Raw genomic sequence first — 57,671 nt, forward strand, 5'->3', positions numbered from 1 at the left:
TCTGAACCGCCAGCTGCTCTGCCTGTCTCCGTTGTTCCTGTGTATGCTGAACGGCTAACGTAATGGTCAGCACACCAATGACAAAAACCAGCAGAGCCGCAATCAGCCCCATTATTTTTGTTTGCAGGGAAAAATGGAACCGCTTTTTCACCACAGCACCAGCCGTCCTTTCTACCTAGATCATACCATTTTTCATAGGGAATTTTCTCATTTTTCAAAAATCCATTTTCTTTTGAAGGGTGAACAATAGGAGGAAATATGTTTTGCAGTTTGGCTGAATGAAGTTAAGGGACTTGCTTTAAAATAAAAAAGGCAGACCGCGTCTGCCTTTTTCTTTCTACCATATTCCTAGTACTTTCCACCATAATCCACCGATCACAAGCCATACGACAATATGGACGATCGACAGGATAAATCCGATGGACCACCATTTGCTTTGCGGAACGTAGCCTGCTCCGAAGAAGACTGGAGCCGCTCCAGCACCGTAGTGAGTCGTTGACCCAAACAGGTTGCTGAAGAACGCGAGGCTCAGTGCTGCTAAAAGCGGCGGTGCGCCCGCTGCCACGATCACCGCCAAAAATGCTGAATACATCGCGCTGATGTGAGCTGTCGCGCTCGCAAAGAAGTAGTGTGAATAGAAATACACAACGATTAAGATTAAGAATGCCACAATCCAAGAGAATCCTGATACGGAAGATTTCATGGCATTACTGAACCAAGACACCATGCCTAACTCATTCAGGAAGTTGGCCAGCATGACAAGCGCCGCAAACCAAGTGAGCGTATCCCAAGCGCCCTGTTCTTTTTTGATATCATCCCAAGTCAGTACCTGTGATAATAATAGAACGGCCAAACCGATTAATGCGGTTGTGGTTGCGTCGATGTTGAAGCTGCCGCCAAAAATCCACAGCACAAGCACCAAAAGAAACACAATAACCATGGAAAGCTCTGACTTTTTGAATGGTCCCATTTCTTTCAGTTTTTCTGTTGCGATTTTCGCCGCATCCGGTGTTTCTTTGATTTCCGGCGGATACAGCTTGTAAATCACAAGCGGAGTAATGATTAAGCTGACAAGTCCCGGTACAATCGCGGCAATTGCCCAGCTTGTCCATGTTAAGTCCACCCCTGCGACATCATGGGCCAGCTTGGCAATCAGCGGGTTCGCTGCCATCGCCGTTAAGAACATAGCAGATGTGATCAGATTTCCCTGAAAACCGGTTTTTAGTAAGAATGCGCCGATTTTTCTCTCTGTTCCATTTGCCGGGCTTGATCCGAATGTTTCGGATAATGATCTGATGATAGGAAATATAATGCCTCCTGCACGCGCCGTATTACTTGGAATGGCAGGTGAAAGTATTAAATCACTGAACAGCAGTGAATAAGAAAGTCCAAGGGTTTTTTTCCCGAATTTCTGAACGAATACATACGAAATTCTCGCACCGAGCCCGGTTTTGATAAATCCCCGGGAAATAAAGAATGCGATTACGATAAGCCAGATGGTCTTATTCCCGAATCCGCTTAATGTATCCTCAATTGATAGTGTTCCAGTTAGTGCAGTAACCGCCAATGCAAAAATTGCAATTGCACCCATTGGCAAGGGCTTGGAGATAAAGCCGATAATTGTCGCGACAAAGATCGCAAACAAATGCCAAGCTTTAGGTTCAAGTCCGGACGGAGCGGGAATAAACCAAATGATTAGTCCCACAGCGACAGTAATCAGCAATGGAACAAGCTTTACTGCTGACTGTTTTCCTGCGTCTTTTTCTGAAGCCATAAATAGGTCTCCTCCTATATACTTGTTTTCCGATCCCCTTTCCCATTCTACTCCTTAACTAAGTTAATAAACATTTTAATTAATTAAAAAACACAAAGGTGAGCAGACCTTTGTGTTTTTTCATTTCTTAATTCAGTTTACCCGCACCCGCTTGAGATATAACATTCGATTTTACATTCGCGGAAGCATCGATTGTGCCATGAAGAGACGGTGTCCAACCGACAGAAGAGCTCAGCCCGTTTGCAGCCGATGCGCTGATCTGCGTGCCATTCAGCAATGTGCCTGAGTCATATAAAGCAGTCCCCCCGCTGAAAACACTGATCGTTTTAGCAGCTGACAGTCCAGGCACGTCAATGACATTGTTTTGAGCGTAGATTTTAGATGATTTTCCGATCCCCCACACATAGCTGAAGGCATAATCTGAGGAGCTTGTGCTGCCTTCATAATAGTTGTTGTAAACGTGCACCTGCCCGAAGCGGACTCTCGGTGCGCGCTGGACGATATTTTTATAGCGGTTATGATGCAGCGTAATTTTTAATTTGCCGTCATCAGATGTTTTGCTGTCGCTTGATCCGAAAATAGAGCTTTTATCATGATCGTGATAATAGTTGTAAGACATCGTGATATAGTTAGCGCCGTTAGAGGCATCGGTTTGGCCGTCATGGTGCTGATATTTTCTGCCGAAATACTTTGGCGATGTGCTGTCCGGACGTGAGCCGTCATTAAATGTACAGTGATCGATCCATATGTGCGTACCGCCGTTTATCGTGATGTTGTCGTATTGTGAGTTCCAGTTTCCTGAGCTTCCGTCAGTCGGATCCCATTGCGGGAAATAATCATAAGCGTCTTGGAATTCAATGTTGCGGATGATGACATTATCACTCTTAATCTGGAAGTTTCCGCCCACGACCTTGGCATTTGTCCCTGAACCGACGATCGTCGTGTTTGCAGGAATATCCACCATGACCCGTGCTTTTTGATTTTTCTGAGAGCGTGCTCTCGCCTCTTCTAGTGTCCCCGAAGGCTCTTTTTTGCCCCATGTGCTAGGATCATAGGCTTTCAAATATTTGTCCAAATCGTATTCTGGATCTTTATAGTCATTTAGGCCAAGCGGCTTTAGATTGTCATCGACGTTCATGTCAATCGTCCCCTTGATATAAATGATTTTTGGCGTTGTGTTAGTGTCCTTGCCTAATGCCGAGACAAGCTGGTTTCTGTTGCTGACGGTATACACGTTCGAAGACGATGCTTTTGATCCGCCTGTTGTACCGGTCGAGTACGCGCCCCAGCCATCATTTGATCCTAATGTCTGATGGCCTAAATCAGCCGCGTTCGCGCCAGCTGGAGTCAAACCTAAAAGCAGAGCCGTGGCTAACATCACTTTTTTCATTCACTATGAACCCCCATTTTCTATTTTGTGAGATTATATTCCAATTTCTCACAAAGATATGATAGCAAATTGAGAGACATCCAGAACCGAAAATGTTCCGCTATCGGATTGCGGCATTCTGCAAAACATACACCGCAAAGACCGCAAAAAAACCCAAAAAGCCAAATTTGGCCTTTTGGGTTATATCCCTGCATTATGCCCAGGATTTCACTTTTTCATTATCGGTCACAAAGAGAAGCACTTTCCCTTCATCTAAGCGTTTTTCGAATTGAGCGGCTTCATCCTCAGAAAAACCGATTTCATGAATTTTATTGCGGAGCTCGTCTCCTTTTTTATTAAACACATTTCCTACAGCATGCTTGATACCCGTTTCTTTGGCTCCGATCGTGTTGGCGTTCGTGTTGTCTGCCAGCCGTTCCGTTCTGTCATCGTCGTGAGCTAAGACGTATACATCTTCTTTCGCAACACCCATTTGCTGTAATTCTTCTACATCCTTCATGAGCTGTTCGTCGTTTGTATACTCTTTTACAACTGGTTTCATTCCGACATTCCTCCTTCATGATTACTATATTTCTTTCATACCCGGTCGCACATAGATGAAACAGATTCCAGAACATTGAAGAGAAAAACAGGAAGAATGGTAGTAGCCATTTATTTTCCGTCCATGGTAAAGTGATAGAAACGACAATATTTTCAGAAAAGTTCAAATTCGAAGAGAAACCGCTGCACGGAGCAAACGATCATGAATTGCTGTCTTTATCCGTACGAGCAGGAGGTATGTCAATGCAATACTTTTCACCAGAACAGCAATACAATGCATGGGTTGTGAGTGATTTAGTCAAACAGATTTTCCATCAGCGATCCGGCTGTTCACCCGGAATTCACGAGCTTTCGGCCTTTGCTGAGGAACATTTTCATATCGATATCGACTTTGTTTTCTCGATTATTATGAATATCGGCGACATTGAATTCGCACTCGCAGAAGAAATAGAAAAGAAATTGTCCAGCTATCTCGGCGCTCTCCTTCCATATGTCAACGCTGAAATGCTCGAAACCTCTAAAGCAAATGCCAATGCGTTTTTATCCCGCAGACATGGCAATGCTGTATACCATTTATTTGTGTCTGATGATGCTTTCATGAAAAAGCAGTAAAACTGCAGCTTTCTTTACTAAAAAAATATTGACATGATGAGCCATGCTATTATAGTGTTTACATGTGATAATGATTCTCATTACTAAATCTGAAAAAAGGAAGAATGACATGCGCACCTATTCTAACAAGTTGATTGCCATCATGAGTGTTTTATTAATCGCCTGCTTCATTGTATCCGGCTGTTCATCCAGCCAGAATAACAGCGGAAGCAGCGAAAGCAAGTCAAAGGATTCTAGAGTGATCCAGCACGAAGAAGGAAAAACGACAGTAAGCGGCACACCTAAACGGGTGGTTGTCCTTGAGCTTTCATTCTTGGATGCTGTATACAATCTCGGCATTACGCCGGTGGGCATCGCCGATGACAACAAAAAAGATATGATTAAAAAGCTTGTCGGCAGCTCAATTGATTATACATCTGTAGGCACACGCAGCGAACCAAATCTTGAGGTCATCAGTTCCTTGAAGCCTGATTTAATTATCGCTGACGCTGAGCGCCATAAAAACATTTATAAACAGCTGAAACAAATCGCCCCGACGATTGAATTAAAAAGCCGGGAAGCGACATATGACGAAACGATCGACAGCTTTACAACCATTGCTAAAGCATTAAATAAAGAAGATGAAGGAAAAGAAAAGCTTACCGAGCACAAAAAAGTCATCAACGATCTAAAAGCGGAGCTTCCGAAAGATGAAAACCGCAATATCGTTCTCGGGGTTGCAAGAGCAGATTCCTTCCAGCTCCATACGTCATCATCATATGACGGAGAAATCTTTAAAATGCTCGGCTTTACACACGCTGTGAAGTCAAATGAAGCCTATCAAGAGGTCAGCCTCGAGCAATTGAGCAAAATCGATCCGGATATTTTGTTCATCTCAGCCAACGAAGGCAAGACAATTGTAGACGAGTGGAAAAAGAACCCGCTCTGGAAAAATCTCAAAGCGGTGAAAAACGGGCAAGTCTATGATGCGGACCGTGACACTTGGACAAGATTCAGAGGCATCAAGTCTAGTGAAACAAGCGCCAAGGACGTGCTAAAAAAAGTGTATAATAAGTAGGACAAATGAGAAGCGAGGGGAAATCCTTGCTTCTTCGTTTTTGCAACCAGACGCAGTAAGGAAGTGAGACTGTTGTATCATTCAGCCAAACGGCGCTCATCATCAAGACTGATGATGTTCATCATCGCACTGATCATTTTGATATTCGGGCTTGGGCTGAATCTTTCAGTAGGAGCCTCAGACATCGGAATCATAGATTCATTGAAATATCTTTTTGTATGGGATGGTTCAAAGGAACAGCTCATCATCTCCACTCTCCGCCTTCCCCGCACATTAATCGGCGTATTTGTCGGAGCCAGCCTAGCCGTTGCAGGGGCGCTGATGCAGGCCATGACCAGAAACCCTCTGGCTTCACCTCAAATTTTCGGTGTGAATGCGGGTGCTTCGCTTTTTGTCGTTGCTTCTCTCGTCATTTTGCCGGCATCGCCCTATTCTTCCGTTGTATTCGCTTTTGCGGGTGCGGCTGCAGGCGGCGCGATTGTGTACATGATTGCCTCATCCGGCGGAATGACACCTGTCAAACTGGCATTGTCGGGAATGGCGGTGCATCTGTTCCTCTCCTCCATGACACAGGCCATCATTATTTTAAATGAGTCGGGAGAAGATGTTCTGTACTGGATGACAGGCGCGATTGACGGAAGCAATTGGCAGGATGTCATGACCATCGCTCCGTTTTCTGTCATCGGCATCGGGCTTGCCCTCGTGTTTTCCGGTTCTGTTTCTGTACTTGGTCTCGGAGACGAAACAGCAAAAGGGCTTGGGCAAAATATGAACGGCATCCGGATTCTGATCAGTTTTATCATTTTAATTCTTTCCGGCGCTTCCGTAGCTGTCGCCGGGCCGATCGGCTTTGTAGGACTGCTCGTTCCGCATATTGTCCGCAAGCTGATCGGAGAACATTATCAATACGTGCTTCCGTTTTCGGCGCTGTTCGGTGCCATTTTGCTGGTGTACGCAGATGTTCTGGCCAGATGGATTGCATTTCCTTATGAATCACCGGTCGGCATAGTCACCGCGATTATCGGAACACCATTTTTCTTATATTTGGCAAGGAAAGGGCGAAATCTGAAATGAAGAACACAACCAGAAAACAAAAACGCCCCTTACTGGCGATACTCATACTGGCCGTGATTCTGATCATTCTGTCCGTCATCAGCATCGGCTTCGGTGCATTATACATTTCACCGGGTGCAGTGGTGACGAACTTGCTGGGACTGGATCACTCCTTTGAATTCATCATCCAGCAATACCGCCTTCCACGGATTATATTAGCGATTTTGGCCGGTGCCGGGCTTGCCGCGGCCGGTGCGATTTTGCAGGGTGTCATCCGCAACCCGCTCGCTTCCCCGGACGTTGTCGGCATTTCAAAAGGGTCCGGACTTGCGGCGATGGCTGTCATTCTGATCTTCCCTGAATCGCCGGTATACGTGCTTCCGTTCTCTGCATTTGCCGGAGCAGCCATTATTGCTGTACTATTATTAATGATAGCCCGAAAAAAAAGCATTCAGCCCTCTTCATTGGCTTTATCAGGCATCGCCTTAGGCGCGGTCTGCCATGCCGGGATGCAATATATGATGGTCAAGTTTCCGGGCGACGTGAATGCTGCACTCATTTGGCTGACAGGCAGCCTATGGGGAAGAAACTGGGAAGAAGTTAAGCTGCTTGCGCCATGGCTTTTGGTTCTTTTGCCGATCGTCTGCATTCTCATACCAAAGCTGGATCTTATGTCACTCGGTGATGAGCTTGCGCAGGGTCTCGGCGAAAACGCAAACCGGCTGAGATTCATCCTGATTTTCACCGCGGTTGCACTGGCGGGAAGCTGTGTAGCCGTCGTCGGCTCAATCGGTTTTATCGGCTTGCTTGCTCCACATATTGCCAGACGGCTTACCGGAGAAAAAGCTAAATATTTACTGCCTGCATCGGCATTGATTGGTGCTATTATATTATTAATTGCAGATACGTTAGGGCGCGGCATCATGCCTCCGGTTGAAATACCAGCCGGAATATTGACAGCCGTGATCGGCGCGCCTTATTTCTTATATTTATTGAAATTCGAAGCGAGGAAACAGTAGGGAGAGGATACCATGGGAAAACTGGCTGCAGACCAGCTCACTCTTTCATATGACAGCACAGTGATTATTGACGGAGTCGACTTAAAGATAGAAGAAGGAAAAATCACTGCGCTCATCGGCGCCAATGGCTGCGGGAAATCAACAATCCTCAAATCGCTCGCCAGGCTGATGGCTCCAAAAAGCGGTACGGTCCTATTGGAAGGAAAAGATATACACCGCCAGCCATCAAAAGAAGTCGCAAAAAAACTGGCCATTCTTCCTCAATCTCCTCAGGCTCCTGAAGGATTGACGGTAGAGGAATTATGCTATTTCGGCAGACATCCTCACAAAAAGCTGTTATCCAAGCATACTCAAGAGGACCACGACATGGTAAGGTGGGCGCTGGAAGCAACGGGCATGGTTGAGCTGAAAGAACGGACACTGGATGCCCTATCCGGCGGCCAAAGACAACGAGCATGGATTTCCATGGCGCTTGCGCAAGGCACTGATTTGCTTTTGCTTGATGAACCAACCACGTATTTAGACATTTCACACCAAATTGAAGTGCTTGAGCTGCTGAAAAAGCTAAACCGCGATCATGGCCGCACCGTAGTCATGGTGCTCCATGATTTAAACCAGGCCGCTCAATATGCGGACTATCTAATCAGTGTGCTGGACGGAAAAATATACAATGCCGGTACACCGGAAGATGTGTTTACCCAGCCGTTTTTCCGTGAAGTCTTCGGCTTGGAATGCTGCATCATGAGAAGCCCGATCGACCAGAAGCCCATGTGCTTGCCGACGGGACTGTGCCCGAAATTACGGGCGAAATGAAAAGGAGAGGAGCTCCTCTCCTTCCAGACTGTTGAACAAAAGCTCAAAACGATAACCGTTTTGAGCTTTTGTCATCCTTTCAGCATGATAGAAAATCCTTGAAGTCTAGGAAGAACGAGCATTGGAGCAGACTTCCGCAGGATGCGGTGACAGCGGTGTTTGAGCAGGACGCTCAGTTTTTAGCCGCTGATCATTTCTCAAGTAAGCACCGACGCACAGTTCTGACAACGATTGCGAGGGTTTGTCAACATGCTGAAAAGGAGAGGAACCCCCTCTCCTTTTTTGTATGCCGACTTACCTTTTGTATTTCATCACTAGTCCGTGTTACATTGGTGTCAATCAAGTAGTAGGAGGATGAATATGACAAAAACTCAACAGCAGATTCAATTAGCCAGACGTCCGCAAGGGGTTCCCGTTCATGAAGACTTCCGCTTTGAAACGATCCCTGTCCCTGAACCCCAGCAGGGTGAAGTGCTTATCAAAACGCTTTATGTATCGGTTGACCCTTATATGCGCGGCCGTATGCAGGATACAAAGTCATATGTTGAACCGTTCGCCTTGGATGAAGCGCTCTCTGGCGGGGTTATTGCTGAAGTCGTGTCAAACGGTGATCATCTAAAAAAGGGCGATATCGTCATCGGAAACCTCAGCTGGCAGGAATTTTCCGCTGTAAGCGAGTCTGCCTTGCGAAAAATTGATACAAGCCTCGCTCCCGCTTCGGCCTATCTCGGCATTTTGGGAATGACCGGTTTGACAGCATATTTCGGACTGCTGGACATCGGGCGTCCGAAAGAGGGTGAAACCGTGGTCGTCTCTGGAGCTGCGGGAGCCGTCGGTTCAGCTGTCGGGCAGATTGCCAAAATCAAAGGCGCGCGAGTCGTGGGCATCGCAGGCTCCGATGAGAAAATCGCGTTTTTAAAACAGGAGCTTCAGTTTGACGAAGCCATCAATTACAAAACAGCAGATGATATCCAAAAAGCGCTTGAAGACGCTTGTCCTGACGGAGTCGATGTGTATTTTGACAATGTCGGCGGGCCGATTTCAGATGCGGTCATGAACCTGCTCAATGAATTTGCCCGCATTCCGGTGTGCGGCGCCATTTCTTCCTACAACGCGGAAAGTGAAGCAGATGACCTGGGCCCTCGCGTCCAATCGAAGCTGATCAAAACAAAGTCGCTGATGCAAGGGTTTATCGTAGGCGACTACTCTGATCGTTTTTCTGAGGGAGCAAAACAGCTGGCCGAATGGCTGAAGGACGGAAAGCTCCATTACGAGGAAACCATTAAAGAAGGCTTCGAAAACATTCCTGACGCGTTTCTCGGCTTATTTAAAGGCGAAAATAAAGGAAAACAGCTGATCAAAGTCAGTGATCCGAGCTGACATGATAATGAAAACACGGAGGGATTTTTGCCCTCCGTGTTTTTTGTGTATGCTCAGGTGCGAAGAATCAAAGTGAGAAAGCCATCTTCATCAGGTTCCGGGTCCTCCATAGTAAATCCAGCTCCTTGAAAGCAAGCCAAACTGATTTGATTGTCTTCCTCAATGCATGCAGCCCACTCTCTCACCCTAATAAAATCAGGATCATTCAGCAGTTTTTTTAATATCTGTTTTCCGTATCCTTGAAGCCGGTACATAGGATTGACGATCATTCCAATATACGCCCGCTCCTCCACGAACTCCATAACGGCCATCCCTGCCGGCAGCTGCCCGTCATATGCCATGATGACAGTATCGTCTTCATCTTTATTCACTCGTGCATACCACACATCTAATGGCAGCATCCCATCCATTCTTCGCATGGTATCCTCATTTTCAAACCATTGTTCAAGAATTTTCAGCTCAGGCTCCTTCAATCTTTCAAACCTGTCTATTGAAGCCATCTCCTCACCCCGCACGAATCTTTTTCTATTATTTTACAGCAAAAAAGAAGGGCTTACCGCCCTCCTTTTTATTTCGTCTTCAATTTTCCGCCTGTATAAACAGCTTCACTCAGCTCTACGCCCAGCTTCTTCGCCATTTTTTTCAGCTTTGATTCTTCCAGTTTCGTCACGAGGCTCAGCACGTTGCCTTCTTTTCCGGCACGGCCTGTTCGGCCTGATCTGTGAATATAGCCGTCTTCGTCAGGAATATCAGCATGGATCACGTATGGCAGATTTTCAATATCCAAGCCGCGTGCAGCAATGTCAGTCGCCAATAAGAGCGGGAATTCTCCGTCTTCGAATGCGGCAATGATTTTCGCCCGCTCCATTTTTTTCGCTTCACTGTGCAGAACGCCGAGATCGACATGGTGATACGCCAGCTTTTCCGCATACACACTCAGGTTGCCGATGTCTCTCACAAATACAAGCGCCTGCATGCCTTGGAGTCTTGACAGCTTTTGCAGCAGCTTCACTTTGTCGCGCTGGTCGCAAATCAGATATTGATGCTTCACTTTCCCAGCTTCCGTCTTGCTTCGCTGCACCTTCAACACCTCAGGCTCTTGCGCCAATTCGCGGAGCACGTCCTCTGTTTCCTTTTTGAGGGTGGCAGAAAAACATAGAAGCTGCCGGTCTCTTAATGTCGTTTTAATGATTTGCTTCATCGTTTCGCGATGCTCCGGCAGGATAAGCTGATCCGCTTCATCAAGCACGATCGTTTTCACTTCATGCATCTTTAATTTCTTCGCTTTAATCAGTTCAAATACCCTGCCCGGCGTGCCGACAATGATATGCGGATGTTTCTTCAGCTTTTCGACCTGCTTCTTCACATTTGCCCCGCCGATTAAGGAAGCCGCGCGCAGCTCTGATCCCGCTTTCCAATCCTGAATCACCTGAAAGATCTGCATCACCAGCTCACGCGAAGGCGCTAAGATCACTGTCTGCGGATGCTTCTGATCTGGTTTGATCCGTTCCAAGACCGGCAGTGCGTATGCAAGTGTTTTGCCCGTGCCTGTCGGAGATTCCGCGATGACATCCTTTCCGTCCATGATTAGCTGTGCTGTTTGCTCCTGAACAGGGGTTGGCTTTTGAAAGCCGGAAGTATTCCAATTCTCTTGTATAAATGATTGTGCATTATGTAAAAATGGCCAAGTTTGCGTCATTTTTGTTCTCCTCAATTCCTGAAATCTATTCCATAGTATCTCAAAACCTCGCCCGGAACGCAATTTTTCTTTTTCTTTCCTATACCTTTCAACATTCCGCTTCCTCCTTTATAATCAAAAGGGTGAATATTACACGCCGATTGTGCGTGTTTGATAAACGATAGAGGTGTAAACATGAGTATTTTATCTGTAAAGGATTTAAGCCACGGCTTCGGTGACCGGGCCATTTTTAATAACGTCTCCTTCCGCCTGTTAAAAGGCGAGCACGTCGGGCTGATCGGCGCAAACGGTGAAGGAAAATCAACCTTCATGAATATTATTACCGGAAAGCTTGAACCTGATGAGGGAAAAGTCGAATGGTCAAAAAATGTCCGTGTCGGCTACCTGGATCAGCATACCGTGCTGGAAAAAGGAAAATCCATCCGTGACGTCCTGAAAGACGCATTCCATTATTTATTTGCGATGGAAGAAGAAATGAACGAGATTTACAACAAAATGGGCGAAGCTGATCCCGACGAGCTCGAAAAGCTGCTTGAAGAAGTCGGCGTGATTCAAGATGCGCTGACGAACAATGACTTTTATATCATTGATTCCAAAGTGGAAGAAATTGCCCGCGGCCTCGGCTTGAGCGATATCGGATTAGAGCGTGATGTCACTGATTTGAGCGGCGGACAGCGCACCAAGGTTCTTCTCGCCAAGCTGCTTCTTGAAAAGCCGGAAATTCTGCTTCTCGATGAGCCGACCAACTATCTTGATGAACAACATATCGAATGGCTGAAACGTTATCTGCAGGAATACGAGAACGCGTTCATCTTGATTTCCCATGACATTCCGTTCTTAAACAGCGTCATCAACCTGATTTATCACGTTGAAAATCAAGAACTGACACGCTATGTCGGTGACTACCATCAGTTTATGGAAGTCTACGAGGTGAAGAAGCAGCAGCTTGAAGCGGCCTACAAAAAGCAGCAGCAGGAAGTCGCGGAGCTGAAGGATTTCGTTGCCCGCAACAAAGCGCGTGTCAGCACGAGAAACATGGCGATGTCCCGCCAAAAGAAACTCGATAAGATGGATATGATCGAGCTTGCGGCAGAAAAGCCAAAGCCGGAATTCCACTTTAAGCCGGCGAGAACGTCAGGCAAGCTGATTTTTGAAACGAAGGATCTGGTGATCGGTTACGATTCCCCGCTGTCACGTCCGCTGAACCTCCGCATGGAGCGCGGCCAAAAAATCGCCCTTTACGGCGCTAACGGGATCGGAAAAACGACATTGCTGAAAAGCCTGCTTGGTGAAATCCAGCCGCTTGAAGGCTCGGTTGAACGCGGCGAGCATCTCTATACCGGCTATTTTGAGCAAGAGGTCAAGGAAACAAACAACAATACTTGTATTGAAGAGGTGTGGAGTGAATTCCCTTCTTATACGCAGTATGAAATCCGGGCCGCTCTGGCAAAATGCGGACTGACGACAAAGCATATCGAAAGCCGCGTCTCCGTATTAAGCGGAGGCGAAAAAGCGAAAGTCAGATTGTGCAAGCTGATCAATTCAGAAACAAACCTGCTGGTGCTCGATGAGCCGACAAACCACTTGGATGTCGACGCGAAGGAAGAGCTCAAGCGCGCCCTCAAAGAATATAAGGGCTCCATTCTGCTCATTTCTCACGAGCCAGACTTTTATATGGATATCGCGACAGAAACGTGGAACTGCGAGTCTTGGACGACGAAAGTGCTTTAAATCGAAGAAAACCCGCCTGCTGAAGGGCGGGTTTTTTAGTGCCACTTTTTCTGAATGATTCTCAAAAGCTCTCTGTCTTTTAAAATGAGCTGCAATGGCGAGGTGAATTCATCAAGTGTCAGCTCTCTTTTGGCAGACAGCTCAAAGTCCTCCTCATCAGCCCAAGCTGTGAACCATTCAACCGAAAAGCTGTTTTTCATGACGCTGTGTATGTAATGATAGAGCACCTGTAAACACTTCTGTTCATATTCGTCAGGCTTTGCCTTATCCATGGCAAACGTCCCCTCTTCAACATGAACCATCACCTGATATGGCAATCGTAAATGAACGGATACATCCTCAGTTTCTTCAAGATAAATGCCCGCCGCGTCGATGCCTGACCGAAGCGGATGCCCTTTCCGTGAACGGCGTACTTGCTGACCGAAAAATCCAGTTTCTAAAGGGGTTTTAGCCGTTAAATAGTAAAATTGTGTCATAAAGGTTTTCCTTTCTTACACCAATTCGATTATGATGCCATTATAACAACTGATAGTAAAGGGGTATAACATGATCATCGGCAAAAAAGAATTCAATGTAAATGAACTTCAATACACCATTCGATCAGCTTGTGCAGAGGATGCACAGAAGCTGTCTGCATTAAGGCTGAAAATTGATGGAGAAACGGAATACATGGATCGGGAGAAAGGTGAGGATTTCATAGATGCATCGAGTTTTGAACAACGGATAAAGGAAGATACTGAGAAAAAGAGAAACTTATTTTTAGTTGCTGAAGTGCAGGACAGGCTCGCAGGGTTTTCCAGATGTGAGGGAACTGATTTAAAGCGATCCTCGCATAAAGTAGAGTTCGGTGTATGCGTGTTAAAAGAATTTTGGGGTTATGGCATCGGGAAGCATCTTTTACAGCAATCTCTCTCTTGGGCGGATACCAACGGAATTAAAAAAATCTCACTGAATGTCCTGGAAACAAACGAAAGAGCCATTTCACTATATAAGACATACGGATTTGAAGCAGAAGGAATCTTAAAAAAGGAGAAATTGCTTTCTGACGGAAACTACTACAATACGGTTGTAATGGGAAGGTTCCATGATTAAAAAAGACACTGCATATGCGCAGTGTCTTTCGTTATTAATGTCCCGCCTTAATTCCAGCAAGATGTTTACGTCCCATGAGAAGGACAAGCATGCCGACAAAAACGACGATCCCACCTACTGTATATGGTGTGCTTGCTGTGAAGTGCTCTGACAGCATTCCCGCAATCCACGGAGCGATCGCGCCGCCGATGAAACGGACTGAGCTGTAGGCTGAAGACGCAATTGAACGTTCAACCGGCGCAGCCCCCATCACAGCTGTTGTCATAATCGTGTTGACCATACCAAGGACAGCACCAGCGACAACGATACAAGTAATAATCAATGTCTGATGGTCTGTCCAAATTCCCATGATGATGAGAATGACCGCAAAGGCGATAAAGAGCACGACCAGCGAACGCACTGTGCCCAGCGCTTTGTGCACGAGCGGCGCCGTAAAGACTGACGTAACAGCCAACAGAAGGCCCCAGCCAAAGAAGACATATCCGAGACCGTGTTCATCTAAATTCAGTACGAACGGAGAATAAGCAAGCAAAATAAAAAATCCAAAGTTGTATAAGAACGCAGATACCGCCATCGTCAGCAAGCCTTTATATTTGAGTGCCTTCATGGCATCAAACACACCGACGCGTTTCGCCGGTTTCGGCAATTTTGGCAGCATCAAAGAAATCGCGATTAACGCAATAAACATCAGGACAGATACCCCGAAAAACGGTGCGCGCCATGAAATACTTCCAAGCTCTCCGCCTGCAAGCGGTCCAACAGAAATCCCGAGACCGAGCGCAGCTTCATACAAAATAATCGCTTGGGCGCTGCCCCCGACTGACACGCCGACGATGACCGCAAGCGCAGTTGAAATAAACAAAGCATTACCTAATCCCCAGCCGCCGCGATAGCCGACTAGCTGAGCAATTGAGCTTGAGCTGCCCCCAAGCCCCGCAAACACAATAATAAAAATAAGTCCGAGAATTAATGTCCATTTCGCGCCAATGCGGCTGGAAATGGCGCCTGAGAAAAACATCATAAATCCGGTTACAAGCAAATAACTTGTAAACAAGAGTGATACTTCACTAGGTGAAGCATGTAATTGTGCTGCAATTGCCGGAAGAATTGGATCGACCAGCCCGATTCCCATAAAGGAAATCACACAGGCAAACGCGACAGCCCATACAGCTTTCGGCTGACTGAGCAAGCCCGTTTTCTGATTCACTTGTTTTGTCTTATCCATTTGACCTGACCTCCATCTTTATTCCATTAAAAGAAACGCTACAAAATAGCGTTTGAGAAATTTTTCATTCGATTGATTGAATGGCACGTTCTGCTTTATTTTTCATGCCTTGCAGGCGTTCTTTAAAGCTTTGGAATGTGCGGATTTTCTTATCAATCAAATCCAGCTGGTGATTCAGGGTTTCCTGAATTTCCTCCAGTTTTTCTTTCCGTTCCTTAGGATCCAGTGACAACAAATACCCCTCTTTGTTTAACTCTAGCTGGCGGCTGGTTTCCATGAAATGCTGAAGTTCCTGAAGGGAAAAACCGAGCACTTCTTTTGTGCTGATGACTTTCTCAAGCTCCTCCATATCATCCTCTGAATAAAGCCTCACGCCGCCGTCTGTCCGTTTCGGCGCCGGAATCAAGCCGATTTCTTCATAAAACCGGATGGTCCGCTTTGTCAGCCCGCTTCTTTTGGCTACTTGATCTATCTTCATCCATTCCAAGGTAAATCCCCCTTCGCCGTTTCTGTTCCCATTATACACCTTTTAAACCTTAACGTAAACGTTAAGTTTTAAAAAACAATAAAAAAGACGAGTGCATCAATCACCCGTCGTTCACTGTCCTGTTTAAGCCAAACTTCCAGTTACTGATAGAGGCTGCTTTTGAAGGCTATCAGAAAGCAATTGATACGCAATGACTTTCTTCTTGTACTGTTTCACGACGTCGATATGGTCGTCGTAGCGGTACACAAACAGCTTCACATCTTTTTTGCCTTTTTTCGTATCTATCACCAGCGGCGTGCCGCCGTTTTCTGGATGTAAATAACGCTCTTCATCACCCGGGTAAATATAATATTTCTCCAGGAAGACAGCATCGTTAAATTGGTCTATCACTTTCCGCTTCTCTTCACCTTCGAGACGTTTTCCATTTAGAGAGAGAACAGCATTTTCGTCACTTAGCTTGGCATGCACCTCGAATTTGCTGAGCAGCCATTCCATGACGCCTGTTGGAAGACAGGTTAATACGATTTTCACCAGACTCATGAGGATTAACATCACGATGGTCCATGTCATACTTCATCATCTCCGTTAGTTTTCCATGTGTCTTTGACACACAATTCCATCCTATCATAAGCTGGCCGGTTCGTTTTTGTACATTATGTGAAAAAAGCACGGCCTGCTGCGGGCCGCGCTTTTTTAGCTTTCCAGCTCTTCTATCATGAGAGACAATTCTGTCCAACGGTCCATAGCAGCCTCAAGCTCTTCCGCTGTTTTCGCCTGCTTGGCCATCAGCTCTTGGATTTTTCCGAAATCGCTGCCTGCTGCGGCGATGTCAGCTTCAAGCTGTTCATGCTGTTCTTCCAACTGGGCAATTTTGTCTTCAATCCCATCCCATTCAATCTGGTCCTTGTAGGAAAGCTTTTTCCGTTTTTTCTTCAGCTCCGCTTCGGCCGGTTTTGCTTCAGCAGCCGGCTTTTCAGCTATTTTCTTCGCTTTTGTCTCCTCCATATAGTCGCTGTAGGAGCCTTGGAAGCGGGAAATGACGCCATTTCCTTCAAACACAATCAAACGGTCGACGACACGGTCAAGGAAGTAGCGGTCATGGGATACGGTGATGACGACGCCAGGGAACTGGTCGATATAATCCTCCAGTACGCTTAATGTTTCAGTATCCAAATCGTTCGTCGGCTCATCGAGAAACAGGACATTCGGCTCCTGCATGAGAACCTGAAGCAAGTATAAACGGCGTTTTTCTCCTCCGGACAGCTTGCGGATATACGTCTGCTGCATCGAACGCGGGAAGAGGAAACGCTCCAGCATTTGTTCAGCTGTAATGATATCGCCATCCGCTGTTTTTACGACCTCCGCCGTTTCTTTTATATAGTCAATGACCTTTAACTCGCCATTCATTTCACTATGATCCTGGGTATAGTAGCCGATTCTGACGGTCTGGCCGATCGCAATATGGCCGCCGTCTGGAGTATGACGGCCGGCAAGGGCGTTTAACAGCGTTGTTTTTCCGATGCCGTTTGGCCCGATGATCCCAATCCGTTCACCCGGTATGACCAGCTCATTAAAGCGATCGACGAGCATGCGGCCGTCATAAGCGATCATCACATTTTCCGCTTCAATGACCTGTTTGCCAAGACGGTGGGAGCCAATCGCAAAGTCGAGTGAGCCAGATGACTGAGGGCCTTTCTGCTCCTTAAGCGCCTCCACTCGGTCAATTCTCGCCTTTTGTTTTGTGGAGCGCGCTTTCGCTCCCCGTCTCAGCCAAGCCAGTTCGCGGCGCAGCAGGTTTTGCCGCTTCGTTTCCTTTTGCTCAGCCTGCGCTTCCCGTTCCGCGCGTTTTTCTAAAAACACTTCATAGTTGCCTTTGTACGTGTAGAGACTGCCTCGTTCGAGCTCATAAATGCGGTTGGTGACACGGTTTAAGAAATACCTGTCGTGTGTCACCAGCATGACGGAGCCGGGATATTGACTTAAATATCCTTCAAGCCACTCAATCGTTTCATTATCCAAATGGTTCGTCGGCTCGTCTAAAATGAGCAGATCAGCGGGCTGAATTAAGTTTTTGGCAATCGCCACCCGTTTTTTCTGACCGCCTGAGAGCTCGTTGACTGGCTTTGTGACGTCGTTAACGCCCAGCTTAGACAATACGGTTTTCGCCAAGGTGTTTGCATCCCATGCGTTGTTCGCATCCATTTTCGCCTGCGCAGCCAGCAGGTGCTTTTGGCGCTGTTCATTTTCAGGATCTTCCCCCAGTTCATACAGCGCTTTTTCATATTCACGCAAGGTTTTCATCACAGCCGATTCACCGGAATAGATATGCTCCAGCACAGTTTGCCCCGCAGGCAGCTCTGGGTCTTGATGAAGAAATTCAACGTGCACGCTGCCTGATTTCGTGATGTCTCCCTCTTCGATAGATTCCAAGCCGGCGATCACTTTCAGCAGCGTGGATTTTCCTGTTCCGTTCGGCCCGATTAATCCGATTCTCTCATTCTCTTCAATATGAAAGGAGATATGGTCAAATAATGTTTTATCTCCGTATGTTTTATACAGATTTTCCGCTTTTAATATACTCATGATTCCTATCAATCCTCACGTAAGTTCATGTGTACATTTTAAATCAGCCGCTGGAATAAAACTAGTAAAACGTCAGACAAATTTCATGGAAATGCAGGATAGAAAAAAGACCGGGGACATCTGTCCCGGTCTTTTATTCTTCCTCAAGCGCTTTTTCTGCCATTTTTGCGAGATGCTGCGCACTTCCTGAAATCTCCTGCATCGTGGCGGAAATTTGCTCAACGGCAGCGGCTTGTCCGTCTGTATGCTGATTAATCGACTCAATTGATTCCTCCAGCCCTTTCAGCAGGCTGTGAATTTTTTTCGTGATCTGGTCAATCTGGCCGACATTTTCTTTCGAATGCGTCGCTAGCTTTCTGATCTCATCTGCGACGACAGAGAAGCCTTTTCCTGACTCCCCTGCTCTGGCCGCTTCGATTGCGGCGTTTAAGCCGAGCAGGTTGCTTTGGTCAGAGATGCCTTTCACGGTTACTGAAATATCGGCGATTTCACCGGCGCTTTCGCTTACCTTTTTCGCCTGAGAGGAAATGCCTGACATTTGAGTTGAAAACCCATTGATTGAATCCGAAATATCGGAAATGGCTGCAGCCGTTTGTTCAACGACAGCTGATAAGCTTTCTGCTACATCATGCAGCTTTGAGGACTCCTCAAGGCTCGTTCCGAGGCCGACGCCCCCTATCACTCTTCCATTCTCGTCGTGGAGCGGGATGGCACGTGCAATCAATGGGAAGCCGAACAACTCTTTCGGAACCATGCTCGTCTTCTTCTGATTGGTGCGGATGGCATCTGTGATAATATCCCCTTCCTGCAGCGGATCGCCGGCTTTTACGTTTAGAGAAAAGGTTTTGGCTGGTATATTCACAAGTAATTTTTCCGTATCGTAAATGCCGATTGTAATATCATCTTGGACCAGGCTGTTTAAATAAGGGGCTACTTTGACAAACGCGTCCAGAAGGTCTGCCGTTTCTTTTTCCGTTTTTATGCTCAATTCCATTCACTCCTTTTTTATTAATAAGGGAAGCTGCGTTTTTCGTGCTGGACCGAGATCCATTTCAGCGTCGTAAATTCTTCAAGGCTCCACTCACCGTTCAAACGGCCGAGACCTGATTGCTTTTCACCGCCGAAGGCCACATTTGGTTCATCATTGATTGTCGTGTCATTGACATGTATCATGCCTGTTTCAATGCGCTTCGCAAAAGCCACGCCGCGCTCAAGATTTGAGGTATGTACGGCTCCGCTCAAGCCAAACGGCGTTTCGTTTGCGATATCCACCGCTTCGTCTTCTGAATCAAACTTCATAAAGGAGACGACAGGTCCGAACAACTCTTCCTTGGCAATGCTCATGAACGGTTTCACGTCTTTTAAGATCGTCGGTTCCACGATCGTCCCGTTAAACCCGCCAAGCTTCACTGGAACAGCGCCTTCTTCAATCGCTTTCTCAACAGACTTCATCAGCCCGTCCGTCTGTCTGCTGTTGATTAAAGGCCCGATAATTGTATCAGGGTCCATCGGGTCGCCGACCTTCAGCGATTCCACTTTTGCCTGATACATTTCAAGGAACTTATCATAAATTGATGAGTGAACAAGTACGCGGTTGGCTGACATGCAAATCTGTCCTTGGTGTGTAAATCGGCTGAACACCGCCGCATTAACCGCATATTCTATATCTGCATCCTCAAGCACGATGAAGGCGCTGTTGCCGCCGAGTTCAAGAAGCGGCTTTTTAAAATGCTTCATCGCAAGCTGGCCGATGTAGCTGCCGACTTTTGTCGAGCCTGTAAATGAGATGATCCGCGGTACCGGGTGTTCGACAAAGCTGTCTCCGATTTCTGCAATGTCTGTGACAACCACGTTCAGCAGCCCCTCTGGAATTCCCGCGTTCTCAAAAATTTTGGCAATCAGCGTGCCGCCGCAAATCGGCGTTTCTTCATGCGGCTTTAACACGACGCCATTGCCTGCTCCGAGCGCGGGCGCCACTGATTTCATAGATAAAAAGAATGGAAAGTTAAATGGACTGATAACACCGACAACGCCTGCCGGCACACGATATAATCTATTTTCCTTGCCGTCTATTGTTGACGGAAGAATTTTTCCTTCCATGCGGACAGGGAACGTTGCCGCTTCTTTCATGATGTTTTTGACAAGCCCGATTTCAAAAGCTGCTTTGAGCCTTGTTCCGCCAAGCTCTTCCATAATCAAATAAATGATGGCTTCTTCGTTCTCTTCGATATACGTGACGGCTTTTTCTAAAATGGTTCTTTTCTCAAACGGATTGACCGCATCCCATTTTTTCTTCGCCAGCGCTGCTGCCCGGTACGCTTCATCTACATCGTCAGCAGTCGCTTTTTGGAAGGTTGTGAATGTTTTTTGAGTATAAGGATTTTTGTTTTCCAATACATTTGGGCTGCTGCCCTCCTGCCATTTCCCGCCGATAAACTGTTTATTCAATTCTTCATATTGAAACATGGTCAGCATCTCCTTTTTAACCGCAAATCAAAATTGGGCGAATCTATTTTTTCTATCGGTTCACACTGCATAAAATTGAATATGTTATTAGTAAAAATTACTATCCTATCTTACGCCAACGCTGTTTCGCTTCTATCATTTAAAGCAGAAAAATATATGATTGACTGCGCCAAATTTCGACAATATAATACAACAAGAACTGTATATAATGATTAGAATATTTTGAATTTTCCGGGAGGAACTTTGATGAGTTCATTATTCAGAAAAAAACCGCTTGAAACATTGAGTGCGCAGAGCAAGTCAAAAAGCCTTGCCCGTACATTAAGCGCATTTGATTTAACCTTGCTTGGTATCGGTTGTGTGATCGGTACAGGGATTTTTGTCATTACAGGAACAGTGGCAGCGACCGGTGCAGGTCCCGCCCTCATCATCTCGTTTATTTTAGCAGGCCTCGCCTGTGCGCTCGCTGCCTTCTGCTATGCTGAGTTTTCGTCTTCGATTCCGATTTCGGGAAGCGTGTACTCATACTCCTATGTGACACTCGGAGAGCTGCTCGCCTTTTTGATCGGGTGGGATCTCATGCTTGAATATGTCATTGCACTGTCGGCGGTTGCCACCGGCTGGTCTTCATACTTTCAATCACTGCTTGCCGGCTTCAATCTTCATATTCCAGTCGCATTGACAGGAGCGCCGGGAAGCACGCCGGGCGCCATATTTAATCTTCCGGCTGCAGTGATCATTCTCATCATCACTGCGATTGTCAGCAGAGGCGTTAAGGAAAGCACACGTTTTAACAACGTCATCGTATTGATGAAAATCGGCATCATTTTATTGTTCATTATTGTCGGCATCGGCTATGTCAAACCGGATAACTGGTCTCCTTTTATGCCGTTCGGCATGAAAGGCATCATTGTCAGCGCGGCAACTGTGTTCTTCGCGTATCTAGGGTTTGACGCGGTTTCTAACGCTTCAGAAGAAGTGAAAAATCCGCAAAAAAACATGCCCGTCGGCATTATTTCAGCCCTTGCCGTCTGTACTGTTTTGTACATCACGGTATCGCTTGTTTTGACAGGCATGATGCCTTATACGAAATTGAATGTCGGAGATCCGGTGTCCTTTGCGCTTAAATTCGTCGGCCAGGACGCTGTTGCCGGAATTATTTCTGTCGGTGCGATTATCGGGATTACGACGGTTATGCTCGCTTTGCTGTACGCTCAGGTCCGTTTGACATTTGCCATGAGCAGGGACGGCCTTCTGCCTGGATTGTTCGCAAAGGTTCATCCGTCATTTAAAACCCCGTTCCGCAATACATGGCTGACTGGTATCGTTGCGGCGGGAATCGCCGGGTTGATTAACCTCGGAACGCTGGCCCATCTGGTGAACATGGGAACGCTGGCGGCGTTTACGGTTATTTCAATTGCTATTATCGTGTTAAGAAAGAAATACCCGGAAATCAAAGCGTCCTTCAGAGTGCCGTTCGTTCCGGTTGTGCCGATTATCAGTGCAGGCATCTGCCTATGGTTCATGTACAGTCTTCCCGGCGTCACATGGCTTTCATTTGTGATCTGGATCGCTGTCGGAACGCTGGTTTATTTCCTGTATTCTAGAAAACACAGCTTATTAAACAAATAATCTCTTTTCAGCCGGCGGTACAGACGTTCCAACCTCTCATCGCCGGCTTTTTCCCTTTTTTTATGTGCTATACTTTGAAGAACATATGAGAAAGGGAGACAAACTGATGAAACAATACCGCACGTTATTATTTGATGTAGATGACACCATCCTTGATTTTAAAGCGGCAGAAGCATTAGCACTGCGTTTGCTGTTTGAAGATCAGAACATTCCTTTAACAGATGAAATGAAGACGCAGTATCAAACAATCAATCAAGGTTTGTGGAGAGCCTTTGAAGAAGGAAACATCACACGGGATGAAGTCGTGAACACCCGTTTTTCCGCTTTGTTCAAGGAATTTGATTATGAGGCAGATGGTGCCTTGCTTGAACAAAAATACCGCAGCTTTCTTGAAGAAGGGCATCAGCTTATTGATGGCGCCTTCGATCTCATCTCAAGTCTGCAGCATCAGTTTGATTTGTATATCGTGACAAACGGCGTGTCTAGGACACAGTACAAGCGCCTCCGTGATTCAGGATTATTTCCGTTCTTCAAGGATATTTTCGTTTCTGAAGATACAGGCTTTCAAAAACCGATGAAGGAATACTTCGATTACGTGTTTGAACGGATTCCCCAGTTTTCAGCGGAGCACACATTACTCATCGGCGATTCACTCACTGCCGATATCAAGGGCGGACAGCTCGCCGGACTTGATACTTGCTGGGTTAACCCTGACACGAAGCCGAATGAGTCCGAGATTATGCCAACTTATGAGATTCGCAAGCTTGAAGAGCTGTATCACATTTTGAATATCGAACATACCGTCAGCTGCTAATCATGCTGGCGGCTTTTCTTTTAGAAGAGCCTTTTTTCCTCTTGATAAATTCTTCACCTTATGAATAATATGGTGGTATGCTTTGGTTATATATGTAAGGAGGAGACTCAATTGGCTATCGCCGCCCCGCTAAAAGAAAAAACAGTTCAAAAACCCGGCACCACGGTGTATCCGATTTTGATTATCATCGGAATCTGCCACATGCTCAACGATTCGCTGCAAGCCGTGATTCCGGCCATGTTCCCTATTTTGGAACGCTCCATGAGCCTGACGTTTACACAGCTCGGCATCATCGCTTTCACATTAAACATGGTGTCATCTGTGATGCAGCCTGTCGTCGGCTGGTATACCGATAAACGGCCGCGGCCGTACGCCCTGCCAATCGGTCTGACCGCCAGCATGCTCGGCATTTTGGGCCTTGCATTTGCCCCTTCATTCATAACGATCTTATGCTGTGTGTTTTTCATCGGATTAGGCTCGGCCATTTTCCATCCAGAAGGCTCTCGTGTGGCGTATATGGCCGCCGGCACAAAACGCGGGCTCGCCCAGTCGATCTATCAGGTGGGCGGAAACTCAGGCCAGGCGATGGCGCCGCTGATCACCGCGCTGATCCTTGTGCCGCTCGGACAATTCGGCGCCGTTTGGTTCACGCTTGTCGCCGCGCTCGCTGTTATGTTTCTGCTGTATATTGCGAAATGGTACGCCGCACGTCTCGGAAGCCTTGCCCAGAAGTCAGGCAAACAAAAGAAAACGGCTGAAAACACGGCCATTACCAAGTCTGTTGTATCTGCTCTTATTATTATTATTTTTCTCATTTTTGCACGTTCTTGGTATACGAGTGCGATCGGCAATTTTTACACGTTTTACGCGATGGATACATATCACGTTAGCATTCAGCAGGCACAAAGCTATATCTTTGTCTTTTTGCTGTTTGGTGCTGTCGGCACGTTTCTCGGCGGCCCGCTGGCAGACCGTTTCGGAAAACGCTTCGTAATCCTCGGTTCGCTGCTCTGCTCGGCGCCGCTGGCGATTTTGCTTCCATTTGCCGGCCCGGTGCTCGCCTATGGCGTGCTTGCGTTGATCGGTTTGGTTCTGATGTCGAGCTTTTCCGTAACGGTTGTCTATGCCCAGGAGCTTGTTCCTGGAAAAATCGGCACAATGTCCGGTTTGACCGTCGGGCTCGCCTTCGGGATGGGCGCGATCGGCGCTGTCGCGCTGGGCGCTCTGATTGACGCCGCGGGGCTGACCCCGACAATGATTGCCATTGCCTTTCTCCCTGTCCTCGGTATTCTGGCCTACCTATTGCCGAGCGATCAGAAGCTGAGAGAATGGCATAGCTGAAAAACCCCTGCCATCGGCAGGGGTTTTTTAATCCAGCTGTATAAAATGAGTGTCAGGCACTGCGTGCTTCGGGATAAAGCCGTCAGCAAAGTCTGGGAACGCTGACTGAATTTCGTCAATCCATCTTTTCAGGTTTAGCACATACGGCATATAAATCATTTCAACTGTCGCTTCGTCTTCAATGCGGTAATACCAGCAAAGATTAAACTCTTTTTCCGTCACCAGTGTAAACCCGGAGAAATGATAGAAAATCAGCGGCGTTTCATCTACATACACACGGCCATCCTTGTGCCCGACCTTATAGTTTTCGATATTCCAAAGCGCTGTATTGGCTCCGATTGATTTGACTACATGCACACCTTTATACTGCGCCGGCCATTTCTCCACATAACGTTGATCGCCGTACGTCTTTCGTTCCGTATCCATTTCTACCGTACAAAGTGCAATGCAGTCCTGTCTCCACTGCCACACCGCTTCATATGCTTCCTTCGTATTTCCGGCACCGACAAAACCTGTGTTAAAGCGGCCGGTCCGCTCATAGTAGGGCATGAACCGCGGCGAGTTGCGGTGATCGGTCAAATACAGGGAAGCCGTTGGGTTTTCCGCAAAAATTCGTGCCGGATCAGAAAAGAAAAACAGGTCTGTATCCAGATGAGCAAAGTATTCTGCATCATTCCACTTGCTCATGACATGAAACAAAAAGGCCGGCTTCAATGTCCAACAATATTCATGAAACGTTCGATTGCTTTTCGCCTGCAGCAGCTCTGGGTCTTCCATTTCATGCAGCTGCACAAAAGTCACATGCTTCCATGGCACGTGTTGAAGCAATTCATACGCTTTCTGATCGACACACAACACATACAAATGAAAATCATCGCAATGCTCATGCAGAGAATGAATCATGGGCATCAGCTTAAAGATATGCGTTCTTGACACTATCGTTGAAAAATGAAATGTTCTCACCATACCACATCCAATTATCTAAGATCCACTTGCAGCAAATCGTTGACAAGCGCATACAGTGCATTGGCAAAATCGTTCACGCCAAGCTTTTTCTTCGCTTTTGGCAGAAGCTTGCGGACAGTTTGCAAATCAAAGTTTTTCGCCGTCACCCTTGGGGCTTTCTTTTGCCAATCCGGGTCAATGTTGCGCTCTTTAACAACATGGAGCAGCTCAAGAAACAGATTCAGCAGCATATCATATTTCCGAGATTCCAAAAGCTTATGAATATCAGCCATGATGCCGTTCGTCATGTCAGGAGGGAACGGCCCGTTAAAAGCGAGATGAACGTCTAAGGAGCGAATGTTGTTGTATTTATCGCACATATAAGCAATGTTTGCTCGAATATCGTCTACAGACTTACAATTGCTCGGGTGCTCCTGATGAACACTGACAATGTCGCGATGCAGCCTGAACGTCAGTCCGGCCTGATGAAGCCTGATCCCAAGGTCATAATCCTCGAACCCGTACCGAACAATGCCTTCATCAAATAAGCCGATGTCAACCACATGCTTGCGTTTAACAGAGGAATTATTCGTGATAAAAAAGCGCCACGGCATATGATAGCCTTTCAGGTCATCGCCGTACTCATCTAAAATCTGCTTGAGCACGTCAATAAAATCGGTATCGAGGTCAAAGCTTTTATCCAGAAAGCTTCCGTTTTTGATGTCCGCTTCCTTCAGCAGCTTTTGTTTGTCTTTTTTCGGCATTTCGTCTACGCGCTTTGCGAGCTGTTCCTTATGTTCCTCTTCAAAGCGTTCATAATAAAAACTGTAGATCCGTTTCCAAAACAACCCGCATACGACGAGATTCTCTTCGTTCTCATGGGCTTTAATATGCTTTGCCACAAGGTCCTTTGCCGCAAGCATATCGCTGTCGTGAAATATTAGGATATCTCCTCTGGCATTGCGAAGCGCCTGATTTCGTCCGTACGCAATGCCCCTGTTTTCTTTAATCCGTGTAAAGATCAGCGGAAAATCCGCTTGAAACGACTCAAGCATCGAGAGCGTCCCGTCCTCAGAGCCATTGTCCGCTACAATGACTTCAAATTCTTCATCGCACTCCTGCTGATTTAATGACAGAAGGCTGTTATACAGGCGCTCCTTTGAATTATATGCAGGAATAATAACGCTTGCTTTCACTTCATTTTCACTTCCTGTATTTAATCATTTATTTGTTGTCATCTTTTGAAGCAAAACCGTTAAATTCAGGGTCCAACGTTTTGATGTGCTGAATGATATGCGGCAGCGTCTCTTGGTACAGTTCATGCATAAATGGCAGGTCTGTGCGGGTTGTTTCATGAATCTGTTTGATTTGATTGATGCTGACGATCCGGTATCCGCTGAAATGGTAAAAAATCAGCGGGCTGCCATCCTCTAGCACAATCCGGCCATCCTCCCAGGAAAACGTATGCTGTCCGTAGTTCCAGTGGCCGATGTTTACACCGGGTGTCGTAATGTCACACACATTCGGAAACAGCTGAGACATATAATCCAAATAGCCCTGATCACCGAATTTCCCTTCACCCGGGGCATTTTTGCATTCCTCAAGACAACGTTCCTTCCACCACTCCAAGCAGTCAGTGCCGGCATCATCATGCTTGAAACTGATAAAGCCTGAGTTATATCTGCCTAAAAGACGCTGCAGCATGTCAATCTGCTCTTTCTCAAAAGATGGGATTACGATATCACCCCGTGAAAGGAGCACCGAGCAGTCTGGCTGGTTTTCAAAAATCGGCGACGGATCAGTGTAGAAAAAGAGATCCCCGTCAATATACGTCACACGCTCCAGCTCGGGATTGCTGTTCAGCACAGCTTGCAGAAAGATCGGCTTCATCGTCCAGCAGTACTCGCTTTGATCTCTCGTTTCTTTCAGCTTCAAAAGCATTTCATTTTCGAGCGCGGCCACCGGCACAAGATTCAGCTGCTTCATCTTCAGTTTCTGTAAGACGCGGTGCGTATCTTCATCCATGCATAGCGTAAAAATGGGACTGTCTTGGTCAACTTGCTCTAAAGACTTAAATAAGGCGACTGCCTGATATAATCTCCCTTTTGATAAAACGGTGCAATACGCGCTGGTCACAGTCATGTTCACCTCGTTTCACATTACTTTTTGAAGAATTCCGTATACCACTCAATCGTTTTTTCAAGTCCTTCATCAATGGTGTAGGCTGGTGTCCAATTCAGCAGCTTCCTTGCTTTTTCCGCGGATAAATATTGATGTTTGATTTCATTGCTTCCCTGGTTCAGCACTTTCGGCTTCAGAGCACTGTTCATTTTCTTCAAGATTTTTTCTACCAGTTCAAGTACAGTCAGCTGGATCTCATTGCTGAAGTTAAAGGCCTCTCCGGCAAGATTGTTTTCCTCCATTTTTTCTGCCAGAAGCAAATAAGCCTGAACGGCATCTTCAATATAGAAGTAGTCGCGGACAAAGGTCCCGTCGCTGCGGATTTCCGGCGCTTTCCCGTTCAGCACAAGCTGAATCGTCTGCGGAATGATGCGGTTGAAGTTCAAATCCCCGCCGCCGTAAAGGTTCCCGCAGCGCGTGATGCAGACCGGGAGCCCGTACGTGTGAAAATACGTGTGGCTGATCAGATCTGCACAGCTTTTCGAGACGTCGTACGGATGCTTGCCTTGCAGCGGCATATTTTCATCGTACGGAAGGTTTTCTTGATCGCCGTATGCTTTATCACTAGAAGCGACAATCACCCGCTTTATTAACGGATGCTTTCGGCAGGCTTCGAGAATATTCCATGTGCCGAGGATATTCGCTTCAAAGGTAGAAATCGGATTGCGGTTCGCCACGCCGACAATCGCTTGAGCGGCGAGGTGAAAGACTGTGTCAATTTCATACTCGCCAAGCACGCGTTCAATCACAGGCAAGTCTTCAAGAGAGCCCCGCACGACGTTCATTTTCTTTATATGTTCTCCTTGATAAAGGTTAGATTGAGGCACATGATCCCTGACAAGCCCCGTAACGTTTGCACCCTGTTCGATCAGCTCTTTCACCAAATAGCTTCCTAAAAGACCTGTACACCCCGTGACAAATACGTTTTTGTTTTTCCAGAAACTCAAATCAGTTCACCATACCTTCCATACTTGTTGTCCTTGATCCCACATTTTGTTGACTTCTAAGAGATTTTTATACGTATCGATGGCCGTCCAAAATCCATAATGGCGGTACACGGCAAGCTCCCCGTCTTTGGCAAGGTTCTTCAGCGGTTCATCTTCGAACATCATGTTCCCGTCCTTCGGCAAATATTCGAAAACCTTGGGACTGAGAACAAAGAATCCGCCGTTGATAATTCCGTCACTCGATGTCTTCTCAGAAAATGTTTTCGCCATGCCGTCCTCAACCGTCAAGGTGCCGAACTGCGAGACTTTGTCAATGCCGGTGACAGTCGCGGCAGTCCCTTTTGTCTGATGATAGCTGATGAGATGGAAAAGATTGATATTGGCCAGCCCGTCTCCATAGGTGAGCAGAAACGTTTCATCGCCGATATAGTCTTTAGCCTGCATGATTCTTCCGGCTGTCAGTGTGTCTTCCCCTGTCTCCAAAAACGTAATTTTCCACGTTTCAGGCTGCCCCAGCATCTGCACCTCTCCCGTAGAGCAGTCGAGTGTCAGGCTGTTGTGCTTCCATTCATAGTCGAGAAAGTATTCTTTGATTTTTTCTCCTTTATAGCCCAAAAGCAGAATAAACTCGTTTACTCCGTAGTACTGATAGATTTTCATAATATGCCATAGAATCGGTTTGCCGCCTATCGTGGCGAGCGGTTTAGGAATGTCATTCGTGACTTCACTCATTCTCGTTCCTTTTCCGCCGCAGAGAATGACCGCTTTCATCTCTACCCCTCATCTCTATGAATATTGAGTTCGAAACCTGGTACATCTTTACAATCTATCAAGGCGTTTCCCCGATAATTTGTCCACTTCAATACCGGTTTCAAAATCTACTGTAATGATATGAGAGAAAGCCGGCCTTGGTGACCAAATGGAATCTATTTTTTCAAGTTGGTTATGTAACCAAAAAAAAAGAGCCTTGAGCGAAGGCAATGCGCCCGCTCAAGGCTCTTTCTCGTCTTATTTGATTTCTTTTTCCTTGCCGTAATGATAGTCAGACGGATCAACGGCTGTGAAATCGCTGAGTTTGTGGAACCTCAGCAAGTCTTTGTACAGGACACTGTCTGACAGACTCAGCTGCTGGTTCACTCTTGTTTTCAGATTCTTCGTTTCTTCATTCGCTTTCAGTTTTTCACCAGTCTTCGTATCGTAAATGACATTGTCGACAGATGTGTACTTCGGCGTCACGAAGTCTCCGTTTCTGAACGCCACTGTATCGTCGTGGTCTTTAGAGAATAGATCAGTACCAAAGTTGATATATTTCTGGGAATCAATTCCTTGTAAGTGCAGAAGTGTCGGCATGACGTCAATTTCGCCGCCATACGTATGGTTCACTCCGCCTTTAATGCCAGGAACGCGGATCATCAGCGGCACACGCTGGTTTTGCGCGTTTTGATAATCTGTGATCTCTTTTCCAAGAATTTCTTTCATCGCACGGTTATGATTTTCAGAAATACCGTTATGGTCACCGTAAATGACGATGACTGAGTCGTCATACAGACCGGCTTCCTTCAGCTCCTTGAAGAATTGCTCAAGCGCCTCGTCAAGGTAACGGGCTGTCTGGAAGTAATTATCAACTGTTTTGTCACCGGTTGTCGCTTTTTTAATGGACGCATCTTCTTCATCCAGGTTAAATGGATAATGGTTTGTCAAAGTAATCAAATGAGCGTAAAACGGCTGTTTAAGAGATTCAAGTTTTGGAATCGATTCAGTAAAGAACGGCTTATCCTTGAGTCCCATATTCACGATGTTTTCATCTGACATATCATAACTGCTTGCGTCGAAGAACTTGTCATATCCGATATGTTTGTAAATCTGGTCACGGTTCCAGAACGATTTGTAGTCACCATGCAGGACGGCGCTTGTGTAGCCTTCCTTCTGATCCAAAATCGCCGGAAGCGACTGGTATGTGTTTTCGCCTTTCGTCACAAACGCGGAGCCTTCAGGAAGGCCGAAGATGGAGTTATCCATTGTCAGCTCGGCATCAGATGTTTTTCCCTGGCCTGTCTGATGGAAAAAGTTATCAAAATACGTCACATCTTCCCCGCCGTGTGCAAGTTTATTCAAGAACGGCGTCACCTCTTCACCGTTCAGCTTGTAGTCAATCAGGAATGACTGGAAGCTTTCCAGGTGAATCTTAATAATGTTTTTGCCTTTGGCAGAGCCGAAGTATTCAGCATTCGGTTTCGCATAATGAGACGTCGTATAATTCTCAACGCTTGTTAAATCGTCGCTGCTCGCGTAGGCTCTTTGCGTTTCTGTTTGAGCCGTCTGAACACCGTCATAAATGGTGTAATTGTAAAGACCTAAATATTTCACGATATAATTGCGGTCAAACGTTCTTGTCAACAGCTGCGGACGGTCTTTTTCCGCATAGTGCAGGTTAATGAAAAACAGTGCGACCCCGGAAAGAATCACTAAAGATGCAAAGCGTTTTTTCATTTTGTATTCTTTTAATTCAGGTCTCCAGATCAGTACCGCAATCAAAATCATGATATCTAAGAAATAGAAAATATCATGAGCGGCCATGATACTGAAAATCCCGTCTCCCATGTTTCCGACGTTGCCGGACTGTTTAATGTTCGGGAACGTCAAGAAATCGTCAAAGAAACGATAGAATAAAATATTTGCGTATAACACAAATGTCATTACGAAATCGATAATCAGCATGATAATGGCTGATTTACGCCCTTTCGCAAGCAAAGCCAGTCCTAAAAAGAAGACGGCGCTTGAGAACGGGTTAAATACCAGGAGGATCTCCTGGGTTGTGCCTTTTACCCCAAGATTGAACTCAGTCTTGTAGGATAAATACGTTTTTGCCCAAAACAGTATAACAGCCAGCACAAAAAAGCTAAGTTTGTAAGAAAAAAGTTTCTTCATGGCAACCTCTACTTTCTTAAACACTTTAAGTCTTCATTCATATTTACCTGCTCTTTATCCTGCCTTCCAATTCCTTCTTTGCAAACACAATCAAGGCCTCACACCATAAATAAATACACCGCGGCAAGCCGGAATATTTATGCTTCTCACCATACCAATTTTAGTACAGCCATTTCGACCAAACACTGGACGAAAGAAGCCTTCATTTCGTTTCACATTTTTTCTCGGAAATAAAAAAAGGGTTTCTTTTGTCATGTGTGCCTTTGAAAAAAGAAATAGATACCGAATATAAGAATAACATAAACTAGCAAAAACGAAAAATAGGTTTTGCAGAAAGCCCGCCCTTCCGGCGGACTGTGGCTATTGTATGCACTCATGTTTAACACGATCACAATTTTCGAAAAGGCAAAAAAAAGACTGGATGTCTCCAGTCTTTACAGCCCCGACCAAACATCTTTTGCATATATACCGGTATCTTGCAGATGTTTCAGCCAGTTTTGTGCTTCTTGTTCACCGGTACCATGGACAGACTGATACGCTTTTTGCAGTGCTGCCTCCACATCTGGGGCCATTTTGGTGCCGTCGCCACATACATAGAGCCTGCCTCCGCGATCAAGAATCGAAATTAATGTTTCTGCATGGCCAGACATGAGATGCTGGACATACGTTTTCGGCATGCCTTCTTTTCGGGAAAAGGCTGTGTGGACAGTGACGATTCCGTCTTTTTCAAACTGCTCAAGCTCATCACGGTAAATAAAATCACGATCATTCCTGCAGCCGAAATAGAGATGTGCTTCACCGAGTGCTTTTCCCTCCCGCTTTAAAGCTGCGCGTGCTTGGAGGAAACCGCGGAATGGCGCTACCCCTGTGCCCGGTCCGACCATAATGATTGGGGTTTCCGGGTCTTCCGGAAGCTGAAACCGGGATTCCGGTGTGCGGACAAACATCACGACGTCATCCCCCGTCTTGCGTTCAGCTAAGTAATTTGAAGCCACACCTCTGTATTCGCCAAGGCCGCTCCAAGCAGGGCCTCGCACAACACCGACTGTAATAGATGCTTGCTCAGGATTCACCCTTGGAGAGCTTGAAATCGAGTAATATCTCGGTTTTAACGGCCGTAAAAGCTCTAAAAATCGTTCAAACGGCATGTCGCACGCTTCATATTTCTCAAGCAAATCGAGCATGGAAATTCGTTTTTTCAATATTTGTTCCTGGTAGACACCCTCTGCCGTCAGATCTTCTAATTCGCGTTTATGCGGCGGGCAGACTGTAAATGCCGCCAGCTCACGTATTTGCGCCCTTGTGGCGGCTTCCTGCACCTCAACGCTGTAGCTGAGAAGTTCTTGCAGGCTGACAGGACGCCCTAATGGCAGATGCCCCGCACTGCGCCCGCTTGCCGACAATGTCACTTGGTCGGTTCCCTTCAGGCCAAAGCGGTGAAGAATCCGGCTGACATTGGTTTGGCTGTTCCTCGGCAATACGCCAAGGTGGTCGCCCTCCCGATACTCAACATCCGGCGGCAATGCGATTTCGATATGGCGGGTGCTGCGATCGCTGTCTGCGGACTGGAGTTCACGATTTTCGGCAATGGATGCGTGAGCCGCTTCGTACGATCTGGCCAGCGGGGACTCTCCAAGCCCTCTGACAAACTGAAGGCTCAGCGTGCTTCGTTCCTTATCAGCGTTTTCATTAAGCTCCAGTCCGAATGCTTTGATGGCGTCCGCCCACATTGTATTTTTCCACTCGTCAAGCTGCCCTTCAAAATCGCCGCTTACATCTCCCTCACCTCGCTCAGAAAACCGGGTCGCGCCTTTCTCCGCAAGCTGCTCATCAATGAATCTCGGCACGTACTGATACGTGCTCGCCCAGTTATGGTCGCCGCAGCCAAATACCGCGTAATGGACGCCCTCAAGCTCACCCGGTTTGATTTCTTGAAGCCACTGCACGAACTGTCCGGCATTGCTTGGCGGTTTTCCGTTATAGGACGAAGTCACAATGACAACAGCTCCCTCTTTCGGCAGCTTTCCAATCTGGTCGTTCAGAGGTGCCACTTCAGTCCTTACGCCGTGAAGACTTGCTGTATCGGCAAGCTCCCGGGCTACTCCTTCTGCGGTGCCGGTATCTGAGCCGTACAGTACGAGAAGCGGGCGGTTGTTAAGACCGATGACAGATGCACCCTTTGCTTCCGTTTTCTCTTTTTGCTCACCAGGCTCCGCTTTTTCAGCTGTCGGGACGTCCGTATGAATGGCTTCCTGTTGCCGTGTTTGAACCCTGATACGAAAATCGCCCGGCTTGAGTGTTAAGGTTTGTTTGATATCAAGCTCATAATTCTCATGATCAATTAACTTGAAATATTTTAAAATCATGCCCAGCACAAGTGTCGCTTCATGAAGGGCAAACTGCATGCCGATACAGGCCCGCTGTCCATTTCCGAACGGTTTGTACGCATGATGAGGCACTTGGTCCTGATGTTCGAAGCGTTCTGGACGGAATTGTTCAGCATCCTCTCCCCAAGCGTCTTGATCCCGATGAAGCTGCGGAATCAGCACAGAAATTCTGTCTTTCGTCGTAATCGGGTACTTTCCGCCAATGACTGTGTCTTCCTTTGGATAAAGGCTGAAAGCCGGAGCTGTCGGCCATAAGCGCAGTGATTCATTTAAAATCATCCGTATGTATTTCAGCTCGAGCACTTGTTTATAGGTCGGAGCTGCACCCGTCAGTACCCGGTCGACCTCTTCATACGCTTTTTTCAGTTTGTCAGGATCCTTCAATAAAAAGTAGATCGCAAAGGAAAGCAGCCCGCTCGTTGTTTCATGCCCGGCAATCAAAAACGTAATGATTTGAAAACGAATATTCTCATCGTCGAGCTTGTCACCCGTTTCCGGATCTTCCACATTCAGCATGCGGGCAAGCAAATCTTTTTCATTCTGGTCTCCATTCGACCTGCGCTCCGCAATAATGCTGTCGACTAACGAAAACATTGTTTGAATATCATGATGAAATTGCCGCTTTGTTCTGACCATAAGTTTATCTTGAAAATCAAGCCGCTGCATCTGGTGCATCGCTTCATCTAGCGCCCGTACCATGCTGTTGATAAACGGGTGGGGCGTTTCTCTGTAGTAGCTGTTAAAACGATAGTTAAACCCGCACAGCCCAATCGTGTCGAGAGTCAACCGGGTCATATCCCCTGGGACATCGACTGCTTCATTAGGATTGAGCCTGGCCCATTTCTGAATAAGCTGAACAGCGATATCGACCATTTTCTCATGATAATCCTTCATGGCCCGCTGGCTGAACGTCGGCATCAGAATGTTGTGCGCTTTTCTCCAATTAGGTTCATGCGTCCAGCTTGTAAACAATCCGTCACCGGAAAACGCACGAACCTTCTCCAAGGCGCCTTCAATGCTTTTGTCGAATCGCTCTTCATCACACACTTCTTTCACCAATTCGTGGCCGGACACCACAATCGTCGTGCCCGCAGGTGTATGGATTTGAAAAATCGGGCCCTGCTCTTCCGCCAATTTGATCAGCGACAGTGTTGGTTTGTCTTTATCAATTAAAGGCAGATTACCGAGCGGCCCAAACGTCTTCGGCTGAGGAATCGGGCTTGTTTCCTTCATCGAACCATTCCTTTCCGTATGAAATACCTTCTATCTGACTACATTTCCCTTTCATGGTCATGATTATTCCGTTCTCCCAATTGACGCATGATCGCTGTTTTTTCTATACTTGAGAAGCTGTACAATACGCGAATAAGGTGAGTTCATATATGGATTTTGAAATTCGGTTTTTATCCTTTTATGTCATACAGGTGGAAGGAAAAGATGAGCAGGCGAACAAGCAGTTCAAACACTTCCAGACCCTTGATACGGGTGAATTTGAAGAAAGCGAGCTGAAGGACTTTCTCGACGGTGAGCTGAAAAAAATCGTCAAACGCAAAGCCGACCGCCATCCGCAGTCCGAGCAGGTGCCGACGAAAATCGGCCATTTTATCGTCGAGCCCGGCCACGAGCTTGATTCCAACCCGAACTACAACATGTTCAACCGGGCGCGCCTGGCGGAAACAAAAGAAGACTTTAACGAGCTGAGCGAGCAGTTCGTCCGCACGTATCTTGACACGAGTGCGGTCCGCGGCGGCGTGTTCCTCGTCGCTTCAGCCGTGCCGAGAAAATACTTCGACGAGTCATTTGTCTTCATTATGAAATGTGATTTCGAGCCAAAGGTCGCCCGCATTTCAGACGCGTCTTCTCTTATTAAAAAAGTCGAAATGGCGATTACTACAAAAAACATGAAAAGCATCCAATACCCGTTCATGCCGGAGGAAGGGATGGTCGAGGAAGGCGAGCTGAAAATCCACCAAGCCTCGCACGCCCGCTATTTCGAGGACTTTTTGAAATTCGTCGAGTACGGAGAATCAATGCCGGAAATCATGAAAAACCAGGTCATGAACATGGTGCAGGAGCACGTCTACGAGACATTTGAAGACAACAGCGAAGAGCTCAAGCAGTTCGAGCACGACATCGAAATATGGGAAGCAAGCGAAAAACGGGAAATCCAAGAACGCCTCGACACCCATCAAGTCATCGAAGCCTCCGCCCAAATCATTGAGCACACGCCCGAGGCCCAGCTGAAAATGAAAGTCGGAGAAACCGAGATTAAGGGATTGCTAGCGGATTTTGGCGATTCGATTCATCTCGCAAAAGTGAACGGGCGCTATGTCGCGCTGATTGAAGCCGAGACAATTTCGTTTGAGAAGGGCAGTTCTCCGGTGGAGTTTTATAAGCCTGAGGGGCTGCATGAGGTGATTGAGCGGATACGCCACAAAACAGAGCAAGAATAAAAAAGTCCAGAAAGCACTTTCTGGACTTTTCCTATTTAGTACCCTTCCCTCAACACCGCATAGCACTCCCCGATCAGCTCTTCCGCTCCCGGCTCTCCTCTCAGCCCGCGGCGGACGATTTCTGAGGATAGGTTCTGGACTTTGAGCGCTCGTGGGGCTCTTCTTTCGTAATACGCATGAAATGCGGTTTCGATGTCGTCGTGGTTTTTGAGTTCTTCGGCGAGGACGATGGCATCCTCGATGGCCATTGCCGCCCCTTGTGCCAAGGTCGGCGCTCCGGCATGGGCGGCATCTCCTCCGATGACGACGCGGCCTTTGTACCATGGCTCCTGCACTGCGACCTGTTCCAGTTTGTTAAACATGACAGGATGCTCTTTTGACATATGCTTTGTGACAAAATCCAGCCCCGGAAAGCTGGAAAGAATCTCTTTTACTCTATCAAACCGGGTATCTTCTTTATCCCAGTAATCGCTCGTGCAAGGCTGGAGAACGAAGACATAGCCGGCGTGTTCCGCCAATGGCACGACGCCAATTTGTGTGTCTCCGCTTCTATACATCAATGTCGCGTCCTCAAATGTAAAATCAGGAAGCTCGATATAAAAGCGCCACGCCCCCATGCCGAGGTGCTCTTTTTCTGTTCCCTTATGCAGCATCTTATCGCGAACAGCGGAGTGAATGCCGTCAAAGCCTGCCAGAATGTCAGCCTTCATCTTTTCTCCGTCTTCACATACGGCAGTAACCGAATCAGCCGTTTCTTCATAGGTGACCACCTTTTTCCCCCACTTGATATGTACACCCGCCGCCTCGGCATGCTTAATAAGAATGTCATTTAGCGTCTTTCGCAGGATATTATTTCGTCCTGGAAGTGTATCGTCTAAAAAGGATTCACTGACTTGAAACAGCAAATCCCCCTGTGCATCAAACGTTTTAAACCATTCTGTTTGAAAGCCATGATTACAGCACTCTTCAAATACGTCCAATTCTTTTAAAACAGCCAGTGCGTTTTGCGGCTGGAGAATTCCCGCACCTGTTTTGCGGTTTTCTGTAGCCGCTTCACACAAGGTGACGGAAAACCCTGCTTTACTAAAGGAAATGGCCGCTGATAATCCGCCGATTCCGCCTCCCGCTATCAAAATATGTTTCATATAAATAACCACCTTTTCAGTTCTCTATGTAGTTAGGCACCTAACTATATTACCTTACTATGTCCGGTGAAAAGCTGTCAATCATCTCCAAGCCAAGTTGCGTTATGGTTTTCGCTCCTTTATAATCATGTCACAACGAACGTACAGGAGCTTATTATGATGGAATTAAAACATTTACCGAAATATAAGCATATAACAGAGCACGCCGAGACGTATGCCAATATTGACGCCGGCTCTCTTGAATTGTTTTTATCGCTTTTTGATATCTCTAAAAAAATGAATCATGTGATGGAGCATTATTTCGCAGGCCGCGGGCTGTCAGAGGGAAAATTCAAAATCCTGATGCTGCTCTTTGATGCCAAGGACCACACGCTAAGTCCGACCGAGCTTGCCAAGCAATCCAACGTCACGAAAGCAACGATTACAGGCCTGCTGGACGGGCTGGCGAGGGACGGGTTTGTCAGCCGCAGACATCACACAGAGGATAAACGAAAAATCAGCATTGAACTGACAAAGGAAGGCAAAGAACGGCTGGAGCAATTTCTGCCCGGCCATTTCAGCAAAATCTCCGCGGTGATGGAAAACTACAGCGATGAGGAAAAAGACATGTTCGTGAAGATGCTTGGTGATCTTTTTGAAAAACTAAGCGTGTTTAAAGACTAAAAAACCCGTCCGGCCAGGACAGGCTACAGCGTCTTTTCTTTTGAAGCCGGATACGTATCCGGCTGTTTTTTCTTTATGACCGTAACAAATATGCCGCTGATGACACATGCAATTCCGATCAAATGCACAAGCTCAAACGGCTCCTTCAATATCACACCTGACAAAATAACAGCAGAGACCGGAAGAACAGATGTGAAAATGCCCGACACTCCCGCCGGCACCTTCGTCACCCCGCTATACCATAGGTAAAACGCCAAAACGGTCACAAAAAGCGCGTAATACAGCACATACGACCAATCCAAAACAGTCGGCACGCTGAAATCAAATGAAGAGGCCTCAAACAAAGCAAACGGGAGAAAAAACAGGAAGCCGAAGCATGATACGAAGGTCGAAATCGCCAGTGCCGAAATATGCGGAGATAGCAGCTTAGCCATCAATGTAAACAACGCTTCGCCAATGACTGCAGCAATGATCAGCATGTTCCCGAATAAGGCGTGCGGCGTCCCGTCTTGGCTCCCCGCACCAAACAGATTAATCGCCATTACGCCGCAAACCGCCAGCAAAATGCCGATCAGCGTCTTTTTCTCAATTTTTTCTCTAAGCAGGAAAAAGGATAAAATCCCGATCACCATCGGGGTTGTGCTTGTCAAAATGCCGCTTTCCGTTCCTGTTGTATATTGAACCCCATACAGCAGGCAAATACTGAACAAAAACACACCTGTGAATGATTGCACCAGTAATACGAACACATCTTTTTTCGTCAAAGCCGGAAACCCTTTTTCAATGCAAAACAGCAGTGTCAGCAATACGATAGAAGCCAGCAAAAAACGCAGTCCCGAGGATAGAAAGACAGGAATACGCTCGACCATGAGTTTTCCTACGACGACAGAGCTGCCGACGATTGCCATGGCCGTTCCCAGGGAAATATATGCGCTTAATTGATTTTTCATCACAACATCACCTGCCTTTTTATGTATGGCAAAAAGCGCCTATCCAATGACAGGCGCTCTCTGATTAATCATCACTGCTCAAAATGCCGAAGAAGCGAAGCAGGTTGATGAACAAGTTGATAAAGTCAAGGTACAGCGATAATGCCATAACCGGAATTAAGTCTTCCGTAATATGGCGGTGTTTGATTTGGTTCAGATCATACAAAATGTAAAGGGAAAAGACGATGGTTCCGATCACGGAATACGCCATCATTGCCGCTGAGTTTAACGGGCTGAAAATATTGAAAATGCCAACCGCCACCAGCGCGAGAACCGCTACCAGCAGAAATGACCACAGGAAGGATAAATCCTTCTTCATTTTTGCGCCGATTGTGCCCAGAACGGCAAAAATGACAAATGTAGAGCCAAAGGCTTCAAGCACGACATAGGCGCCGGCGATGGAAGCGTAGTGGCTGACGATCGGAAATAAGGTAATGCCTGAAACAAACGCGAATGTATATACAAACGCATATCCGACCGCTTTTCTTCTGCGCATCCAGAAGGCCAGAATAATCATCCCTACTTCAAGAATAGAAAGCGGGAGCATCAAAGCGATAGGAACAAATTGGCCGATAAAAAGACCGACAGTTGCGATTAACAGTGTGAAAACAAAGACTGTCAAAATGCGCTGCATGATCGATTGCTTACTCTCGTGAACCGTAGCTTGCATGTCAAAAATCCTCCTAAAAAATGATCTTAAAGGTCTATTATATAAAAATTGGATGAAATATGTATATGTTTTAAGGAGAATTTAATGAAAACAAACCCTTTACGCTCTTACTTCGTTTCTCTCCTTTTCAAAGAAAATCGGTGCTTTTCTATTTTCTCTATTTGGGTCACCTGAGAATCATGAACCGTAATCTGAACGGTGCCGAAATCGAGCGTTTCCAGCGAGCTGATTATTTTTTCAATGACTTCCGGATCAATGGTTGATTTTGAAACCAAAAGACCTTCCCCCCTGTTGAGTACGTTTTAATTCACAGTATTCTTATAAGAATTATAATATTATGTTTTTTTTGATAAATCAATGGTGATTTCTGTTCAAATCAAAAAGGCATATGATCACCCGGTGACGGACAATCATATGCCTGGAAACTTCCTATTTGTTTGCTTCCAATTCCTCAACAATACAGCGGACGCCCATATTTTCTAATGCCTGCTTCAGCGTGCCGTACGTTTCATAATCACTGAAATCAAGCCCCAATTGAATCGATGTCTGGGCCACGTCTGGGCGAATCCCTGAAAATACAGCTTTGACGCCTAGCAAGAAGAGCGTTTTTGACAGGTTGTACAGTTGCTGCGCGACCATGGTATCCACAATTGGAACACCCGAGAGATCAACAACAAGGCTTGTGATTTTTCTCTCGATACAGCGGACCGGCACTGTTTCTAAAATGACCTGTGCCCGTTTCGTATCAATGGAGCCGATTAGCGGCAATATCCCGATGCCATCCGCAATGGAAATCACCGGGCAGCCCAGCTCAGAAATCAGCTCCTGCTGAGACGTGAGCCTCATCAGCATAAATTTTTGGTACTGCTCGGAAAATTCAATAATCAGCTTATCGAACGATTGATTCACAATGCGGTTCCATCGGTCGGCATCCTCATTTGTGACGATATCCTGATTCTCTTTTATAAACGCCACGACTGCATCCCAGAATGAGATTCTCGAGTTTGATATGGCTTCTACGACCTCATGCACCTGAACATCTTGCTCTACCCTGTTTTTCGCAACAGTTTGCGCCCATTTTGTCATATTTTCTTGAAACTCGGTTTGATCCTCTAGAAACGCACTTGCGATTGTTATATTGGTAAACGTATGCTGCTCGGTTAAGAGCTGTTTCGTTTCCGCACTTAAATTATCGGCCGAATAAAGCTCGCCTTTCAACTGACATCGCAAACTGAACCATTTCTCGGTAATCCCCGCAGTATTGTCTATGATATATTGATATAATAATTGATCGATATTCACGGTCTGTCTCCTTTTTCATAATAGAAGCTCTTTCATTATAAAATGATACATCGGAATTGTGAATGGGACTAGGAAAAAATCAAATGATTCTGCTCCCTGAACGCATTCCAGTTTCAACCATAGGCGAATGCACCAATAAACGTCCGCATGCATAGACTGCAAGTGTACAGTTTACATTGAGAAAGGACGTTATCACATGTATTATGTTGATCCTTATATGTTTGCCGGGCATTTTTATGATCCTTGGCCTGCTTTTGAATATGAATACCGTTATCCAGATGGTTACCCATGGTCTGGCATTGGCGGCGGTGCTACTCCTGGCATCGGCGGCGGCGCTGTTCCTGGCTTCGGCGGCGGTTCCGGCCCGGGCATCGGCGGCGGCGCTGTTCCTGGCTTCGGCGGCGGTTCCGGCCCGGGCATCGGCGGTGGCGCTGTTCCTGGCTTCGGCGGCGGTGCGCCGCAGGGACCCCCGCCTTCAAAAAAGCCGGCGAAACCGAAAAAGCCGCAGAGCCCTCAGGGAGTCGCTTATTTAGTTGAACCTGTTGCCATTCAGCCTTGCCTCTTTCGGTTTACCTATGTTTGGTTAACCAACGGCAGCTCTTTTTGGTTCTACCCGATCATTCTTGGCAGAAGATCAGTCGGCGGCTTTTACTGGGATTCTTCACGGCGCCGCTGGATTTATTTCGCCTTAGACACAAATCTGATAGATGTTGTGAGCTGCTCATATTAATCGAAAATCAGTCGGTTTTTCCGGCTGATTTTTTATGTTACTTCGGCCGTGAATAGGTTATAGTATCATTATCTTTCAAATTGGAGGTTTCCCTATGATCAAACAAATTGGCACTGTTGCTGTATATGTTGAAGACCAACAGAAAGCGAAGCAATTTTGGGCGGAGAAGGTTGGCTTTGATATTGCGGCGGACCACCCGATGGGACCTGACGCAAGCTGGCTGGAGGTTGCGCCAAAAGGAACCCAGACTCGTTTAGTCATTTACCCAAAAGCCATGATGAAAGGCTCTGAACAAATGAAAGCTTCCATCGTGTTTGAATGTGAAGACATCTTTGGTACATACGAGAAAATGAAAGCAAACGGTATAGAATTCCTTGGTGAGCCCAATCAAATGGAGTGGGGCACCTTCGTTCAATTTAAGGACGAAGACGGCAATGTATTTTTATTAAAAGAATAACGATGCGACGGCGGCTTTATACCGCCGTGCGCTTTCTTTGACATTGAGAATGAATTTCATTTACAATTATTCATATATGAGAATGATTGGAGAGAGACAGATGTTTGTTCAGTTGAGAAAAATGACGGTAAAAGAAGGCCATGCAGACAAAGTCATCGAACGTTTCAGCTCTGAAGGAATCATTGAAAAACAAGAAGGTTTAATCGATGTGACAGTGCTTGAGAAAAACGTCCGCCGCGGTGATGAGGAAGTCGTTGTCATGATTCGCTGGGAATCCGAGGATCACTGGAAGCAATGGGAAAAAAGCGATGCACATATCGCCGGCCATAAAGCGAACAAAGGCAAACCAAAGCCTGACTATCTGATCAGCACTGAAGTGAGCATGTATCATGTAAGAGCTGTTAAACAAGGGACTCATGAATAACGAAAAGAGCTTGCAACAGCTGCAAGCTCTTTTTTACGGTCATGATGAACTGTTTTCTTCATATGGGATGACATAAAGAGGCTGGTTGGCATGCCATTCCGCATATAAGACGTCCTCAACCTTTTCAACTCCGCGCTTTTGCAGTGATTGCTTCAGCCATTGTTCATCCACACCCGCTTCCACCAGGTTATCAAACACAATCTCCCCATCAAGAATTAACGTAATCGGCAAAGATACATCCTTTGTGGAAAGATTCATGTCTTTTCTGTTCGGCTTATCGAAATCGGCTTTCGGTAGCACACTGATCATCCCGTTTGTTTCCAGAATCGCATATTCCACTTCCTGAATCGAAAAGCAGCCTTTTTGCCTCAGGAGGCTTTGCAGCTGATTAATATCGAGTTTGTTTTTCTTCAGCATCTTGTATTTCAGCTTTCCTTTATGAATCACTATATTCGGTTCGCCTTCCAGAAACTTTCTGGTTCCTTTTAGTTTTTGTGTAATCAATTCAATCAAATAAATAAGCAAGCCCCATAGGAGTGATGCATAAATAATTTCTTTTATCTTGATTTCATGATCATAGACGGCGTTTCCAACCAGTTCTCCTAAAATTAAGGCCGAAATAAAGTCAAACGGAGTGAGTTGAGAGAATTGGGTTTTCCCAAGAAACTTCAAAATGGCAAATAAAATAACGAGACCGCAAACTAATTCTATTGCTACATTCAAATAATCTCCCACGTTGATAGCACCTACTTCTTAAGAGCTACTACCATTATGGTCAACTGCATTATTTCTAAACCGGAACTGCAGATTTCGATAAAAAAGGCAGCCCGTCCGCTGGCTGCCTTTTTTCACATCGTTTGGTGCTTTGCCAGCATGTCATCGAAAAGCTGCACTGCATCACTGCGGTCAATTGTGACAAGCGGATCATTGAGGAAGGCTTGAAACGCGAGGCCGCGATCCTTTGTTAAACCGGCTTCCGCCACTGCCTCCTGATTGGATACGTGCCTAGCCGCAATCATTTCCACACCCTTTGGCAGCGCTCCGGAACAAATCGGCTGAACACGGTTGCGTGTGATAAGTGCGTTTGTTTCAACAATCGCTTGTAAAGGAAGATTGGAAACTTGGCCTTGATTCGGCACATTTACATTCGTGACGAGTTCACCCAATCCAAGAAGAGCCGCTATGATGTTCACGCCTTCTTCTCCTGAGGCTTTCCCGGCAACGCCCCGTTTTTGCACGATTAATCGTTCTGTTTCTTTTCGCTTCTCATCTCTGTCCTGTTTTCTGAATGATACAGATGTAAGATGAAATTTCCATACCTCAGGCTGTTTGAGGTATGGGCCGGGAAGAAACTCTGCCAGATGCCTGTCACCCGCAGCGGGGATGGCACCATACATTTCAAATAAATCAAACGCAACACGGTGTGCCGAACGAAAGACGCTGTCTCTCCAGCTTTCCCCCTCCAGCTCATACCCTGATTCTCCATAATGCGCGCTGAATTCATGAAATACAGGCAGCAGGTCCATATGGCGGTAAGAGGCTTCTGTGATCCATGTAAAATGATTAATGCCAAGTACATTGACGCGGATATCTTCACGCCGCAGCACCTCTATTCCCAGCCTTTCTGTGACCATTTCCGCCAGCAGCTTTTGCGTGCCGAATACCTCATGGCAGCAGCCAATGGCTTTGATGCCGGGAAACACTTTATACAGCACTCTTGTACAGACAGACATCGGATTTGTATAATTTATGACCCATGATTCAGGTGCGTAGTCTCTTATTGCCCGGGCAATTTCCGCAAACATCGGAACAGCCCGCAAGCCTCTGCTGATCCCGCCCGGCCCGACTGTATCACCGACAGACTGATAAATGCCGCAGCGCTCAGGCAAGTGGACATCAATTTCCATATCATCCAGTGAACCCGGCAAAATGGAAATAATGACGATATCCGCGCCCGATAACGCCTTTTTCAAAGTAGAAACCGCTTCGTACCTCCACCTGCCGTCTCCGCTGTGATTGCCGATCACTTCATTTTTCTGAGCAGCTTCAAAATCAAGATCATAGAGCGCCACTGTGCCTGACATCCGTTCATCAATCGACAGATCACTCATCAGGCTTCTGGCCCAGCCTTGAGACCCCCCGCCGATATAGGCAATTTTAATTTGATCCAATGTACTGATATGAAACACTCCCTTTCTCAGCCTTTCACTGAACCGATCAGCATTCCTTTTGCAAAGTGTTTTTGCAAGAATGGATAGACAGCCAAAATAGGCAGCGTCGCAATGACAATGACGGCGAGTTTTATTCCCTGCTCCGGCGGAATGGTATTTTGCATCGTATCGCCATTGGTCGCCGTTAAATCCGATAAGATTGTGACTTGCCGGAGCACCATTTGCAGCGGCCATTTTGCACTGTCATTGATATATAAGAGAGCGTGGAAGAAATCATTCCAAATCCCGACCGCATAAAACAGCGCAAACGTCGCAATAACCGGCTTTGACAGCGGCAGGGCGATCCGCCAGAAAACGCCGATTTCAGAACAGCCGTCAATTTTAGCCGATTCCTCCAGCTCGCGCGGCAGCTGCTGAAAGAAGTTTTTGATAATAATAAGATTGAACGGATTAATCGCCATTGGCAGAATCAATGCCCAATACGTATCCAAAAGGCCAAGTGATTTCACGACAAGGTACGTCGGGATCATGCCGCCGGAAAACAGCATGGAGAAAATCACCAGGTTCAACAGCAGATTCCGCCCCTTCACATGCCGCTTCGCAAGCGGGTACGCCATCGTGAAGGTGAAAAACAGCTGGACAGCCGTCCCGACCACAGTGATGAAGATCGATACGCCCATGCTTCGAATGAACGTCGGTGTCGAAAACACGTACTTGTAAGCATCGAGTGTAAAGGTTTTCGGAAAAATAAAGAAGCTGCGCTGGGCGAGTTCCGCTTCTGTCGCAAAGGAACCCGCGATAATATACAAAAACGGCAAAATGGTAATCGCGCCGACACCGCCGAGAAACAGAATGTTGCAGACATCAAACACCCGTCCGGCTTTTGTGTTGTGCATCGTGTGAATTTCAGCCATACCTCTCCCTCCTCTAAAACAATCCTTCCTGATCAAACTTTTTCGCAATGTAATTGGCGCCGAAAATCAAGATAATCCCGACAACCGATTTAAACAGACCGACGGCCGTGCTGTAGCTGTACGCGCCTTGAGTAATCCCCATCATGTACACGTACGTGTCAAAAATATCAGCCACACTGCGGTTGAGCGAGTTCGTCATCAAATACACCTGTTCAAAGCCGAGATTTAAAAAGCTGCCGATTCTTAAAATCAACAAAACGATAATGGTGCTTCTGATTGCCGGCAGCGTAATATGCCACATTCTCCTAAACCTGCCCGCTCCGTCCATAATGGCGGCTTCATACTGCTCCTGATCAACCGTCGCCAGCGCGGCCAGAAATAAAATCGTTCCCCAGCCTGTCTCCTTCCAGATGCTTTGCATCACAATCATCGGCCGGAACCAGTCAGCATCCGATAAGAAGGAAATCTGCTCACCTGTCAAGCTCGTGATCAATTTGTTGATTACACCTGTATCGACAGTAAAGAAAACAAAGGTGATGCTGACCACGATTGTCCATGAAACAAAATGGGGCACGTAAATAAAGGTTTGGATGCATCTTTTATACACGGCCTTTCTCACCTCATTCAAAAGCAAGGCCAATATGAGAGGCGCTGGAAAGGCAAACAAAAGATCCAGGCTCGCCAGCATGAGGGTGTTGCGCAGCAGCCGGAAAAAATCCGGATTCATAAAAAAGTCTTTGAAATAATCAAAGCCGACCCATTCGCTTTTCCAGAAGCCGAGATATGGCGAATAGTCTTTAAATGCGATCAGCACGCCCCACATTGGCAAGTATTTGAAAATCAAAAAATAAAGCAGACCGGGAATAAGAAGAAGATAAAGCCATTTGTCCCGTTTGAGCGCAGCCATCCAGCTGATGCCTTTTTCAGCAGTGAGAACAGGTGAATCTCCCTTCTTCGGCACTGTTTCCATATCTGTTCTCCTTTCGTGGTACCGGCGCGCCCGCCGAACGGCAGGCGCATCGGTTTATTTTGACGATTGATACAATTTGTTCAAGTCCTTCATCAGTTCATTGCCGCCGCTTTTTTTCCAAAGCTCCACCGCATCCTCGAACCCTTTTTCATCAATTTCTCCAATGATAAATTGTGTTCTCGCGTCGAGAATGATGTTGTCAAGCTGGGCTCCTTTTTGGGTATAGACATCAGATACAAGCGACTCAGCCGGGTTAAAGACGGCTATTTTTTCTCCTTCAGTTATGATGTCCTTGCGATGCTGAAAGAGCTTTGTTTTCTGGTCTTCGATGTAATATTCGCTTTTCGGAATCGACATGCTGAACTGCGCCAAGCCTTCATGCTCATACAGGAGAGATTTGTTGTTTTTTTCAAGCGAGGTGAATACGCCGTCCTTGAGCTCGTAATTGCGGCCCTTCACACCGTTGTTCGTGAGAATCTGCGCTTCCTTATCATTCATCTTATCGAGGAAGGACAGCACCTCTTTCAGCTCTTTTTCGGTTTTGACGCTTGATTTTGGTATCGCGATCATGCCTGAATAACCGGATGTCGGGAAGGTGCGCTTGCCATTCGGTCCCTCAAGCGAGCCGACAATATCAATCACATCCTTGTTCGACTCATCTGCCTCCTCCATCGCGCTTTGAATTTGAGATGCTCTGGAGCCGGTATCAACGATGACACCCGCTTTTCCTTTCACAACCGGATCATTCCACTTCGCTGAATCCATGACCGCAAAGTCCTTATTGATTAAACCCTCATCATAAAGCTTTTTAAAAAACTTGAGCGCATCCATGTATTCTTTCGTTGTAAAATCAGGAATCAGCTTTCCGTTTTCAACGCCGTAGCGGTTCGGAGCGCCGAACCAGATTTGCAGAACATCCCACGGGCTTCCGTTGCCAAGCCCCATCCATTTCGGCACGACCATGCCGTACGTATCATCCTTGCCGTTTCCGTCAGGATCTTTTTCCTTAAAGGCTTTCAGCACTTCATAAAAATCATCAATCGTTTCCGGCATATCCATACCGACGTTTTCAAGCCAGTCGGTTCTGATGATCATACACGCTCTGATCAGGTCCCTCGTTCTGTAGATTCCGTACACCTCGCCGTTCACCGAGCTGTTCTTCAAAATCTTTTCATCTGCCTGGCTTAAATTCTTGTAGTCTTTTAAATAAGGAGACAGCTCCCAAAACGCACCCGCTTTGACGGACTTGATAAAGCCCGCTGATTTATCTTTAATCACAATGGCATGAGGCATCTCTCCGGAAGCCATGACGATGTTGAATTTGTCGTTGTAGGATGAATCAGGCACCCATGTGACCTTAATCTCTTTGCCTGTGTATTTTTCGAGCGCTTTTAATGAAGGGCTCTTTTCACCCGGGCTTTCCGGCGATAAGAGCGGCGCCATAATTTTAATCGTGTCTTTCGAACCGCCTGCTGAACTGGATGTTTCCGAATTGCTGCATCCGGCGATCATGATGGCAGCGAGCGGCAAGGCCAGCCATTTTTTTCGGATTCTATTTTTCATGATGCGTAAGTCCCCCTTTTTTTCGTTTTGTATTTCCCCTTTGCCCCTCCCAATATAAAGCGCTTACATAAATTCTTGCAATCTTCATTTTTTGCACCATTTCTCCTATGAAATTCCGGCTGTTATCCTTTTTTGCCGGATGTATCTTTTTTTGCCGGAAGGGAATCCCCGATCAATTCCAGCGCCGCTATGACGTTCAAACACCATTGAGAGACGGTGTTCGTTGTCACCCACGGGAGCTCCTCCAGCTGCGTCCATGTCTCAATGCGCTCTGGTTTGATCGGAAGCGGCGTATGGCTCAGCTTATCATCGAGCAAAAGATTCCACGCTTTGGCGGCGAGCTTCTGATCTTGTTTGTTTCTTGCGGCGTAGGCAGTCATGGCAGCGGCAAACATCGGCCAGTGAAAATGCCTGTCATGAAGCGCGCCCCCGCTTTTTTTCCGTTTTTCATCATCACTGAGTGTGTAAAATTCGCCGAATTCACTCAGCATTTCCTCCCATTCCCGGTCATCAAGAAGCTCAGCCAGCTCCATCCACACTTGCGGCGCGCCGAAGGCAATGATCATATGATATCCGCCCGCTATGCCGTCTCCCATGTGATGAAGCATCGAGGTCGCCGGATCATATTCAAATGTCGGGCCGGATAATAAACGGAGCGGGAGCCGCTTCAGACAGCTGATGCCCGTTTCGATTTTTTTGAGATATTCGGGATTTTCGGTCCGCTCCCATTCCGCCAGCCAGTTCGAGCAAAACGCCGCCCAATCCGGTCCCGTTCTGGCGTGGGTCGGGTACTTCCCTTTCTCGTAAAAAGCGCGCATCGGATCGGTTTTGACGAGGGCGTAATCGGCGTCCTTTACTTCTGTCAAAAGATCTCCCGTCCGCTCATCTCCCGTCAGATAATAATAAAATTTATAAAGCCCGGCCATGCTGATCCTCGCTTCCTTGCAGCCGCATCCCCAGTGAACAACATTATGCCGCGAGCCAAGTCCTGCGTATTCCCCGAGGTGAAAGCTGTCCGTTTCGCTAGTGTGGCGGGTCATGGCTTCTGCCATGCGGAAAATATCCTCTCTGCCTGAGCGGAAAAACGCCTGCCACAGCCATAAGGTCGGAACGAGCTCATTATTTTGCCAAGCATACCCGCCGAGATCATACCGCCACATATGCCGGATCGGGTCATACGTATGCATGACATCGCCATAATCCCAAAACCCGTACCATCTGCGCTGCTCGACTTCCTTTTTGTAAAATAGAAATGCGGCGTCGAGCTGTTCTTCCAGCTCTTTTTTGAACGGATGGGATGTGTCAATGACACTCCAAACTCCCAGCGCCCTTGATTCGTAATAGACCTCCGGCTCACATACAAGCAGCGGCGGCGCCTGCCATTTGTCAGCGAGTGCATGAAGAACATCATCAGACGGCGTGTGTGAAAAACAAGACAGGCTGATTTCATTTGTGTTGGCAATGCCGGTCGGGTCAGCGCGCATTTCATCAAAGCCTTCATACGCGCTGGCTACATGGGTGTTTCCTGTATAATGCCGCAGATCCATTGCCTCTCCGTCCGGGGGCCAAAACCAGACGGTCATTTTTGGATGACTGCCGGCAAGGCCTGTGATTTCCAGTGCTGACGGATATTTCTCAAAAAAATACCGCAGGCCAAGTGCCATTCCGCCATTCTCGCCGCCCGCATAACAAAGCCCCTTCGCCCGGCTGCCATGCAGCATGCCAACCCACGCATAATCTTTTCCGGTCCGTTTTGACAGGCTGTAATGATCGCTGGAATCCTGCACGAGCTTGACATCGTTCCAAACCGCGTTCTGTATACCGTGAGCAAACCATTCCTTGTGCTCTTCACTTTGAGTCAGCATTTCGCCATTGATTTGTTTTTGATAAAGCGGATACCTTTCATTAAATTTACGCGTGCCAAACAGCTGGGCTGGTTCTTTGTACATCCCTTTCTCTCCCGCAAAACGGAAATGGCGGTTGTATGGCTCCCCTTTCAAAAAAAGGTCGAACACTATGCCGAGCCCCTTAATGAATTCTTGTTTACCGTTCCTGTCAATCAGCTGCGTATGTACGATGCCGACTTCTGACAGCCCGGCATAGAACGTCAATCGGACCATAAACGGCAGCCATTCTTCATTTGTTTTTTTGAGGATATGCACGCCCTCTATTTTGATTACTGCTTTGATGGGACCGCTCTTCTCAATCGCCGCACGTTTGATGAGGCTGACAGATGTTTCATGAAAAAGAACCGTTTCCGCCGCCGTCTCTTTTCTCGTTTCTCTTATGGCAACGAGCCTCCCGCCTGCGGCGATCGGCTTTCCGTTGATCTGCATTGATTGAATGAAATCTGATCCTGTTTTATTGATGGTACAGTTGAGGGTCCCCGTATCCACTTGGATGTCATGCGCTGACTCTTTGATGCTGAGCGTTTCGCTTGGCTGCGGGGATTCTCTTTTTTGCACTGCAAAGCTTTGATGTGCCTGTCCTCCGAACAACGCCGCGTGCTTCGTCCACTTGATGCTCCCGTCCGGCCAATAGGCCGATGGTTCGCTTTGCACATAGTGGCTTCCCTCGTTTTCATTCACAAGCGCCAGAGGGTCTCCTTTAATCAATTCTCCTTTTTTCCATGGCACGCCCCACGTTACACCGCTTGCCACCTTTGGCTGTTTTGATAACCATTTGATCTTTTTCATCAGTTCTCTCCCTCCATAGAAAAAAGCTGATTCGATGCAAAGAATCAGCTACGATTTGTCAAACTGAATCACACGGTATTCATGCGGTCCGACCGCCAGCCTCCCCGCTTTCGCTGAACGGTTCGTCAGCAGGTCTATTCCCGCTTCCGGCAGTGTCACGCTTCCGCCTTTCCCATCCATATTGACGATGATCCACACAAGGCCGTTATCGCCTTTGCGCGGGGCAACGATCGTGCCGGGTGTAACATCCGACCGGACAGAAATGGCTGCTTCAGCAGCATAGTGCCTGACGAGCGCTTCCAGCATCGCATCCCCTTCTCTCCCTGACGGAAGCGAGCCGAGCATAACGATTTTTCCCTTGCCGTGCTTCTGTTCTGTCAGAAAGGCATAGCCTGCTCCCGGTCCCGACTCAACCGTGCCCAGTGTGTGTCCTTTCTCTGTATCAAACACCGCGCTCCACAGCCCGAGCGGCGCCGTGATGCCAAACGCTTTTCCTGTATTCGCGTCCTCGTTCATTGGAAAGGTAAACAGCGTTTTGATCCCGGCTGTTTTCTCAAGTTCGCCAAGTCCACAATCCGTATGAATTGTATGCTCGCTTGTTCGCCCTCCTGTCAGCGGTCCGGCAATCCAGATGCCGCCCGCTTCAGCGAATGCCGAAGCTTTTTTGATAAAATCTGAAGATAAATACGGCACAAATGGCGTAAACAGCAAGCGGTAGCCGTCCAGCGGAACGCCTTCCGGAATGAGGTCACGGTGAATCCCCGTGTTGAGAATACGATCATAAAAGTGCGTCACAAGCGAACGGTGCCGGAGTCCCCGATGAGGCTCAGTTTTGATAAATGCTTTTGCTCTGTCGGAGTACGTCATTGCCGCCTCGGCTTGAACGGGTACAGTCGATAAAATAACCGGTTCGATTTCCTTTCTAGCCCGCTCGACTGCCAGCACGTTCTGATAGCCCACGGTCGGCTTGCCCCAGGCACTGAGAACCGAACCGTGTGAAATCTCGCTGCCTGAACGCTGCTGGCGCCACAGCCAATAGCAAAAGCCCTCGCCTCCTAAGGCATAGGCAGAGACAGCTTCGGCCTGTAAATACCCGTCGGCATGCGGAAAAGCGGAGCTTTCGAGCGAGGCAGCATACGACGGACTCGTTTCCAAAATCCAAAACGGGCGCCCTTGTTTCAAGTTCCTCCACAAATCACAGTTCAATAAAAAGGCAGAGGCGTTTTCCTGCGAAGCGTACGTATCATAGGAGGCAAAGTCGAGATTCCGAAACATCCGCTCATTGTCCACGCTGAACATGACAGAGCCGTTATGCGTGATCGGCGCATCCGAATAACAGCGGATCATTTTGGCCTGTTCATCCGCAAATGAAGCGATCATCTCCATCGAAAACAGCTGATACATTGTGCTTAGAGAAGCATGATGCAGAAACGGGGCTGGCCCCGGCTGCGGCACTTGCTCAAATGTCTGGTAGGTTTCGCTCCATACATCGGTTCCCCAAGCTTCATTCAACCGCTCAATCACGCCATAGCGATTTCTGAGCCAGTCATGCCATAAGTGTAAGCACGTCTCACACATGCATTCTGCAACATGGCATTTAAACTCATTGTCTAGCTGCCAGCCGATCAATCCCGGGAGCTGGCCAAGCTCCTTGGCGATGCTTGTGGTAATGATGGCGGCTTTTTTTCGGAAATATGGGTTGTTCGTACAAGCATGCTGGCGGGAGCCATGCCCCATGACCTCTCTTTTTTCATTTACATGCATACGCTCCGGCCGGCCGTGCGACAGCCAAATCGGCGGTGTAGGCGTCGGCGTGCACATGATCGTTTCAATGCCGTTATCATACAACCGGGTGATGATCTCTTTGAAAAAACTGACGTCAATTTTTCCTTCTTCCGGTTCCATAACGGACCAGGCAAATTCGCCGATCCGCACAACATTCACGCCAACTTCGCGCATGATGTCAATGTCCTGCCGGATCGTCTCTTCATCCCATAATTCCGGATAATAGCAAGCGCCGTGATACAGTTTTCTCCTCACATTTTTCACCCTTCTTTGATGATCGATTCTGTCAATGGCAGGCCGAGCTCCTTTATGCCTTTTGCCACAAGTTTCGCCATTTCATTTGCGCCTTTTTTTGTAAAGTGCGTGTAATCGTTAATTCCTTCTGACACCATAAAATAGGTGTACACTTTTTCCTCGCCCTTCTCGGTAAAGAAAGCGAGGCTTTTGGCCATCAGATCAATGAGTTGGACATTCTCCTCAGCAGCCGTCTGCTTCATGGCAATGCAATAATCAGGAAAGTCGTTCAAAAACACGCCGTTTTCGTAATGAAAGCGGGCCACAGGGGTAATGAGAAGCGGATGGGCGCCTTTTTCCCTTGCGCCGGCGATATACTGCTTTAAATATTCTTTGTAGGTGGTAAAGGGCTCGGTGTAGCGCTCCGGCTTATTTTTCGACGCGTCATTATGGCCCATCTGCACAAAAAGCCAGTCATCAGGCTCGATCACATCAAGGATCGCCTGAAGCCTGCCCTCTTCCACAAATGTTTTCGAGCTCCTTCCCCCAATCGCTCTGTTGATCACCTGAATATGCTCTGGCAGATGCGAGCCGAGAAACTGCCCCCAGCCCCCTTGATTTGTGCTGTCTCCATACGTTTGAACAGTCGAATCTCCAGCTAGATAAATGTGATTTGCCATTTCTCATTCCCCCTCGTTTTTTTCGTTTAATATGGCTTCAATCATGGACAGCTCTTCCCTTGAAAAAACCGATGCGTGCAGCGCTTGAACATTTTCTTCTATTTGCTGCCTCCTGCTCGCTCCGATCAGCACCGAAGTGACCCGATCATCCTTTAAAAGCCATGCGAGCGCCATTTGCGGAAGCGATTGCCCCCGTTCTTTCGCTATTTCGTTCAGCTTTTGCGCCTTCGTGACTGCTCCTTTGGTGATGTTCTCCGCCTGCAGGAAAGGACTGTTTGCATCCATGGCTCTTGATTCCTCAGGAATGCCTGATACGTACTTTGTCGTGAGAAGCCCTTGGGCGAGCGGCGCAAACGCGATACAGCCGGCTCCCTGTTTCTCCAGTACATCAAGCAGGCCTTTTTCCAATTCTCTGTGGAACATGGAATATTTCGTTTGATGGATGGCAAGACGGACGCCAAATTGCTTTAAAAGCTCGGCGGCCCGCTCCGTTTCTGCGGGGCTGTAGTTTGACAGTCCGACGTACAGCGCTTTTCCCTGCCGCACAAAGCTGGCCAGTGTCTCCATCGTTTCCTCGAGCGGCGTTTCAGGATCCGGGCGGTGTGAATAAAAGAGATCGATATAATCGAGCCCCATTCGCTTCAAGCTTTGATCCAGGCTGGCTGTCAGGTGTTTTTTTGAACCGCCGTTTCCATACGGCCCTTCCCACATGTCATAGCCGGCCTTTGTGCTGATGATAAGCTCATCACGGTATGGTGCAAAGTCTGTTTGCAGCACGGCCCCGAACATCTCTTCAGCTGATCCGGGCGGCGGGCCGTAATTGTTGGCGAGATCAAAATGGACAATGCCTGCGTCAAATGCGGTTCTGAGCATCGATTGTGCGTTCTCCGCTGAATAGGCACCGCCGAACTGATGCCAGAGGCCGAGTGACACGGCGGGAAGCTTTAATCCGTTTTGTCCGGCATTGTGATAAGCTATCCTTTCAAAGCGATCAGCTTTTGCTTTGTATACCATACGTTCCTCCTATAGCGGCGCCTCCGCTTTGCTGCCCGCTATGTACAGGGCGGGCTTCGGCGGTTTTTTCATTCCCGTTCCAAGATAAAAACCCGTGTGCGGCGGCTGGTTGTAGGCGGTGTTCTGCCAAGCGATGCCGAGCCTGTAAACCGGATCATGCATCAGCGTGTAAAAACGATGGCGGGTGAGATGTGTCGTTGTATAGATGCGGAGCTCGCTGCTGTCTTCCGTTCTCCATATCACTTCTTCCCGCCAGTCTCCGAACAGGTTGGCTTGAAGAACAGGATTTCCCTTTGTGCCGTTGTTAGACAGCACGCCGTCCGGCTGAAAAATCGTCTTCAGACAGCGGTTTTCAGCATCCCATTTTTCAATCTTCGGCCTGCCGATTGTTCCGTTCCAGTCATGATCGAGCAGCTCCCTGACCAAGTCGCCGTCCCACCAGATGGCAAAATTGGCTGAGGCGGGCGCTTTGTCACTGATTTTTTCTCCTTTGCTCGTAAAAAGGCCGTATGACATTCCGTCATTGCCCGGCGGATCGATTCCCCAGACAAGCGATCCTTTGTAGTTTGGGTCGATATGAGCCGCCATGCCCCTGCCAACGTCAGTTCCCGCATGAACACCCCACAAAATCTCGCCGGTTCCGGCATCACGCAGCGACAGTCCATACGGCTTAGAGGCATCCTCATGCACCTGAAACACTTCAAGCCCTTTTCGGGACGGATCCAGATCTCCTACATGCATCGCGTCTCCGTGCCCGAGCCCCGTTGTGTATAAGCCTATGCCGTCATGATCGACCGCCATGGCGCCGTAAATGATTTCATCCTTCCCGTCTCCGTCAACATCCGCCACACTCAAGCTGTGGTTGCCCTGCCCTGCATACGCTTCATGGCCCGGCTGATTGGAATCAAATATCCAGCGCTTCTTGAGCCTTCCGTTTCTGAAATCGTATGCCACAAGTACCGCTCTCGTATAGTAGCCGCGTGCCATCACAAGGCTCGGCCGCTCCCCATCCAAATAAGCGATCCCAGCGAGAAAACGGTCCATGCGGTTTCCGTAGCCATCTCCCCAATCCTCCAGCTTGCCGCGGGGCGGTTCATATTCCACAGTCGTGAGCGCTTCACCGGTCTCTCCTTTAAACACAGTCAAATATTCCGGACCAGACAGGATTCTGCCCTGTTCGTTCCTAAAATCAGCATGCTCATCGCCAATGATGTGCCCTTTCCCGTCTGTTGTGCCGTCGGCTGTTTTCATAGCGATTTCTGCTTTTCCGTCACCGTCCAGGTCATAGACCATAAACTGGGTGTAATGCGCGCCTGCTCTGATGTTTCTGCCGAGGTTGATGCGCCACAGAAAGGTGCCGTCCAGTTTATAGGCATCTATGAGAACCTCCCCGGTATATCCGTCATGGGCGTTGTCTTTTGAATTGGACGGGTCCCACTTCAGGATGATTTCATATTCTCCATCCCCGTCCACATCTCCGACACTGGCATCATTGGCGCTGTAGGTATACGACTTTCCGTCCGGCGTCACGCCGCCTTCCGGTTTGTTAAGCGGAACCTTTAGGACATTTTCCCGCCAGACGGGAGCTTCTTTGGACAGCTTCTCTTCCCGTCCTTTATTGACAGCCGCCACCTGATAAACAGAGTCCGCCGTTCCGTTTTGATCGAGAAAATTGGTGCTTTCCGCGATTGGTTCACGGGTAATCCGCTTTCCATCCCGATAAAGGTGAAAAACCGTCGTCTCATGATCCGTTCCTAGAAAACGCCAACTGACAAACACGCCCTGCTCTGTCTTGACCGCAATTAAACCTCTGTTCAAGTATTCCATCTGCCTCTTTTTTGGTTTCATTTTATTGGGAACGGGCTGCGCGCAGCCCGTTCCTTCACCCCCTTCTATTAAGGCGTATACATATTCGGTTTTGGCTGTTCCGCCATGCCGTCTCCTAAAAAGAAGCTTGTGTGCGGCGGCTGGTTATACGCGACATTTTGCCAGGCGATGCCAAGCCGGTACACAGGATCGTGCATCAGCGTGTACAGCCTGTGCTCAGTCGGAATGGTTGTCGTGTAAATGCGGAGCGCACTGCTGTCCTCCGTTCTCCACACAACTTCCTCGCGCCAGTCCCCAAGCAGATCAGCCTGAAGCGTTGGTGTTGCTTTTGTGCCGTTGTTGGCGGCCACACCTGACGCAGTCAGCATATTTTTCGAAATGCCGTTTTGATAATCCCACTTATCGATTCGGTTGCTGTCCAGCTGTTCCCGAAGCAAGTCGCCGTCCCACCAGATGCCGAAGTTGGTCGATGACGGAACACTGCTTCCGATTTTGACCCCTTTCGCTGTGTAAAGAGAACCGTTTGCCCACACTTCCTGTCCCGGATAACGCGGGTCAATATCAGCAGCCATTCCCCGGCCTACATCCTTGCCGGCATGGACGCCCCAAAGGATTTTCCCGGTTGCCGCATCACGGAAGGATAAGCCGTATTTTGCGTTTTTGTCCTCATGAACTTGAAACACCTCAAGACCCGGCCGGCTCGGATCAAGATCCCCGGTATGGAGGGCATCCCCGTGGCCTAAGCCAGTTGAGTACATGCCTTTTCCGTCATGATCAACAGCCATTGAGCCGAAAATAATCTCATCTTTTCCGTCCCCGTCAACATCGGCAATGCTCAGGCTGTGGTTCCCCTGTCCGGCAAACGCCTCATTTCCAGACTTCGAAGAA

Annotated in this window: 49 protein-coding genes and 3 pseudogenes (2 of these 52 running past the window's edge); 16 read left to right on the plus strand and 36 right to left on the minus strand. The window is 47.4% G+C overall.

The features are described 5' to 3' along the window. The 4 genes from yflR to AC4CV5_RS16295 form a co-directional block, all read right to left on the minus strand. A protein-coding gene (gene yflR, locus AC4CV5_RS16280; RefSeq protein WP_166853929.1) for a two-component sensor histidine kinase CitS crosses the window boundary here: on the minus strand, window positions 1–154 show its 5' end (the start). The gene continues 1,433 nt to the left of window position 1, outside the view; the window shows 154 of its 1,587 coding nt (coding positions 1–154); it begins with the start codon at window positions 152–154; its stop codon lies beyond the left edge, outside the window. Window positions 155–337: 183 nt separating this feature from the next. After that, complete coding sequence (locus AC4CV5_RS16285; RefSeq protein WP_014113016.1) at window positions 338–1,774, minus strand: anion permease; 1,437 nt, start codon at window positions 1,772–1,774, stop codon at window positions 338–340. A gap of 127 nt (window positions 1,775–1,901) precedes the next feature. Beyond that, a complete protein-coding gene (locus AC4CV5_RS16290) occupies window positions 1,902–3,164 on the minus strand; it encodes a pectate lyase (protein WP_166853930.1) in 1,263 nt (420 codons plus the stop codon). A gap of 193 nt (window positions 3,165–3,357) precedes the next feature. Then, complete coding sequence (locus AC4CV5_RS16295) at window positions 3,358–3,705, minus strand: YflT domain-containing protein (RefSeq protein ID WP_003223026.1); 348 nt, start codon at window positions 3,703–3,705, stop codon at window positions 3,358–3,360. Between the two features lie 242 nt (window positions 3,706–3,947). Here AC4CV5_RS16295 and AC4CV5_RS16300 point away from each other — a divergent pair, with 242 nt between their 5' ends. The 6 genes from AC4CV5_RS16300 (at window position 3,948) to AC4CV5_RS16325 (ending at window position 9,638) form a co-directional block, all read left to right on the plus strand. Further along, on the plus strand, window positions 3,948–4,316 hold the full coding sequence (locus tag AC4CV5_RS16300) for a YfmB family protein (RefSeq protein ID WP_166853931.1): 369 nt from the start codon (window positions 3,948–3,950) through the stop codon (window positions 4,314–4,316). Window positions 4,317–4,425: 109 nt separating this feature from the next. Continuing rightward, window positions 4,426–5,373 carry a Fe(3+)-citrate ABC transporter substrate-binding protein YfmC gene (gene yfmC, locus AC4CV5_RS16305; protein ID WP_373924078.1) on the plus strand — a complete coding sequence of 316 codons (948 nt, stop codon included), beginning with the start codon at window positions 4,426–4,428 and terminating at the stop codon, window positions 5,371–5,373. Window positions 5,374–5,445: 72 nt separating this feature from the next. After that, window positions 5,446–6,447, plus strand: a complete 1,002-nt coding sequence (gene fecD / locus AC4CV5_RS16310; protein ID WP_003223017.1) for a Fe(3+) dicitrate ABC transporter permease FecD — start codon at window positions 5,446–5,448, stop codon at window positions 6,445–6,447. Further along, the gene (yfmE, locus tag AC4CV5_RS16315) at window positions 6,444–7,445 is read left to right on the plus strand and encodes a Fe(3+)-citrate ABC transporter permease YfmE (RefSeq protein ID WP_373924076.1); all 1,002 of its coding nucleotides are present in this window, start codon (window positions 6,444–6,446) and stop codon (window positions 7,443–7,445) included. The genes fecD and yfmE overlap by 4 nt, the downstream gene beginning before the upstream one ends. 12 nt (window positions 7,446–7,457) lie before the next feature. After that, window positions 7,458–8,258: a Fe(3+)-citrate ABC transporter ATP-binding protein YfmF gene (yfmF, locus tag AC4CV5_RS16320; RefSeq protein WP_490923272.1), complete on the plus strand. Its 801-nt coding sequence runs from the start codon at window positions 7,458–7,460 to the stop codon at window positions 8,256–8,258. A gap of 360 nt (window positions 8,259–8,618) precedes the next feature. Continuing rightward, window positions 8,619–9,638 (plus strand): NADP-dependent oxidoreductase, encoded by a 1,020-nt coding sequence (locus AC4CV5_RS16325; protein WP_490923273.1) that lies wholly within the window; start codon window positions 8,619–8,621, stop codon window positions 9,636–9,638. A 53-nt stretch (window positions 9,639–9,691) separates the two neighbouring features. Here AC4CV5_RS16325 and AC4CV5_RS16330 read toward each other — a convergent pair whose 3' ends face one another. Both AC4CV5_RS16330 and AC4CV5_RS16335 read right to left on the minus strand, forming a co-directional pair. Then, entirely contained in the window at window positions 9,692–10,138 is a 447-nt protein-coding gene (locus tag AC4CV5_RS16330) for a GNAT family N-acetyltransferase (protein WP_166853936.1), read from the minus strand. A 68-nt stretch (window positions 10,139–10,206) separates the two neighbouring features. After that, window positions 10,207–11,337 (minus strand): DEAD/DEAH box helicase, encoded by a 1,131-nt coding sequence (locus AC4CV5_RS16335; RefSeq protein ID WP_166853937.1) that lies wholly within the window; start codon window positions 11,335–11,337, stop codon window positions 10,207–10,209. Window positions 11,338–11,511: 174 nt separating this feature from the next. On the opposite strand from AC4CV5_RS16335, the gene AC4CV5_RS16340 reads away from it, so the two are divergent. Further along, window positions 11,512–13,068 (plus strand): ABC-F family ATP-binding cassette domain-containing protein, encoded by a 1,557-nt coding sequence (locus AC4CV5_RS16340; protein ID WP_222143776.1) that lies wholly within the window; start codon window positions 11,512–11,514, stop codon window positions 13,066–13,068. Window positions 13,069–13,186: 118 nt separating this feature from the next. On the opposite strand, the pseudogene AC4CV5_RS16345 reads toward AC4CV5_RS16340, so the two are convergent. After that, window positions 13,187–13,340 (minus strand): annotated as a pseudogene (locus AC4CV5_RS16345) (hypothetical protein). A gap of 274 nt (window positions 13,341–13,614) precedes the next feature. On the opposite strand from AC4CV5_RS16345, the gene AC4CV5_RS16350 reads away from it, so the two are divergent. Next, window positions 13,615–14,160, plus strand: a complete 546-nt coding sequence (locus tag AC4CV5_RS16350; protein WP_166853939.1) for a GNAT family N-acetyltransferase — start codon at window positions 13,615–13,617, stop codon at window positions 14,158–14,160. 34 nt (window positions 14,161–14,194) lie between these two features. Here AC4CV5_RS16350 and AC4CV5_RS16355 read toward each other — a convergent pair whose 3' ends face one another. The 6 genes and pseudogenes from AC4CV5_RS16355 to yfmT all read right to left on the minus strand — a co-directional run bounded on the left by AC4CV5_RS16355 (window position 14,195) and on the right by yfmT (window position 20,921). Further along, the gene (locus AC4CV5_RS16355; RefSeq protein ID WP_222143775.1) at window positions 14,195–15,385 is read right to left on the minus strand and encodes an MFS transporter; all 1,191 of its coding nucleotides are present in this window, start codon (window positions 15,383–15,385) and stop codon (window positions 14,195–14,197) included. Window positions 15,386–15,449: 64 nt separating this feature from the next. Continuing rightward, the gene (locus AC4CV5_RS16360; protein ID WP_166853941.1) at window positions 15,450–15,872 is read right to left on the minus strand and encodes a MerR family transcriptional regulator; all 423 of its coding nucleotides are present in this window, start codon (window positions 15,870–15,872) and stop codon (window positions 15,450–15,452) included. A gap of 123 nt (window positions 15,873–15,995) precedes the next feature. Then, window positions 15,996–16,442: a YfmQ family protein gene (locus AC4CV5_RS16365; RefSeq protein ID WP_166853942.1), complete on the minus strand. Its 447-nt coding sequence runs from the start codon at window positions 16,440–16,442 to the stop codon at window positions 15,996–15,998. Window positions 16,443–16,565: 123 nt separating this feature from the next. Next, the gene (locus AC4CV5_RS16370; protein ID WP_166853943.1) at window positions 16,566–18,455 is read right to left on the minus strand and encodes an ABC-F family ATP-binding cassette domain-containing protein; all 1,890 of its coding nucleotides are present in this window, start codon (window positions 18,453–18,455) and stop codon (window positions 16,566–16,568) included. A gap of 133 nt (window positions 18,456–18,588) precedes the next feature. Further along, a pseudogene (locus tag AC4CV5_RS16375) lies at window positions 18,589–18,954 on the minus strand (methyl-accepting chemotaxis protein); the annotation flags it as partial. 509 nt (window positions 18,955–19,463) lie between these two features. Continuing rightward, on the minus strand, window positions 19,464–20,921 hold the full coding sequence (gene yfmT, locus AC4CV5_RS16380; protein ID WP_041906763.1) for a benzaldehyde dehydrogenase: 1,458 nt from the start codon (window positions 20,919–20,921) through the stop codon (window positions 19,464–19,466). A 246-nt stretch (window positions 20,922–21,167) separates the two neighbouring features. Here yfmT and bcaP point away from each other — a divergent pair, with 246 nt between their 5' ends. From bcaP to AC4CV5_RS16395, 3 genes are all read left to right on the plus strand, one after another. After that, window positions 21,168–22,553: a branched-chain amino acid transporter BcaP gene (gene bcaP / locus AC4CV5_RS16385; protein ID WP_490923277.1), complete on the plus strand. Its 1,386-nt coding sequence runs from the start codon at window positions 21,168–21,170 to the stop codon at window positions 22,551–22,553. A 106-nt stretch (window positions 22,554–22,659) separates the two neighbouring features. Next, the gene (locus AC4CV5_RS16390) at window positions 22,660–23,367 is read left to right on the plus strand and encodes a YjjG family noncanonical pyrimidine nucleotidase (RefSeq protein ID WP_373924066.1); all 708 of its coding nucleotides are present in this window, start codon (window positions 22,660–22,662) and stop codon (window positions 23,365–23,367) included. Between the two features lie 111 nt (window positions 23,368–23,478). Beyond that, on the plus strand, window positions 23,479–24,708 hold the full coding sequence (locus tag AC4CV5_RS16395; protein ID WP_166853948.1) for an MFS transporter: 1,230 nt from the start codon (window positions 23,479–23,481) through the stop codon (window positions 24,706–24,708). A gap of 27 nt (window positions 24,709–24,735) precedes the next feature. Here AC4CV5_RS16395 and AC4CV5_RS16400 read toward each other — a convergent pair whose 3' ends face one another. From AC4CV5_RS16400 to cypD, 7 genes are all read right to left on the minus strand, one after another. After that, window positions 24,736–25,671, minus strand: coding sequence for a putative nucleotide-diphospho-sugar transferase (locus AC4CV5_RS16400; protein ID WP_166854710.1), 936 nt, complete (start codon window positions 25,669–25,671; stop codon window positions 24,736–24,738). A gap of 14 nt (window positions 25,672–25,685) precedes the next feature. Continuing rightward, a complete protein-coding gene (locus tag AC4CV5_RS16405) occupies window positions 25,686–26,849 on the minus strand; it encodes a glycosyltransferase family 2 protein (protein ID WP_490923278.1) in 1,164 nt (387 codons plus the stop codon). 28 nt (window positions 26,850–26,877) lie between these two features. Further along, window positions 26,878–27,789, minus strand: a complete 912-nt coding sequence (locus AC4CV5_RS16410; RefSeq protein WP_166854711.1) for a putative nucleotide-diphospho-sugar transferase — start codon at window positions 27,787–27,789, stop codon at window positions 26,878–26,880. A 23-nt stretch (window positions 27,790–27,812) separates the two neighbouring features. After that, window positions 27,813–28,781: a GDP-mannose 4,6-dehydratase gene (locus AC4CV5_RS16415; RefSeq protein ID WP_490923279.1), complete on the minus strand. Its 969-nt coding sequence runs from the start codon at window positions 28,779–28,781 to the stop codon at window positions 27,813–27,815. Between the two features lie 6 nt (window positions 28,782–28,787). Continuing rightward, window positions 28,788–29,552 carry a glucose-1-phosphate cytidylyltransferase gene (locus AC4CV5_RS16420; protein ID WP_373924063.1) on the minus strand — a complete coding sequence of 255 codons (765 nt, stop codon included), beginning with the start codon at window positions 29,550–29,552 and terminating at the stop codon, window positions 28,788–28,790. 237 nt (window positions 29,553–29,789) lie between these two features. After that, window positions 29,790–31,709, minus strand: coding sequence for a lipoteichoic acid synthase LtaS1 (gene ltaS1, locus AC4CV5_RS16425; protein ID WP_166853952.1), 1,920 nt, complete (start codon window positions 31,707–31,709; stop codon window positions 29,790–29,792). Between the two features lie 434 nt (window positions 31,710–32,143). Further along, on the minus strand, window positions 32,144–35,329 hold the full coding sequence (gene cypD / locus AC4CV5_RS16430; RefSeq protein ID WP_490923282.1) for a bifunctional P-450/NADPH--P450 reductase: 3,186 nt from the start codon (window positions 35,327–35,329) through the stop codon (window positions 32,144–32,146). A gap of 149 nt (window positions 35,330–35,478) precedes the next feature. Between cypD and AC4CV5_RS16435 the strand changes: the two genes are divergently transcribed. Further along, the gene (locus AC4CV5_RS16435) at window positions 35,479–36,549 is read left to right on the plus strand and encodes a DUF3900 domain-containing protein (RefSeq protein WP_019257733.1); all 1,071 of its coding nucleotides are present in this window, start codon (window positions 35,479–35,481) and stop codon (window positions 36,547–36,549) included. 35 nt (window positions 36,550–36,584) lie between these two features. Here the strand turns inward: AC4CV5_RS16435 and AC4CV5_RS16440 are convergent, their stop codons facing one another. Next, window positions 36,585–37,694 carry an FAD-dependent oxidoreductase gene (locus AC4CV5_RS16440; RefSeq protein ID WP_490923284.1) on the minus strand — a complete coding sequence of 370 codons (1,110 nt, stop codon included), beginning with the start codon at window positions 37,692–37,694 and terminating at the stop codon, window positions 36,585–36,587. Window positions 37,695–37,853: 159 nt separating this feature from the next. On the opposite strand from AC4CV5_RS16440, the gene yetL reads away from it, so the two are divergent. Further along, window positions 37,854–38,357, plus strand: coding sequence for a transcriptional regulator YetL (gene yetL / locus AC4CV5_RS16445; RefSeq protein ID WP_019257731.1), 504 nt, complete (start codon window positions 37,854–37,856; stop codon window positions 38,355–38,357). A gap of 23 nt (window positions 38,358–38,380) precedes the next feature. Here yetL and AC4CV5_RS16450 read toward each other — a convergent pair. The 4 genes and pseudogenes from AC4CV5_RS16450 to AC4CV5_RS16465 form a co-directional block, all read right to left on the minus strand. Continuing rightward, window positions 38,381–39,372, minus strand: a pseudogene (locus tag AC4CV5_RS16450) (DMT family transporter). Further along, window positions 39,372–40,016 carry a Bax inhibitor-1/YccA family protein gene (locus AC4CV5_RS16455; RefSeq protein ID WP_166853956.1) on the minus strand — a complete coding sequence of 215 codons (645 nt, stop codon included), beginning with the start codon at window positions 40,014–40,016 and terminating at the stop codon, window positions 39,372–39,374. The pseudogene AC4CV5_RS16450 and the gene AC4CV5_RS16455 overlap by 1 nt, the downstream one beginning before the upstream one ends. Window positions 40,017–40,123: 107 nt before the next feature. Continuing rightward, entirely contained in the window at window positions 40,124–40,291 is a 168-nt protein-coding gene (locus AC4CV5_RS16460) for a YezD family protein (protein ID WP_222143767.1), read from the minus strand. Window positions 40,292–40,445: 154 nt separating this feature from the next. Further along, window positions 40,446–41,318 carry an STAS domain-containing protein gene (locus AC4CV5_RS16465; protein WP_222143766.1) on the minus strand — a complete coding sequence of 291 codons (873 nt, stop codon included), beginning with the start codon at window positions 41,316–41,318 and terminating at the stop codon, window positions 40,446–40,448. A gap of 196 nt (window positions 41,319–41,514) precedes the next feature. Here AC4CV5_RS16465 and AC4CV5_RS16470 point away from each other — a divergent pair, with 196 nt between their 5' ends. From AC4CV5_RS16470 to hmoA, 3 genes are all read left to right on the plus strand, one after another. Next, window positions 41,515–42,048, plus strand: a complete 534-nt coding sequence (locus AC4CV5_RS16470; protein ID WP_490923286.1) for a hypothetical protein — start codon at window positions 41,515–41,517, stop codon at window positions 42,046–42,048. A gap of 94 nt (window positions 42,049–42,142) precedes the next feature. Beyond that, entirely contained in the window at window positions 42,143–42,505 is a 363-nt protein-coding gene (locus AC4CV5_RS16475) for a VOC family protein (RefSeq protein ID WP_490923287.1), read from the plus strand. 100 nt (window positions 42,506–42,605) lie between these two features. Then, window positions 42,606–42,929, plus strand: a complete 324-nt coding sequence (gene hmoA, locus AC4CV5_RS16480) for a heme-degrading oxygenase HmoA (RefSeq protein WP_490923288.1) — start codon at window positions 42,606–42,608, stop codon at window positions 42,927–42,929. Between the two features lie 39 nt (window positions 42,930–42,968). Here the strand turns inward: hmoA and AC4CV5_RS16485 are convergent, their stop codons facing one another. The 11 genes from AC4CV5_RS16485 to rhgW form a co-directional block, all read right to left on the minus strand. After that, window positions 42,969–43,664 carry a DUF421 domain-containing protein gene (locus AC4CV5_RS16485; RefSeq protein WP_490923290.1) on the minus strand — a complete coding sequence of 232 codons (696 nt, stop codon included), beginning with the start codon at window positions 43,662–43,664 and terminating at the stop codon, window positions 42,969–42,971. A gap of 113 nt (window positions 43,665–43,777) precedes the next feature. Continuing rightward, on the minus strand, window positions 43,778–45,118 hold the full coding sequence (gene lplD / locus AC4CV5_RS16490) for an alpha-galacturonidase LplD (RefSeq protein ID WP_490923291.1): 1,341 nt from the start codon (window positions 45,116–45,118) through the stop codon (window positions 43,778–43,780). Window positions 45,119–45,126: 8 nt separating this feature from the next. After that, the gene (locus tag AC4CV5_RS16495; protein WP_373924053.1) at window positions 45,127–46,014 is read right to left on the minus strand and encodes a carbohydrate ABC transporter permease; all 888 of its coding nucleotides are present in this window, start codon (window positions 46,012–46,014) and stop codon (window positions 45,127–45,129) included. Between the two features lie 13 nt (window positions 46,015–46,027). Beyond that, on the minus strand, window positions 46,028–46,984 hold the full coding sequence (locus AC4CV5_RS16500) for an ABC transporter permease (RefSeq protein WP_166853964.1): 957 nt from the start codon (window positions 46,982–46,984) through the stop codon (window positions 46,028–46,030). A gap of 54 nt (window positions 46,985–47,038) precedes the next feature. Then, window positions 47,039–48,547 (minus strand): extracellular solute-binding protein, encoded by a 1,509-nt coding sequence (locus AC4CV5_RS16505; RefSeq protein ID WP_166853965.1) that lies wholly within the window; start codon window positions 48,545–48,547, stop codon window positions 47,039–47,041. Between the two features lie 122 nt (window positions 48,548–48,669). Next, window positions 48,670–51,243: an exo-rhamnogalacturonan lyase family protein gene (locus AC4CV5_RS16510; RefSeq protein ID WP_490923292.1), complete on the minus strand. Its 2,574-nt coding sequence runs from the start codon at window positions 51,241–51,243 to the stop codon at window positions 48,670–48,672. A gap of 48 nt (window positions 51,244–51,291) precedes the next feature. Next, window positions 51,292–53,283: a beta-galactosidase gene (locus AC4CV5_RS16515; protein ID WP_490923294.1), complete on the minus strand. Its 1,992-nt coding sequence runs from the start codon at window positions 53,281–53,283 to the stop codon at window positions 51,292–51,294. Window positions 53,284–53,288: 5 nt separating this feature from the next. After that, window positions 53,289–53,942: a rhamnogalacturonan acetylesterase gene (locus AC4CV5_RS16520; RefSeq protein ID WP_166853968.1), complete on the minus strand. Its 654-nt coding sequence runs from the start codon at window positions 53,940–53,942 to the stop codon at window positions 53,289–53,291. A 3-nt stretch (window positions 53,943–53,945) separates the two neighbouring features. Then, complete coding sequence (gene mgrA, locus AC4CV5_RS16525) at window positions 53,946–54,956, minus strand: L-glyceraldehyde 3-phosphate reductase (protein WP_490923295.1); 1,011 nt, start codon at window positions 54,954–54,956, stop codon at window positions 53,946–53,948. A 9-nt stretch (window positions 54,957–54,965) separates the two neighbouring features. Beyond that, window positions 54,966–56,804 carry a rhamnogalacturonan exolyase gene (gene rhgX, locus AC4CV5_RS16530; RefSeq protein WP_373924049.1) on the minus strand — a complete coding sequence of 613 codons (1,839 nt, stop codon included), beginning with the start codon at window positions 56,802–56,804 and terminating at the stop codon, window positions 54,966–54,968. Between the two features lie 47 nt (window positions 56,805–56,851). Beyond that, window positions 56,852–57,671, minus strand: the 3' portion of a protein-coding gene (gene rhgW / locus AC4CV5_RS16535; protein WP_446680241.1) for a rhamnogalacturonan lyase. The gene runs 1,025 nt beyond the window's last position; only the last 820 of its 1,845 coding nucleotides appear in the window; the start codon falls outside the window, past its right edge; it ends in the stop codon at window positions 56,852–56,854.

The sequence above is a fragment of the Bacillus sp. NS1 genome, from assembly GCF_058248265.1.

Coding starts and splice junctions, on each gene's coding strand:
- AC4CV5_RS16285 (WP_014113016.1), bottom strand. CDS start 1,774: ATGGCTTCAGAAAAAGACGCAGGAAAACAGTCAGCAGTAAAGCTTGTT.
- AC4CV5_RS16290 (WP_166853930.1), bottom strand. CDS start 3,164: ATGAAAAAAGTGATGTTAGCCACGGCTCTGCTTTTAGGTTTGACTCCA.
- AC4CV5_RS16295 (WP_003223026.1), bottom strand. CDS start 3,705: ATGAAACCAGTTGTAAAAGAGTATACAAACGACGAACAGCTCATGAAG.
- AC4CV5_RS16300 (WP_166853931.1), top strand. CDS start 3,948: ATGCAATACTTTTCACCAGAACAGCAATACAATGCATGGGTTGTGAGT.
- yfmC (WP_373924078.1), top strand. CDS start 4,426: ATGCGCACCTATTCTAACAAGTTGATTGCCATCATGAGTGTTTTATTA.
- yfmE (WP_373924076.1), top strand. CDS start 6,444: ATGAAGAACACAACCAGAAAACAAAAACGCCCCTTACTGGCGATACTC.
- yfmF (WP_490923272.1), top strand. CDS start 7,458: ATGGGAAAACTGGCTGCAGACCAGCTCACTCTTTCATATGACAGCACA.
- AC4CV5_RS16325 (WP_490923273.1), top strand. CDS start 8,619: ATGACAAAAACTCAACAGCAGATTCAATTAGCCAGACGTCCGCAAGGG.
- AC4CV5_RS16330 (WP_166853936.1), bottom strand. CDS start 10,138: ATGGCTTCAATAGACAGGTTTGAAAGATTGAAGGAGCCTGAGCTGAAA.
- AC4CV5_RS16335 (WP_166853937.1), bottom strand. CDS start 11,337: ATGACGCAAACTTGGCCATTTTTACATAATGCACAATCATTTATACAA.
- AC4CV5_RS16340 (WP_222143776.1), top strand. CDS start 11,512: ATGAGTATTTTATCTGTAAAGGATTTAAGCCACGGCTTCGGTGACCGG.
- AC4CV5_RS16350 (WP_166853939.1), top strand. CDS start 13,615: ATGATCATCGGCAAAAAAGAATTCAATGTAAATGAACTTCAATACACC.
- AC4CV5_RS16355 (WP_222143775.1), bottom strand. CDS start 15,385: ATGGATAAGACAAAACAAGTGAATCAGAAAACGGGCTTGCTCAGTCAG.
- AC4CV5_RS16365 (WP_166853942.1), bottom strand. CDS start 16,442: ATGACATGGACCATCGTGATGTTAATCCTCATGAGTCTGGTGAAAATC.
- AC4CV5_RS16370 (WP_166853943.1), bottom strand. CDS start 18,455: ATGAGTATATTAAAAGCGGAAAATCTGTATAAAACATACGGAGATAAA.
- yfmT (WP_041906763.1), bottom strand. CDS start 20,921: ATGTTTCAATATGAAGAATTGAATAAACAGTTTATCGGCGGGAAATGG.
- bcaP (WP_490923277.1), top strand. CDS start 21,168: ATGAGTTCATTATTCAGAAAAAAACCGCTTGAAACATTGAGTGCGCAG.
- AC4CV5_RS16390 (WP_373924066.1), top strand. CDS start 22,660: ATGAAACAATACCGCACGTTATTATTTGATGTAGATGACACCATCCTT.
- AC4CV5_RS16420 (WP_373924063.1), bottom strand. CDS start 29,552: ATGAAAGCGGTCATTCTCTGCGGCGGAAAAGGAACGAGAATGAGTGAA.
- ltaS1 (WP_166853952.1), bottom strand. CDS start 31,709: ATGAAGAAACTTTTTTCTTACAAACTTAGCTTTTTTGTGCTGGCTGTT.
- cypD (WP_490923282.1), bottom strand. CDS start 35,329: ATGAAGGAAACAAGCCCGATTCCTCAGCCGAAGACGTTTGGGCCGCTC.
- AC4CV5_RS16435 (WP_019257733.1), top strand. CDS start 35,479: ATGGATTTTGAAATTCGGTTTTTATCCTTTTATGTCATACAGGTGGAA.
- AC4CV5_RS16440 (WP_490923284.1), bottom strand. CDS start 37,694: ATGAAACATATTTTGATAGCGGGAGGCGGAATCGGCGGATTATCAGCG.
- yetL (WP_019257731.1), top strand. CDS start 37,854: ATGGAATTAAAACATTTACCGAAATATAAGCATATAACAGAGCACGCC.
- AC4CV5_RS16455 (WP_166853956.1), bottom strand. CDS start 40,016: ATGCAAGCTACGGTTCACGAGAGTAAGCAATCGATCATGCAGCGCATT.
- AC4CV5_RS16470 (WP_490923286.1), top strand. CDS start 41,515: ATGTATTATGTTGATCCTTATATGTTTGCCGGGCATTTTTATGATCCT.
- AC4CV5_RS16475 (WP_490923287.1), top strand. CDS start 42,143: ATGATCAAACAAATTGGCACTGTTGCTGTATATGTTGAAGACCAACAG.
- hmoA (WP_490923288.1), top strand. CDS start 42,606: ATGTTTGTTCAGTTGAGAAAAATGACGGTAAAAGAAGGCCATGCAGAC.
- AC4CV5_RS16495 (WP_373924053.1), bottom strand. CDS start 46,014: ATGGCTGAAATTCACACGATGCACAACACAAAAGCCGGACGGGTGTTT.
- AC4CV5_RS16500 (WP_166853964.1), bottom strand. CDS start 46,984: ATGGAAACAGTGCCGAAGAAGGGAGATTCACCTGTTCTCACTGCTGAA.
- AC4CV5_RS16505 (WP_166853965.1), bottom strand. CDS start 48,547: ATGAAAAATAGAATCCGAAAAAAATGGCTGGCCTTGCCGCTCGCTGCC.
- AC4CV5_RS16510 (WP_490923292.1), bottom strand. CDS start 51,243: ATGAAAAAGATCAAATGGTTATCAAAACAGCCAAAGGTGGCAAGCGGT.
- AC4CV5_RS16520 (WP_166853968.1), bottom strand. CDS start 53,942: ATGGCAAATCACATTTATCTAGCTGGAGATTCGACTGTTCAAACGTAT.
- mgrA (WP_490923295.1), bottom strand. CDS start 54,956: ATGGTATACAAAGCAAAAGCTGATCGCTTTGAAAGGATAGCTTATCAC.
- rhgX (WP_373924049.1), bottom strand. CDS start 56,804: ATGAAACCAAAAAAGAGGCAGATGGAATACTTGAACAGAGGTTTAATT.